This is a genomic window from Paenibacillus polymyxa, from assembly GCF_015710975.1.
Taxonomy (GTDB): Bacteria; Bacillota; Bacilli; order Paenibacillales; family Paenibacillaceae; genus Paenibacillus; species Paenibacillus polymyxa.
Map to the genome: position 1 here is coordinate 692,059 of NZ_CP049783.1, position 57,671 is coordinate 749,729.

Below are 57,671 nucleotides of genomic sequence, written 5' to 3' on the forward strand. Positions count from 1 at the left end.
CTCGGCACCAGTAGACGCATTCCAAGTCAGCGTTACTTGAGCATTGCCCACAACAGCCTTTAAGCCTGACGGTACTGCTGGAGCAGTAGGCGCTGGGTCTACACCACCAGTGGAAGGCACGATTGCAGGGTACGCATTTTGTACCAGCATTACAAACTGATCATGGAACCATGCTCCTGAAATAGGTGCATTCGGCAAAGCATCTGTTAATGTGCCATCCTTGGTTGTATAGGTAGGATCACACATACGGTCAAAGCCTTTACCCTCATCGTTCGGGATGAGTGAGCTGGAACCATCGGAATCCCCTGGAGGTTTTGCCCAGACATAGGCATCGATATGACCAGCTGGAGCCGTTTGTGGCGGCGTTCCCATACCTGCTCCGCTGTTATTACACCAGTTACCACGGTGTGAGCGTTTGTCTACACGACCGGAGTTTACATAGGAGTTAATATCATTGCCGACTGCGGAAGTCGGACGGTTAGGTCCTCCCCATCCATTACGGCCTGTATCAATTAACATACCGAGTGAGCTCGGCCAGCCTGCGCTGACAAAATCTCTATGCAAGGACTCTGCAAAATCCGATTCATCGAAATTAGGATTCCATTCGTAGTACTTGGACGATTTGATCGGCTGCCCACCGATATTCAGGTTTGGATCAGGCAAATTAGGTTCTGTCAGCGGTGAAGTATTGGCTGTATTCGTGATAAAGCCATCTACACTGGACAGACCTTTGCTCGTGTCTTTGAAAATAGTTGTAAACAGGGATACCGTTGCTGAACGGTTGTTATCCCAGCCTAACCAACCAGAGTGACCGATATCTACGTATTTGTACACGTTAGGAATCTCGTTCAGCTTATTCATTGTGTATTTAACACCAGCTTCGTAAATCCCTGTGGACTTGGCTTGCGCACATTTCGGATCATCCAGATTGGTTACCAGATTTGGCAAGCTATCCGGTTCAATGATCGCAACGATACGAATATCCTTATATTTGGGATTTGCGAAAATAGAAGCTATTTTGTCAATATAATCCTTTTTATAAGTTTCCAGACCTGCCTGGGTCAGCGGCAATTCACCATTGGAAGCCAAGGCATGACAATCCCGTCCGGGCAGATCATACACAATGAACTCCGCCGTAATCGGTGTGTTGCCTTTCTTTTGCGCCAATACTTGGTCTAAATGTGCCTCCAAGCCAAGCTTGCCTCCACCGCCGTTAATAGCGGCGATACGATCAAGCCAAACGGCTGTCGGGAATGTTTTGACCGTTTGCATTTTTGCCTTCAGATTCGCATCCGTAACCTTGGCAATCGATGTGTCGACACTAGCCGCATAATCAGGGCTAACGTATTTTGTCGCCCCTTGGTAAGGATTATCGACATGGGATTCTGCATGTATTTTATCCGTAAATCCTGCACCTGGTAGAAAGCTGCTTGCGACGAGTGATAGCGCAAAAGCATACTTCATTCCTTTACGAAGCACTTGCTTTGTTTTCAATTGCTTCACCTATCTTTCCGTAGATTTTGTTGAATCTTCCTATGTCGGCACCTGATTGTTATATGATTAAATGTGTGTTACGCCTACTCTCTCCCTAGAAAAAGTAGCGTTCATAGTTGCGAAAGGTAAGCGCTTTCTATTTGTTCATGCGCTCACATTTTTCCCCTTTTTGTCACCTCCTATGTTAGATTATAGTGAGCTGGAAATCTGCTGTAAATTGAATAAATTAAGGACTACAATTATTAATTAGGCATATGAATTGCCACACCGACGGTTCGGGATGGTCTCTCTTTTTTTGAGATTGGTTCTATCATTTGTTGAACTTCCCTACTATGACAAGCTCTCAGGAGATTCAAAGTCGACAGTAAAAGAGCGGATGCATAAAAAACAAGACTGTATTCTTTAATTTCCGTCAGCCCAAATCGACAAGAATAAACTTTAGGCTGCTATCTATGTCAAACGTTGAACCTATCGACAGCAAAAAAGGATGTTTCAGGCCTACGACCATGAAAACACCCTTTTATTGTTGTTCCATTCATCTCTGCTCATAAGCAGGTCCATGGTATGATCGTTAATGCAATTGTACCAAGTAGCTGTTACGCATTGTTATTCTGCACTTTTTCGCGATCCTTGCCCTTGTCGGATTGTCCTGCATTTTTATTGGCGGCATCTCGATCCAGCTGCATTTCTTCAACCGTCTTCACCTTAAGTCGTGCTGCTCCCTCATAAGGTCGGGTTGAAATCAGATCGTCTGTAGCCAAGCGTTGGCGCGCCTCGGCAATCGCTACTCCGTATTGCGGCAACCATGCTTCCTGTGCCACCAGCATCTCATCGACCAGCTGCCAAATTTCTTTCGGATTACACACCGCGCCCACTAACGGGTCCATCATAAACGCTTGGCGCAGCAGCTTATCGTCTCCATGTACAGCCGCTTCAACAGCCAAACGCTGAACGGAAATACTAACATTGCACACGGCAGCAGGACCCAGCGGCAGTTCTCCAACTTGCGGCATAGAAATACCGTTCCGATCCACATATCCAGGAGCTTCAATAATCGCATCGTCTGGCAAGTTGGAAATTATACCGTTATTCACAACATTAAAGTGCCCCCGGTATACACGTCCTGTTTCCAGGCTTTCAATAATGTATGAGCCGTGCTCTTCACCTCGATGCTCTGCCTTGTACTCCAGTGGATCTTCCTTCATCCAGTTAGGGAAATCTGTTTCAAACCAGTTACGTCCTTCCGTACATACACGCAAATAGCCGCCTGTTTCTCCGTTGATCCAGTTGCCCAGATCAATCCAGTCCAGAATTTCATTCGGACGCTTCCGATACCAAGGCACATATTCACTGAGATGACCATTCGACTCTGTGCTGTAATAGCCAAAACGACGAAGCATATCGATGCGTACCTTTTCGGTGCGGCTAAATTCAGGATGTTGTTCAAAAGCCTCCAGCAGTCCGGCTGTCAGATCCTTACCCTTATGCGAGGCCTGAATGTACCATGTTTGGTGATTGATTCCGGCGCATACAATGTCCACATCCTGCTTCTCCAGACCGTACGCCTCGGCAATTTGGTGATGCCCATTCTGGACGCCGTGACATAGACCAACCGTACGCACGCCACCGTACTTGTTGCAGGCCCAGGTCATCATCGCCATTGGGTTCGAGTAGTTCAGCAGCAGCACATCCGGTGCACTTAGCTCACGGATATCTTTGCAAATCTCCAGCATTTCAGCGATACCACGCTGGCCATACATGATGCCTCCTGCACATAATGTATCGCCCACGCATTGATCCACACCGTATTTTAGCGGAATATCCACATCGGTCGCAAAGGCTTCCAGACCGCCGACACGGATTGTACAAATGACGTATTTGGCATCCTTTAGAGCTACCTTTCGATCCGTAGAGGACTGTATTTGTATGGACAACCCATTCTCACGAATATCCCTCTGACACAGTTCAGTAACCATATCCAGATTGTGCTGACTGATGTCCGTAAAAGCCACTTCAATATCGTTAAACTCCGGTACTGATAACAGATCTCGCAAAATTCCACGGGTAAAACCGATGCTTCCTGCTCCAATAAAAGCTACTTTAAATGACACGGCATTCAACCTCCGGTAATTAGAATTGTAATATACCGTCATTGTAGCAATATGCCTGTAGAAAGCGTTATCAAAATCATGACCAGATTCGAACTTAGGTGTCAAAAATCCTAACTTTCGCATCAACAGATGCTACTTGCCGTTGACGAAGCTGCGTGTGCTTCTCTTGTTTACTGTATAATGAGTTGTGTCTCTAAACATTCCCAAAGGAGCAAGACATGTCAAACCGTAAATGGACATTTATCCTTATTCCCGTCTTCCTGCTATTTGCCTGGCTGTTGTTTCAGTTCACTCTGTCTTCTCTTCAAATTCACCAATTTGCAGAACAATTGAAGACGGTTTCACCAAACGACGGGGGTTCCGATACAAAAGTGGTATTGATATCACAAGAGCTGGACAATTATTATTGGCGGTCCATTGAACAAGGAGCTCGAAAGGAAGCGGAGCAGTACGGTATGAGGCTCGATTATATCGGACCGGACCGCATTAATCCGTCCGAGCAGATCAAACTGCTGGATAAAGCGATCGCCGCCAAGGCAGATGCGATTCTGGTTCAAGGGATAAATGATCCAGAGTATCGACGATTAATCAACAAGGCTGCCGCACTTGGCATACCTGTCATCACGATCGATACGGATGAGCCGGACTCCCGAAGGCTGGCTTACGTCGGAACGGATAACGAAGGAGCAGGAAAACAGATGGGCATGCTGTTGGCGAAGGCCTCTGGGGAGCATGGCGATATTGGAGTTATGATCAGCAGCGAGCGCGTCGAGAATCAGCGGCTCAGGCTTGCGGGATTTCGTTCTGTGATCAGCCGCTATCCCAAGCTCCGCATTGTGGAGATTCGCTCCTCAAATATTTCACGGCTTCAGGCAGCCCAGCAAGCTCAGAACATGCTCACCCATTATCCGCAGATTCACTACATGGTCGGATTCAGTGCGCTGGACGGCCTTGGCATTCTGGAAGCCTCGGAGCGGCGCGGCGTGCGGAATTTGCAGATTTTCGCTTTTGACGATATGGCCGAGACGTTGAAAGCTATCAAACATCGCAAAATCGAGCTCACCCTTGTTCAACAGCCAATGGAAATGGGGGCTAAGGCTATAAAATTGCTGAATGATTATCTAAAGGGACATGATCCCCAGGAATTAACATACACCAGGGTATATGAAGTGCATGCGGACACTCCTGACAACATGTCTGGAGATGACAGACGATGACGATCAGAACGAAGTTGCTTCTGTTCATCCCTCTTCTAGTTGTGTTCGCCAATATCATCGCTTATTTTGTATTCCAAAGCGGAAAGGTCGTCCAACAGAGCTACGATGAAATGCTTGGCCGAATTCTTCTCATCGAGCAAACCTCCGAATCGACGGAGAGCAACTTAAATCTCCTCTATACCTATCTGCTCAATCCAAGAGACGATACGGGTGTGCAGGGCCCGACGGAATACCAATTGAAGCAGCTGAAAGGCAGAATCCAGGAAGTCTCTGACTCGACCGATCCTTCTTTTGCCGAGGAGGACTACATGAATCTGTTAGCCACATTTCTTGAACAGAAGCAAGCTGCAGTTCTGGATGCAAAGGCACAAGATCCTCAATCGGCTTTTGAGCATTACATTGAAGCGGAGAAAACCGTCGGCTATATTCATGAGGAGGGCCAGCGACTGATCGATGCTGAACTGGCTTATTACCGGCCGCTCATCGAGAACATTCGGAACAAGAATGAGCAAATGAACGGATTGGGAGTGGCGTTGTTCGGCATGAACGCGCTGATGGGGGTTTTGCTTGCCATCTGGGTCTCGCGCAGCATTACGGGCCCTGTCGGCAGACTGGTCGGACTGGCGAAGCGAATCGCCACAGGTGATCTGAATATCGAGCCCCAACCGCGGCGAGATGACGAGCTAGGCGTATTGGCAGACGCCATTTTGCAAATGTCTGCTGACTTGAGCATCCTTATCGAAAAGGATAAACAAAGTCTGGAAATGCGGCGACTTGTGAAGGAGCTAGAGCTTTTGGCCCTGCAAAATCAAATTAACCCGCACTTTTTGTTCAATACCTTAAATGTGCTCTCCAAATTGGCGATCCTGGAAGGAGCGGAGAAGACCAGCGACCTGATCGTTTCGCTGTCCAATCTACTACGGTACAGCCTGCAAAAGCTGGACAAACCCGTAACGCTCCAGGAAGAACTAGACCATATAAGCGAATACGTAACCATCCAGCAGGCGCGTTTCCGGGACAGAATTCGCTTTGATCTTCACTTTGACGCTTCCGTACTTCAGCAGCAAATTCCAGCCTTGACGATCCAGCCATTTATTGAAAACGCCTTTCTTCATGGTGTAGCTGATTTGGAAAACGGAGCCATTATCACATTGACGCTGTCGAGAGCGGGCGAGGATGTGCAAATTGTAATTTCAGACAACGGAAAGGGTATGACGGAGGAAACCCGACTGTCCGTGCTCCGTTTAGAAGGTGGAGCTGAAAGCAGCAGTTCAACAGGACTTGGAATGCAAAACGTGTTTAGGCGGCTGCAATTGTTCTACGAAAAGGAAGGAATGGTTGAAATCCGAAGCCATATCGGATTAGGTACTACCATAACAATACGAATTCCAGTCAAGAAGGAGAGTGAGCAGACGAATGTATCGGTTGTTGATCGCGGATGACGAAGCTTTGGAGAGGGAAGGACTGGAATTGATAGTGGAACGGGCAATGCCGGGGGTATTTCGGTTTATTCATGCCGACAACGGCCGCATGGCGATCGAATGTGCGGAAGAGCACCGGCCTCATATTGCCATTCTGGATATTAATATGCCCGGAATTGACGGGCTTGGGGCGCTTCGTGAATTAAAGGAGCGTCTTCCTGATACCCGTTTCGTGCTCGTCACCGCCTATGATTATTTTGCTTATGCACGTGAGGCGCTCTCTTTGGGCGTAAAAGAATACATTCTGAAGCCAGCGAAGCGAGAACTCATCATCAGTACACTGAAACGACTGATTGAAGAAATTGAATGCGAGAAGCGAGCACGCACGGAAGAATTGGAGCTTAGGCACAAAATCTCACAGCTGATGCCGCTCGCAGAAAATGAGCTGGCTTTAATGCTTATGGTCGACCAGACGGTGGATTCGAGCGCTTCTCAACTGTCGGAATGGCTGGACTTTCCTCTTGATCAGGGAAGCGCCATCATTGCTGCCTTTGAAGGATATGCAGACGAGCAGGACAAAAAGAAAATTTACGATCATTTCCGAAGCTATGTAAAAACACATGGCCCCAATTCCATTGTGAGCTCCCTGATCGACCATCATGTGGCCACTTTTTTACAAAAGCCGCCTGCCACCAGCGAAAACGACTGGCAACAGCGGATTAAGCATCTTGTTCAACAGCTCTCCGAGCTGGCCCAGCAGCAATTTGGCATAAAGACAGCTATTGGAATCGGCTCGCTTCATAGCGGCGAGGAAGGACTTCGCAAGTCCTATTTCGAAGCCGTTTTTGCCTCCACCCTACGCAAGCGCGATGGAGGTTACTGCCACTTTGATGAGCTGAAGTCGTCAGAGGCTGGAAACGCCTCTGTGCTTGCCGTCAAAGAGGAGAATGGAATGCTTCAGCAGACGTACGTCATGTCAGCATTACAACGGATACGCGAACAGCGGGAGGTTCAAACACTGACTATGCTGGGCAGAGCAAAAATGTATATCGAGGAACGGTTCAACGATGAACTTTCGTTGGAAGAAGTGGCTGATTTCGTCCACTTGAATCCTCACTACTTCAGTAAAATTTTCAAACAGGAATATGGAGAAACGTTCATCGACTTCGTAACCAGGTTAAGGATTGATAAAGCTATTGCTTTAATTAAGGAGGGCAACCTTGCCCTGAAGGAAATCAGCTTTGAAGTGGGTTATAAGGACCCGAACTATTTTAGCCGTGTCTTTAAGAAGATAACGGGCGTTCCTCCCACGGAGTTCAAAGGTCAAAAATCGTAGAGCTTCGTCCATGCCGACCATCGGCATGGATTTTTTTAAGCTCGAATGACAAGGTAATGCTAGATTTAGCCCCTCCGTCTCCAATTCGGGAAGCGAAGCCAAAATCGTGCGTGAAAAGGTCCGTTTATTGAAGACGATCACCGGCCTTTCTTTTATAAACGCATGTTATACTTCTCCTCGAAGAATGGAATGAGGTTCTAGGAATCTGGAGGGGAGATGATCATATGGGAGTAATCATCCATAATGAAAGCGCTCAACAGAAAGCGCTTCAATCAGAAAAACCCAATATGCTTTTTGTGACGTTGGTATCCATCGTAGCTGCGCTTGGAGGCATACTGTTCGGTTTTGATATCGCGGTAGTTTCGGGAGCAGTTGAATTCCTACAGCAGCGTTTTTCGCTGAGCGAATTTCAGGTCGGTTGGGCAGTGTCGAGTCTGATTGTAGGGAGCATCACGGGTGCGGCTCTCTCCGGCTACATGAGTGAAAGGATCGGCAGAAAAAAGGTATTGCTGGCCGCCGGATTTTTATTTGTCATCGGCTCGATCTGCTCTGCAATTCAAGATACGTTCACCGGGTATGTTATCTTTCGTATGATCGGCGGCGTCGGCATAGGAATCACTTCCACCATTTGTCCGGTGTATAACGCGGAGATCGCTCCCGCCAAATACCGTGGCCGTTTGGTTGCTTTAAATCAGCTGGCGATCGTAACGGGTATTTTCCTTGTTTATTTTCAGAATTCGTGGATCGTCAGCCTGGGGGATGAAGCCTGGGGTGTCTCAACAGCCTGGCGCTGGATGTTCGGAGTGGGAGCTGTTCCGGGACTGATCTTTATGCTCCTGATGCTCTTCATACCAGAAAGCCCGAGATGGCTTATCAAAAAGAATCGGCCTTATGAAGCGCTACCAATTCTGCTGAAAATTCACGGTGAAGAAGCCGCTAAACAGGAAGTACTTGATATCAAGGAATCGTTCAAAAATGAGAATGACTCATTGAAACAATTGTTCGCTCCCGGTATTCGGGTCGCTCTCTTTATCGGTATCATGCTCGCCATTATGCAGCATATTACCGGCATCAATGCCATTTTGTATTATGCACCGGTCATCTTTAAAGGAATGGGGCTCGGTACGGACGCTTCTTTGACCCAGACCATCTGGATCGGGTTGATCAATGTGTTGTTTACCATCGTATCCGTATGGCTGATCGACAAAGCGGGACGAAAAGTTCTACTAATGATCGGTACCTCGCTGATGACCCTCTGCTTGATCATTATTGGAGCCGCATTCAAAATAGGTCTAACCACTGGACCGCTCGTGCTCATCATGATATTGATCTACGTGGCCTCCTACGCTATATCGCTTGGGCCAATCGTATGGGTCATGATCTCGGAGATCTTTCCGAACCGCATTCGCGGCAAAGCTGTCGCCATTGCTTCGATGGCATTATGGGCCGGCGATTATCTGGTCTCCCAGGCATTCCCCCCTCTGCTGAGTTCAGCTGGTCCGTCCAATACCTTCTGGATATTCGGAGCCATCTCGTTGTTCGTCGTAGTCTTTATATGGCGCAAGGTTCCCGAAACCAAGGGGAGATCGCTTGAACAGATGGAAAATATGTGGCTCGGAAAATGATCCAAACTTTAGCTCTCAAGAAGCCCGATACGTTTTATAGTGCTTGAAATCACACGACCTCTGAATTCATACCGACCTAAATCGGTAATGGTTCAGAGGCTTCTTTTTTAGCTTCCACCCTCCTCCGCATAATTCCTCACATCGCGCTCGACGGCGGTGCGGTATTCAACAGGAGTTTTGCCTGTGTGCTTTTTAAACAACATGTGGAAATACTGTCTGCTGGCGACGCCAACATAATCGGCAATTTCCTGAATGGGAATGTCCGTTTGCTGAAGCAGCATACAGGCCTTGTCCATTCGCAGCATCGTTAAATACGCGGTAAGCGTTAGCCCCGTATGTTTTTTGAAAATTCGATGCAAATACCCTGGGTGCAGATTGACGGCTGCGGCCATGTCCTTGACTGCAATATCCCGGTCATAGTTCAGATGGAGAAATTCAATGCATCGCTTGACGTACATATCCGTTTGCTGCGTATTGCTGCGCTCTGCCTCTTCCCGTAAACGTGCAATTCGTACAAGCAATTGCATAAAAAGCATTTCTGCCATGGCACCCGGCTGTTCTTTACGTTGATCCAGCTCCAGCACGAGACTTTTGAGCGCATAATATACCTCTTCCGGGTCTGATAGCACCAGATATGGGAATGGACGCGACATAAAGGCTGTGACTTCCTGCTCCTCCGCTGCTATTTGTTGGATAGATGGTCCTACCCTCACCCCTTCCTTAAAGCCAAACTCTACATTCAGCATCCGGCACGGTTGTTCTCCTTCCACCACCAACCGATGCGGGACGCCTGCATCCAGCATAATAAACTCGCCTTTGCGCAGCGTAATGCTTTCTTCCGTATTCTTTCCGGTTTGTACATCTATCCTGCACAAGCCAGAAATCATATACATAATTTCAGTGGAATGATGATCGTGGTAAGACATCGTATAGTCACGCCATTGCTTGTAATAGTAAGCAAAAAAACGGGGAATATAATCCCCGTCCAGCAGTCCTGGCTCAAACAGACTTCCGTTCATCCCCGCACCTCCGCAAAATAAATCAGGCTAATATGGCAACGTATATGTACCCGTTCTATTTTCACAGTTTAGCAGACTGACCCTTGTTATTCTATTGCGTCCACCTGTCTTAAATAGAGGATTCATCACTTTCTGAACTTAAATACTGAACCAGCATCCCTACAAATCGGTTAGCCATTTGTACATCCTGAGATTCGCCATTCCAATCTTCCTTGGGAGTCAAACTCATTTTCTGGAGTAACGCCATCATAGACGTGAAGATAAAATGCGCAGTCTTTAGCGGTTCAGCATCCGACTTTAAGGATCCATCTTGGATTCCAGCTTCCAGAGCATCTATCAGAAAATGTCGTTCCTTTCCTTGGTTAACAAAATGTTTATATCGTTCTTTGAGTTCTTCATTTGAATCATAAGCTTCGTAATGCAGGTCGAATAACAGAATAAACTTGATGAAATTTGGATGTTGCCCAGCATAATCAATCCATGCATCAAGCATCGAAGTAAGCATCTGCTTACCATTCATTTCGGCTGTAGGTGCTCTTCTAACAAATTCAGTCATGCTCTCAAGGATCTCCATTTGGACCTCAAAAACTATTTCATTCATGGACTGAAAATGCTTATAGAATGTAACCCGGCTTACACCAGCCACATGGCATACATCCTTAATATTCACTTTGAGAAAGCTCTGCTTCATAAAAAGTTCCTTCGCAGCCGCAATGAGTTCTTCCCGATTTTTGTTTTTCAAGTTCTGGTGCCAGTTCTCAGTCATTAGCAACCATCCGTTTCTCATTTTTTGATGTTTGAAAGGTTAAGAAAAGGGCAGATGCAAGGATTAATGCACCAAAAATATAAGGAATATGAATGTGTTTGTCAAACAACAAACCCGCTAAAATAGGCCCCAATATACTGCCTAGGCTGGTATACGTCGTATTCAGTCCGGCGGCATATCCTTGACGATCTCCAGCCGAGTTGGCAATCATTGTACTTACTGTGGGCCTTAAGAAGGCATTAAAAGCAAAGAACAGAGCCGATACCAACAGCAGATAACCTAAATTGATCTTAATAAGCATGAACAGTAAAGCAGTGGCTGTCATGATCAAAGAGAGGCGTATAAGCTTCATCTCGCCAAGTCTCTTGATGAGGTAATCAAGCAGCCATACCTGCACCACGATGCCTATTATGGCACCAACCGTAATGATCATTGAGATTTTAGTGGCATCAAAACCGTATTTTCGTTCCACAAAAAGAGCATACACCGTTTCGTAATTCATCAAGCCTAATGTCATGATCAATATGAGGAGAAGATAACGAAAATAGGACGTTCGAAATGAATTCAGAATTTGCTTTCGAATCGGCTCCCTACGGACCCGTTGGCCAACGGGTTTTCGTTGTTCCTTGGGCAGTGTCTCTGGCATATATAAGCTAAGCAGCGTTGCTACAAGTCCAAGTCCACCAGCAAAAAAATAAGGCACCCTAATGCCCAACTCAGCGATCATACCGCCTAACCCCGGACCAAGCACCATCCCCAAATTCATGGAAGCACCCAAGTACCCCATTCCTTTAGCGCGAGTTTCAGGAGTGGTAATATCAGCGACATAGGCCATATTGGAAGGAACCATTAATCCAATACCTATCCCTCCAATAAACCGAGCAATATATAGAAGGGGCAATGTCGTAGATACAGCAAACATGAGATCCGAAATGACGGTTAAAAACAGACCGGTGATGATCATTGATTTACGCCCGTATCTATCCGATAGCTGTCCACCTAGAGGTGAAAAAATAAACTGTGCTGCTCCAAAAGCGGCAATAAGATACCCCGCAGCAGCTCCTGCCGCATTAAATTGTTTCAAATATTCAGGCAGAATGGGAATCACCATGCCTTGACCCAATAAAGCAATAAACAGATTCAGCATCAAAATGAAAAGCGGAAATGTAGCAGACTTAGGTAAGCTGCTCATGTTTGTAACCCCCTCCAATGGTTTACACTTTGCAATCCTTTACTATGTGTAAACCATATTAGTTGAATTAGGGGGCTTTGTAAATAAAAATACACACCTAGTTGAGCCAAGCTAATATGGCATCTAATGCTGTGATTCCATCGTAAAGCATGATGGCGACCTTCATCATGACATCTCTCCTTTGATATGGCCTTTTATTCTTGCACTCCAATACTAACGTACATATACGGGGTATGGGTATATTTTAATGTTGCGTTTCCATACAAAAGACATACTTAAAAAGGCCACCCCACGGTAGCCCATTTTAAGTATGCCTGTAAATCTGTTGATCAAGCCAGCTTATGAGCTTTGTTTTCTCAACTGACCATAATATAAATTACTGTAAAAGCCTTTGTGAGCCAGCAACTCCTCATGAGAACCTTGCTCCTCCAAACGACCGTCCTTTAAGACCAAAATCCGGTCAGCCTGACGAATGGTATTCAACCGATGTGCAATGACGAAACTTGTTCGCCCCTGCATGAGCCGTTCCAGTCCTTCTTGAATTTTCATCTCGGTGATGGTGTCAATGCTGCTGGTCGCCTCGTCGAGTACCAGAATGGAAGGGTTGGCCAAAATCGCACGAGCAATCGCCAGCAACTGCTTTTGCCCTTGACTGATGCCGCTACCGTTCGCTTCCAGCACCTTGTCGTACCCGTCCTTCATCCGCATGATAAAGGAGTGGGCGTTGGCCAGTTTCGATGCTTGTTCAACCTCCTCATCAGTGGCATCCAGCCTGCCGAAGCGGATATTTTCACGAATGGTCCCCTGAAACAGGAAGGTGTCCTGTAGCACAAACGCCATACGGGAGCGCAAGCTTTCACGCTCTATGGTCGTAATGTCACGCCCGTCCAGCGTAATCGTTCCCTTGTCTGGGCTATAGAATCTGGAAAGGAGCTGGATCAGTGTCGTTTTTCCTGCCCCGGTCGGACCGACGAGCGCGATCATTTCACCAGGTTTAGCTTCAAAAGAGATGGCTTCCAGCGTAGCGTTTCCCTCATCATAACCGAAGAAAACATCCGTAAACTGTACAGCTCCCTCCACATGCTTCACCTTTACTGCGCCGCGTTCATCCTTGGACTCTTCGTCTTCGTCCAATATTTCAAATACGCGCTCAGCTCCGGCAATGGCGGACAACAGTGTATTCCACTGGTTAGCCAAATCGTTCAGCGGTCTAGTGAACTGACGAGCATATTCTACAAATACGATAATCGTCCCTATCGTAATCGAGCCGCGAATGGCTAAAATCCCGCCAATCCCTGCTACAATAGCAAAGCTGAGATTATTCAGTCCGTTCATCAGTTTAGGGATAAAGCCTGAAATCGTTTGTGCCCAGAAACCCGACAGCCGAATACGGTCATTACGCTCACGAAAACCACGGATGACTCTCTTCTCCTGTGAAAATGCCTTGATAATCTGCTGACCAGACAGCGTTTCTTCAATGTATCCGTTCAGTTCGCCCAAGTTCTTCTGCCGTTCCTTATATAAAGGCCCGGTGCGGCGTGTAATCCAGCGCATCCCGGCTGCCATTAACGGCACCACGATAAAGGTTAACAGGGTCATCAGCGGGCTTAACCACAGCATCACAGTGAGTGTACCGATTAACGTCAATATGCTCGAAAAAATCTGAATGGCTGAGCTGTTCAGCGTAGAACTGACATTTTCGATATCATTGGTCAGACGACTCATGATCTCTCCCTGCTGACGTTTGCCGTAGAAAGGAATGGGGAGTCGATGCAAATGTGAAAACAGATCGAAACGCATGCGGTACACCGTCTCTTGGGCAATCTCGATCATCCAGATATTTTGCAGCCAGGAGGTCAGCGAGTTCAGTAGATACACAGCCCCTAAACCTATGAGAAAATAAATCCACGTGCGTCCACCCGGCCCTTCGAGAAAATCATCCACCGCTACACCGACCAGATATGGAGCCAACAGCGACAGCCCGGAGCTGAGCAACACCATGAACAGGACCAGCATTAGCTTGGCCTTGCGACGGGCCAGATAAGCCCATATTCGCCCTACCGTGCCAGACCAGTTCTTCGCTTTGGTCTTGCGTCGTCCTTCAGCGCCAGCCGGGTTTCGCAGCACACCGGATTCCGGCGTAGGCTGACGGAACGGTTCAATGAGTTCCTTGAGCATGCGACTCCTCCTTTCCGTATTGTGATTCATAGATACGTCGATACAGTTCTGAGCTATTCATGAGATGTTCATGGTCTCCACTAGCTATCAGGCGCCCTTCATCCAGCAGTAATATCTGATCTGCTGATGCAGTTGAACTGATCTTCTGCGTGATGAGAAATGTCGTACAGGACAGTCCGTCGAGTGCATTCAATAATGCTGTTTCCGTCCCCACATCCAGCGCACTTGTGCTGTCGTCCAGAATCAGCACTGCCGGCTGGCGCACCAGTGCGCGGGCAATCGACAGCCGCTGCTTCTGTCCGCCGGACAGATTAACACCACGCTGTCCGAGCATGGTGTCATAGCCTTGCGGCAAGCGTTCAATCATAGGATGGATTTGTGCCATGCGCGCGGCTTCCTGAATCTGCTCCAGACTGGCATGCTCCAGCCCCCAGGCAATATTATCCCGAATCGAACCGGTGAATAGCAGTACCTCTTGGGGGACATAGCCAATCGCCTCACGTAGTATGGAGCCATCCAGTTCACGAGCGTCCTTTCCGTCAAAGCGCACATGACCTGCATCTTCTTCATATAGACGTGTAATCAACTGTACAAGTGAGGATTTGCCCGAACCAGTAGCTCCCATAATAGCGATTCGCTCACCCAGTCGTGCCTTAAAGGATATGTCCTTTAATACAGCCAAATCACTGCCCGGATAATGAAAGCTCACCCGATCCATTTCCACCTGTCCCTCAATCCGTATATCCTGTGTTGGAACACCCTTCAGCTCTCTCCCCTCTTCATTAGGTGTTTCCAAAACCTCTCGAATCCGCCCTGTAGATGCAGTAGCCCGGGAAAATACCACAACGATACCGGATAAAGCAGACAAAGCTCCAATCGTCCGCAGGGAATAATTAACGACTGCAACCACCTGTCCTACACTGGCATCTCCAGTGGAAATTTGACCGCGCCCAAACCAAAGTACTGCAATAATCCCTGCATTCATCGTAAACAAAATAAACGGCATCGTCGTTTCTGTCCAGCGTAGAGCGAACACCGTCCCTTTCATCAATTCACTTCCGTAATGAGCAAAACGTTCAATTTCATGTCGCATCCGCACAAAAACCCGGATAAGCCGAATGCCTGTCAGATTCTCCTGAATTACTCCATTAACATCATCCAAGCGCCGCTGGACACTTTTAAACAAAGTGACAGTCCTCCGCATCATCACCAGCACAAATACGAACAGCACCGGGGCCATAACCGCCAGTAGCAGCCCAAGCTTAAAATGTACAACCAAGGCCATCACAATACTGCCGATGACCACCAGCGGAACCCGTGTCATAAATCGTAAGCTCATAAACACCGTATCTTGTACTTGCGTGACATCTCCCGTCAGGCGAGTAATCAGCGACGAAGTAGCAAAGCGTTTGAACACCGGATAAGAAAAGGATTGCACCTTTTGATATAGCTTTTCCCGCACATCATAGCCAAAACCCTGACTTGCATGTGAAGCAAAAAAGGAGCTGGATATCCCTGCCATAAAAGCGATAACGGCACTGCCCACCAGTACACCGCCCCATAACCAGACGACGGGCAAATCCTGCTGCCGAATGCCCTCATCTATGATTTTGGAGATCAAATACGGCTGCGATAACTCTACCGTCAATTCCAGTAGCATCATCACGAGCGCCGCGATAGCTGGAACCCGATATTTTTTTAGAAAAGTGAACATCATCCCCACAAGCATTCCTCCAATGGCCCATAGCCGTCCTTCCAGATCAGCATCTAATGGTTGTATGAATCCAAATCTGCTGTAACACCATGTATACGCACTTTATATAGCACTATATTTTATTATACCCCCCTGAAGGTTTTCGTTTAACCAGCAAATTGCAGGCTCCGGCTAAAAAAGACGCAAAAAAGAGAGCTCGTAAAATACAGCTCTCCTTCTGACATAAGAAATTCATATCACATTTTCTCGATCCTTACATGTTGGTAAAAAGCCTGCCCTCCAAATACATTGATACCAAAATGCCCTTCGGCAAATGTATCATCTTCCAAGTCAATCACCTGTTCATCATCTATCTCTATACGAAGGCGTAATCCCTCTGCTTGGATTTTAATATGATAGGTTACTCCCGGCAGTACAAATCTTGGAACCTTGGCCAGCACTTGCTGCTCCTCAAATCGCCCCTCTTTTTTATAAAAAAGACGAATGGATTTCATGTTCGGGTCCAAATTCAAATAATAGCCACTCGACCCGTCAGCATTGGCACGAAAAATCATGGAACCAGCGCTCCCATTTCCATACAGCTTCATATCAGCCTCATACGTAAAATCTTTCGCCTGCTCAGAAGCCATATAATTTGCATCGCTAATATAGCTTCCGCGCATACCATCCGTTGTCACCATCCAGCGGGATGCGGAGACATCCGGCACCCAACCTGAAAGGTTGGTATAAAACTTCCCGCCATGCACAGTGACAGAGGTACTTGCTCTTACCGTATCTCCCGGAATGGAGGCTGTAACTACGGCTTCTCCAGGGGAAAGTGCCTCCGTGATCGCGTAGCCTTCATTTGACGAGATCACCTTGACAACTGCGGGCTTGCTGGATTCCCAATTCAGCAAAGATTCTTTTCTCCCAGAATGATCCTCCACACTCGCATACAGACGTTTCGACTGTCCTTCCGCAAGCTCCAGCTGAGTGTAATCCATGATCAGTCTGATGGGTGAAACCTCTGTAACCCTCCAGCTATTGTGTAGCGCATACACATGAAGAGAAACAATTTTTACCTCACCACCTTGAGTATAGAAGCTCATTCCTCTACGCGCCGAATCTGGAAAAATGATATCAGAAAATACGACTTCCCCATGATTACCAAACACCTCAACTGAGGATTCGTCCACAAATATACGCATTTGAATTCGATTCCCGACCGGTGCCAGTGATGCTTCATGAAGCGTTGAAAATAGAGGAGAGAAATCAGTAAGCCCTGATTCAGCACGGTTTACAAACATGTGTTGTACATCTGTTTTATAGCCGACTACCGTTCTTTGCTCACCGCCTTCCCGTACGCAAAACCCAAAAGTCGATGCCATCCCAACGGAAGGAAATTCGAACTCCGCCTCAATCTCATAGGCACCCGCCTTTAAACCTTCCAGTATATTCGGAGAAGATTCCGTGATACTTGCATGTTCTAGCGAAAATAAATGAGAACGTAGCGAAGTCAGTTCGGATATCGGATGCTGTATCAAGCGGATGCCTTCATGGGTTGTTTTTAACGATAACTCTCTCGGGATGCTGAACTGCCCCTTCCAGGGTGAAGTCGGAAAGCTGAACGGGTAGTCCCAATTTGTCATCCATGCCAGCATGATACGCCGCCCGCAGGGCATATTGGAGAAAGACATCGAGGCATAGAATTCCTTGCCCCAATCGGTTCTCAATACCTTTCTCGGCGGAAGATCATTTTGAAATTTGCCATCAGATGTCAGTTCACCGATAAAATATTCCGCATCCGAGCCTTGAGTGTTCGTGCTGGCTCCAGTACTAATCATTAGCACCCATTTAGAGGTGTTGCTCTTGTCTACCGCGAGTGGGAATAGATCTGGGCACTCCCATACCCCGCCCCGTATATAATCACCATAGCCAAAGTTATCCGTCCAGCTCCAATCTAATAGGTTGGCGGAGGTAAAGAAGCGGATATGGTCACCTCCCGACACGACCATAATCCAGCGCTGATGCGCTTCATCCCATACCACTTTCGGATCACGAAAATCCCAGTTGCCAGGATCGTTTTCATTTTGGCCCGGATTCTCAATTACAATTGAATTGTTTTCGGGGTATTGCCATGTCCGTCCTCGGTCTGTGCTGTAAGCAAGGCCAATTCTCTGGTTTCCCTTGGGCTGATCGGGATTATAGGAGGTGTAATACGCAACCAGTCCTTTCCCGCCATAGTCGCTGAACAAGCCGGAAGTATTGGTGAGATCAGCTACAGCCGAGCCGGACCAGATATGGCCCAAATCATTCCACTTTAATGCCAAGGGAAGCCTTTTCCAATCCAGCAAATCCAGACTGACCGCATGTGCCCATTGTCCACCATCCTGATGAAACAGGTGATATTCTCCCTCGAAATATACTAATCCGTTCGGATCGCTGGCCGAGCCTCTGACAGGGGAATAATGATACTGCGAGCGATATTTTTCTGTATAGTAATTCGGGACGGAGGTAAGGTAGATATCCTGAAAATAAGCCGTACCCCCAGTTGCCTTCATACCTATAAAACCACTGGAGTAACTGTTATCCACGATGTCAATCGCCGCAGGTGTGTAGCCATCTACAAACACGCAAATCCGCTCTCCGTGTGTAATGATTTCCAGACTGTGTTTACTGCCCGATGTATCCGGATACGTCATCGCCGAGCTTGTAATCAAAGTTCCATTCGCCTTTCTCAGATGTACCCGAACCTGCTGATCCTCACGTTGCACAGAAGCAACATATCCCTCTGTACCCTTCGGATTCCCTCTGAAAAATAGCCCTGCTTCCATTCCCGGTTCAGAAGGATTCAGCGTCACACTACCTTCCATGACCAGATCGGCAGCTGTCGTACTAAATATTTTCAATGCTCCTTCAGAACTTGTTCCCTCAGCTTTTTGCCCTTTGAGGTCCGGTTGCCATTTTCCACGGATCAAGAACGGTTCATCTACATTCGTATCCATATCACTGACTTGAATGTTCTGAAATAATGCCGACCCATTCCAGACATTCAGTCCCAAATATCCTGATGCGTACGTCGTATCGACCACATCTATAATCGGGCTATACCCTTCATCCCAGTACACTTTAAGACGCGAGCCTTCTACCTTCACCTTGAGATGATAAATATCTCCTTTTTGTAATTTTACCTGCCGTTCCTCTTTGAGTCTTTCGATATCCCCGGCAGCATCGCGCAACCGTAATAATCCGGCAGCTGGCACGATTTGAAGCATATAGGAAGACCATCCATCCTCACTGGAACGGAATACTAGGGTAGCGTCTGCCTGTATGTCTGTGACCATCACATCCGCTTCAAAAGTAAAATCCTGCGATGTAGTTCCAGACATAGCCATCACATTTTCCTGTGGCTCTGACCTCAACAAAAGTCCCTGGATGTTATTTTCTATGTGTCCCTGCCCTTTAATCTGCCAGTTCGTCAAATTCGTGCGCGTGTTTGTGAGCTCTATTCTCATCGCCAATTTCCTACCCTCCAGTACGGATTACGAAGAAAATCTCATTTCAGCGCATAAAGCTCCAGTGAAAATACAGTTACCTGCTCTTCTGCTGAGAATATTTCAAGGGTCTTAGCTTCTGCATCAGGAAATATTAAGTCGGTAATGGCTACCTGTCCGCGATCGAAAAACACTTCAATAGACGAGCGATCTACATAGAGGCGGATGTCCATGCGATCCGGTAAGATTGTTAATGAGGTCCCATGTCTGCCTGCAAAGTCTTCATGAAAATCCGAGCGACCAGACCGTGTCCGGTCTACGTATACTTCCTGCGTGGCGGAAGTATAACCGACGAGTGTCTCTTGTCCATCCGCTACCCGCACTTTAAAGCCAAAGTCTCCAGTGGTTGCAAATTCAGCCACAAGTTCGTAGCAATCCAGCTGCAAGGCAGACAATGCGTTCCGCACTTCCTCCCAAGATGGTTCTGTGAGTGACAGGACAGGGGTTCTTAATCCCTCCAGCTCCCGAACAGGGCGCTGAACAAGCGCAACTGTGCCCTTTCTCGTTTCCAGTGCGAGTTCTCGCGGAATGGACATGGCACCTCTCCAGCGCTCCGTCGGTGTCTGATTGGCATATCTCCAGTTGCTCATCCAGCCCATAAACAGGCGTCGTCCATCCTCTGCCGGGATATCCGACCAACACACACCTGCGTAGTTATCTCTGCCATAATCGAGCCAGCGGACTTTTTCACTTTCCGCATCTGCCACAAATGTTGTTCCATCAAATTCACCCGTAAAATACTGTGTTCTGGACCCTTCCCGAATCCCCGGGGTATCGCCAATGCTTACGAGCATGACCCACTTCACCTGTTCGCGTTTCTCATCAACATATAGCGGAAATAAATCCGGGCATTCCCACACCGCATCATGACTACCAATACCGTGTCCAAATTCACTGGCAAAAGTCCATTCCTTCAGATTCGGAGAATGATAGATTCGAATCGTCTGACCGCAGGCTAGCACCATCACCCACTGCTCTGTAGACTTATGCCAAAACACTTTCGGGTCCCGAAAATCAACGCAGTGCTCATCCTCCAGTACCGGGTTGCCCGCATATTTAATCCAGCTTTCACCTGAATCTTTACTATACGCAAGGCTCTGGCACTGCCGCACCTGTTCCGTCCCCGGAAGCGAAGCATGATGGGTGAAAATGGCTACCAAGCCCGGCTTGCCGCCAAAAAATCCGGATGTATCCTGTTCATCCACTACAGCGCTCCCGGAAAAAATCGTTCCTAGCTCATCCGGCTCCAAGGCAATTGGCTGCTCCTCCCAATTCATCAAATCAGTGCTGACAGCATGCCCCCAATGCATAGGTCCCCATGTGGTGCCAAACGGATGATGCTGATAAAACAAATGATAGCGCCCTTCATAATAAACCATTCCATTCGGATCATTCATCCATCCGTTTTTCGGTGAAAAGTGATAGGATGGGCGGTATTTCTCTTGCCTAATCACGTTCATATACTCATCTCCCTCGAAAAAAGATTCATTTACTTGTGCTTCTGTCATAGCCCGCTTGCTTGATTTGCAACCATTCCTGTAATCCCAGACTGTTCAGCTCCTGCAAATATTCCGGCCACTCCTCTTCTACCTTACCGTTCTGGTACCATTCCGTACGTTTACGGAGAACATAGGCGAATAGATCGGTTTCAATAGTCGACAAACGATCCAGCTCATCGATAGAGAAAAATACTTTAGGATAATTATGATCCGCTTGCATATGGGGAACCATCACCTTTTTGAGCAAACCCAATCGCCATGTCGCATCTTCCGGCTGGGTTGTGTATTTTCCGTAGTATTCATCCAATACAGCTAACGGACCGCCGATGTTCGTCTTTTGTCTGATTTCCACCGGAGCCGAGCCTTCCAGCGGCAGATGCTTCAACATTCCCTTTGCCGCATCATACTCAAAAATATTTTTCTGCTTGGTATCCCCGTAAGTTCCCCAATTGTTCTGTATGGATTGGATCGGATCATAGAGCTGGTCAATCCACTTGGCAGTCGCCTCCAGCTTCTTATTAGCACTGGTGATCACCATGCGCCCGCGATCGAAGCCGATGCCATTCGTCCGTGTAACATTCACATGTCCATCCGGTCCAGCCAGCGGCGGCATGAGATCGTATTTTTTATTCGGTCCTGTAATATTGGCCTTATCCCATGTAAAGTACAGACCATAGCGGTGATCCTTCCCTTTGGCCAGATAAGTGTTCCAATCCTGCTGGGAAGACTCTATGTCCACCAGCCCTTCCTTGTATAAATCATGAATATATTTGACTGCTTCCTTATATCCGTTATCCGCTGCCGTAAATACGACTTTCCCATCGTTCGTCACTACTGTATGATCCCAGTTCTCTCCAAGCCCAAACGCCCCGTATAAAAAGGCCAAATCCTCGCCGCCAGGCTTATCTATAAACGATAATGGAATCTCATCCGCCTGCCCGTTGCCGTTGGGGTCCTTTGTTTTAAAGGCAATCAAGACCTGCTTCAGCTCTTCGGTCGTTGTCGGCATGGACAAGCCCAGCTTGTTCAGCCACTCCACATTAATCCACGGCAAATCATCTACGGACTGGATCGCTTCTTTTCCTGTTCCCAATTCTTCAATCCACGGAAAGGAATAAATATGTCCATCCGGCGCAGTCAACATCGCTTTATATTCCGGTGAATGCTCCAATACCTTTTTAAAATTCGGCATATGTTGTTCAATCAAATCCTCCACCGGAATAATGACACCGTCTTTGGCCAGCTTGAGTAAGTCATAATCCGAGTAGCCCGCATCGAACACTGCATCTGGCAAATCACCGCTGGCAATAGCCAGATTCCTTTTTTCCACAAACTGGTCACTGGTAAAATTCTTCCAACGAATATGAATACCCGTTTTTTCTTCCAGCCGTTTGTTAATCAGCTTGTCGTTCGGATCTGCCGGAGCAAGTGGTGAGCTTTGAGTTAAAAAGTTGAGTGTCACTTTTCCATTCACATCTGTTGCATCGCTTTCATTAGAGGAATTGCTGCTACCGCAGCCGGAAAGAACTAAGATCGCCGCCAGTGCGGCAAATGAGGCAGTTTTGACTGTTTTCATCTGGATGACCTCCATCGGATAATGGTAAAAAGCACATATAGCAAATGAAGTGTGCGGCATCTGTTATTTTAAAGAGCCGACCATAACGCCCTTTTCAAAATACTTTTGGAAAAAAGGATACATCACAAGCAGTGGAAGACTGGATATGACAATCGATGAATATTTGATCATTTCCGAAAGACGTTTCAGTTCCGCCATTGCTAATTGATCACTAATCATGCCAGGCATCGTCTGGTTTTGGATCAGGATCGATCTCAGCACCAATTGAAGCGGATGCAGCTGTGCATTATCCAGATAAATCATGGCATCAAAATAAGAATTCCACTGACCAACAAAGGCATATAGCGCAATGACAAAAATAATGGGTTTGGACAGCGGCAGGACAATTCTAAAAAATATCGTCCAGTCCGAGGCTCCGTCCACGTTGGCGGCCTCTTTTAATTCATTAGGTACACCTTTAAAGAACGTTCGTGCCAAAATCAGATCCCACACATTGATTGCACCGGGAAGAAGAATAGCCCATACGGTATCCAGCATCCCTAAATTTTTGACCAACAAATAGGTTGGAATCAGACCTCCACTGAAAAACATGGTGATGATAAACAATGTCATAAAGAAATTCCGCCCTACCAAGCTGTTCACCGATAAGGCATAGCCAGCGCAAATCGAAACCGTCACAGAGATCAAGGCAAAGCATGAAGAATAGAACACCGAATTGGCAAACCCACGGAGCATCGCCGGGTTGGACAAAATTTTCCGATATCCCTCCACACTCCAATCCGAAATACGGAAGGATAGCCCTTTGCTTAACAAAACGGTCGGGTCCATAAACGAAGCAATCACGATATAACCCAAGGGAACTACAATAATCAAAACAGCTAAAGTGAGCACAATGTAATTCACACCTAGGATGAAGCGGTCCAGATTGGAATGTTTGACATGCATAAAGAGGCTCCTTTCCTAATAAAGCCCTTCTCCCTCATTGAGCTTCTTGACGATAAAGTTAACGGTCAGCAGCAAAACCACATTAATCACCGAATTAAACAGCCCGACCGCCGCAGAATAAGCATAATTGCCGGATTGCAAGCCGACTTTATACACATAGGTAGGAATAATTTCAGAAGTAGGCAAATTCATGGATGTCTGCATAAGATACGCCTTCTCAAACCCAATCGACATAATTCCTCCTGCTGCCAGGATAAAAACAATCGCCATAATCGGTTTAATCGTCGGCAAATCAATATGCCATATGCGCTGAAGCAGGTTGGCTCCGTCCAGACTTGCCGCATTATGCAGTTCGGGATCAACATTAGCGAGCGCAGCTACATAAATGATTGAAGACCACCCCGCCCCCTGCCAAATTCCAGACAGGATATAAATCCAGCGAAAATATTCAGGCTCTGTCATAAAGATCACAGGGTTGCCGGTCACCGATGCAATGATTTGATTCAAAGGTCCGGTCGGAGACAAGAAAATAAACAACATACCCACAATGACAACAACTGAAATAAAATTAGGGGCGTACAAAACAAGCTGGATATTCTTTTTCAATCCCGCCTTGCGGATTTGATTCAGCATGACCGCTAACAGGATTGGTACAGGAAACCCGAGTACAAGTCCATAGAAGCTCAGTTTCAGCGTATTAAAGAAAATATCCGTAAAATTGGGCGATTCTAAAAATTTAGTGAAGTACTTCAGTCCAACCCAGTCACTTCCCCATATCCCTTTAAGCGGGCTAAAATCCTTGAATGCAATAATGGCCCCATACATCGGAACATACTTAAAAAGAATCGTAAGAATCAGTGCAGGCGCCAGCAGTACGTAAAGAAAATAGTTTTTGCGAATATAGTCTAGCTTGCTGCGAATGGACCTTTGCTCCCCCAGTGCGGCATGTCTCTGAGCTGCCTTAGCCAAGTTTGCCATTTGCGTTCCCCCCATCTGTAATAACCGTCTGTACAAGACAACTGAAAAGGCTTACATTTTTCATCTTCAATTTACCAAATCAAATTATCATTCGTCAATAACTTTTGTAAAATATTTTATTTACATTTGACCAAAATATTATTGTCATTCTGAGCTTTTGTAACAAAAAACAAAAATAATCATCCCCTATGATCCAAATCTGAAAGTTCCCCATTAACAATGACCGCTTCACTTATTCGACCCTAATGTACCCTCTCTGTTTCAATGAGCATTTTTTTATCCAGCTTATACAAATTTGAATTTCAGTTCATTTTTCGATCTGATAAAGATAAATACAGGCTATTAAATAAACTTTACAAATGTAAAAATATTTTATACATTTGTAATCTCAACATTGCTATTTTATGCGAACTATTATACATTTAGGATACATTTTAGGTCTGAACGGAAAGTTGGCAGAGGCAACTGTACCTCTCAAGCAATCCATTTATTAAGTGAAGGTGGAACCTGTCTATGAAGAAAGAAAAAGTCACCATTCAAGATATTGCTGACGCTTTGGGAATCTCCCGAAACACCGCATCCAAAGCCATTAACGGTAGTGAGAGCATCCCGGTTGATACTCGGAACAAGGTCATTAAAAAAGCGATCGAGCTCAAATATAAGCAATTTGCCTATGTGGAAACAGACAGTATCATCCCTAAGAACCAAGGTAACATTGCCCTGTTTACATGCAATCTGCCGAACAGCTCGCATTTTGGCTCCTTTCTGATCAGTGGGCTGGAAAAAAGAATAAGTGCAGAAGGGTATAATTTGTCTATTCATATTGTGCGGGAAAACGAAATCCAAGCGGGAACACTGCCTAATAATTTTGAAGCGTCTAAGGTTGACGGAATCATTTGTATTGAAATGTTCGATCCACAGTATAGTGAGCTCGTTACGAGTTTGGGACTGCCTACAATCTTTATTGATTGCTCGGTGGACATTTTTTATCCTGATTTGAAAGCGGATTTATTGTTGATGGAAAACGAACATAGCGTTTATTCTGTTACCAAAAGCCTGATTGATCGTGGATTTGCGCGGATTGGTTTTGCTGGGGATTATAAACATTGCAAAAGCTTCAACGAGCGGTGGGTTGGATATAACCGTGCTTTAATCGAAGCAGGCCTAAGTGTGGATTTATCTTGCTGCATCGTTGATCAGGACCGAAATTTTTTCTCCGAATCGGATTGGATGGATAAACAATTAGAGGGCATGAGCGTGCTTCCATCTGCGTTCGTGTGCGCCAATGATTTTATCGCCGTCAGTGTCATGAAAGCGCTCAAAAACAAAAACTTGAAAATTCCCGAAGATATTGCTGTGTTTGGGTTTGATAACGCTCCTGAATCCCGGATTGTAGAGCCTCATTTATCCACCGTGCATATCTACAACAACGAGATGGGGATTACGGCGGCTGAGATGCTATTGGCGCGAGTCAAAGATCCTTCCAGGCCTTATCAGATTACGCATATCAGAACTGAGCCGATATTTAGAGAATCGACTCCTTTACAAATAGAAAAGTAAAAGAGGGGGTCTGGCGACGCTCCGCGAACGGAACGTTGCTCCAATCGCTGTTGTATCCGGATTTTATTGAATAGCTTTGTGGTAAAAATCCGGATACAAAGGCGACCGCTGAGGCTTTTTCGCAATCGTTCCGTTCTCTCCGCTACTTTCAGCAAATTTGCTATTTTAGAGATGTTCTAAAACCAGAAACACCAACCATGGATAGAATCGTCTAAACTCTTAAACTTTAAGAATACAAAATGGCAAGCCTCTGATGATTTAGAGGCTTGCCATTTTACTAATTGTATTAACTAATGGATGGGGTGCTACAGTTTTAGTCTCCGGCTAATCGTTTATAGATCCTCTGCTGGAACTACAGGAACTACAGAGACCGCTGACTCTCCCTCTATTTCCTTCTCATCTATTTCTGCCCCATCGACTTTTGTTCCATCAACTTTCGTTTCATCGACTTCTTTTTCATCTACCTCCGTTGCCTCTACCTCATCCACTTCGTCACTGCTCTCTTCATTCATCAAGGCTCTTGGTGTATAGAGCTTGGGAATCGGCACGTTCGCCCAATTCATATCGGATGCAAAGTAAAAGCTCGTGTAGGACGGCTGGTTATAGCCGGTATTTTGACGCGCCACATCCGCACGATACTGCGGGTCATGCATCAACGTGTACAATTTATGCGTTGTAGGCTCGGTGCTCAAATAGATACGAATCGCAGAGCTATCCGCTGTACGGACAAGCATTTCCTCGCGCCAATCTCCGAAAATGTCAGCTACCAACGATGGCGTTCCCTTGGTATAATTGTTCGTTTTGGTACCTGATGCGGTGAGTAATGTGCCTCGTTTCCAATCTTCAATGGTTGGGGTTACATCGATCGCCCCGTTCACGATTTGTGTGGTCATATCAGCCGCCCATTTGATACTCATATTGGTACCCGGCATCTTGGTATCCAATTGTTTGCCCGCAGCGGTCCACAAGCCTATGGCCCAAGTCTCCAGTCCTCGCTGATCCGGGTCTATGTCACCGACCATCCCCCGACCTGTATCCTTACCGGAATACCCACCGTAGATGACTTCACCCGTTTTGGCATCCCGCAGCGAATAACCATAAGGGGCATAGGTGCCGCCTTCATGCACCATAAAGATTTCTTTTCCTGGCCGATCAGGGTCAATATCAGTCACATGCAGCGCGTCACCGTGTCCCAATCTGGCGGTTTGGCCCGGAATTGCGCTTTCAGGAGGCATAACATCAAACGAGCTGTACAACAGGCTGCCATCATGGTCGATCGTGGCGGAGCCATATACAATTTCGTCTTTGCCGTCTCCATCCACGTCTGCGGCACTCAGCGAATGCGCTCCTTGTGTAGTCAAGGTGCCGAATTTCGGGTCCGTTCCATCCCGTCCGTGCGGACTATCATTAAACGGATTGGTCATCGGTGCCCAGCCACTGTCCACCATCCAATGTTTTTGGAGATGGCGACCATCCCACGTATAAGTGACCAAGGTGGAACGCGTATAATAGCCGCGTGCAAATACGGCGTATGGTTTGCGTCCATCCAGATATGCTACTCCTGCCAGAAAACGATCCACACGGTTAGCAGGTTCAATCCGGGCCATAGCGTAGTCTCCCCACATAAGTCCATCATCATGGCGCTCTGGCTCATAGCGAATCGTCTCCAGCTCGGTACCTGTTTTTCCTTTGAAAATGGTCAAATACTCTGGTCCATCCACAATGAAGCCTTCAAATTCTCTCAGCTTGTTTTTGTCACTCCGCGCAGGAGCATACACATCCATAAAGTAATCGGTCAGGCTTTCCGCATCCTTGCGGGATAACGGGTAGTTATACTTTGGAGCAATACCAAAGCATTCCTCCAGCGTAGCAGGCCACTGCCCCTTCACCACTTCTTCATGCTTCGTCCAGTTCATGAACATATTCACTACATGCTCATAATAATCCGTACGACTCAAACGATAATCGTCCTTATGTGTAATTCCAGCTTTGCGATCCTCACGGGGCAGGGTAATATATTTTTCTTTTTTGGGCTTGCCCTTCTTGTCAAAAGTAATCGTTTTGGTCCCCGGAGCGGTCTTGAACATCAGCTCGGCTTTGCCATCGCCGTCAAAGTCATACACCATCATTTGTGTATAATGGGCACCTGAGCGAATATTCACACCGAGATCAATCCGATACAGCAGCTTGCCCTCGAACGTATACGCATCGACATACGTATTTCCGGTATAACCCTTCTGAGATACATCTTTGGAGTTGGATGGGTCCCATTTTACAAAAAATTCATATTGTCCGTCTCCGTCCACATCCCCCACACTCATATCGTTGGCCGAATAAGTATAGGATTCACCTGCGGGTGTTACGCTATCAGCAGGCTTTTGCAGAGGAAGCTCATAATAACCCTGCTGCCATGGCTTCACTTTGGCACTGCGATCCTTTTCTTTCCCTTTAACGACTGAAGCGACCCTGTACACCGCATTTCCGTTTCCTTCCTTATCCAGATAATTGGTGCTGTCCGTCACCGTCGCGATTTTCTTGCCATCACGGTATACGTTAAAGTCTGCTCCTGTCAGCCCTGCTGAACTGTAGCCATTCACTTCCTGGGCCAATAACCGCCAGCTTAAAAATACACCCTCTTGCGTCGCCGCAGCTACCAGACCGCGATCCAGCTTTTCCAGCTGAATGCTGCCACTACGGTTTTGTTCTACTGCGATTGCTGATTCTGCCTGCAGCGTGGGTTCGGATAAGTCTTCCGCAGCCACTCCTCCAGTCGTGCCCGTCATCGCCAGCATTGCTGCCAACGCGGCGGTCAAAGTTCCCTTTTGCCATGCGCCTTTCCTTTGAGCCATCCAATTCGTCCTCCTCAATTGTATTGTGATGACAAGCAAATACAGAAAATGATTGCGCTTACATAATTTAAATTCCTTATTATTATAGTTTTGCTGTTCCCCCAAACGCGTTTAAATATCCGAGTATTTCTCTACACAAATCCGTGTTGTTGCCCGTTTCTATTGAAATGACCCCATTAGCCCGTTTAAAACGTTCCATTTTGTGAGTCGACCATGTTAGTTGAAGTGAGAATATCCGAATATCATAAAATGATAAAATGAACGAGCTGTGATCAAACATACATACCTATCAAGGTTCCACAAAAATGATGTCACAAAATGACCCGTTGCGATTGTTATATAGACATAAATACAAGGAGGTGAGCTCTTGCAGGCAACCATCCCCGGGGATACACAGGACAAATACAGCCAGATTGAGCTGGCCATAGAACGTATCAAGGCTGGTGAACAGCAGGCTTATGAAATCATTATTCGGCAATTCGAGCGTCAGATGTACACCTACTGCTTTTATATTTTGAAGAATCATGAAGCCACAGAGGACGCGGTTCAGGACATTTTTATCAGAGCTTATGAGCATCTTCATCAATACAGCAGACAGACCAGCTTCTCGGCATGGCTATACAAGATAGCCTATCATCACTTAATGAATATCAAAAGGAAACACAGCCGCTGGCTCAAACTGGTTCAGCAGGTCAAGGAACAAGAGTCCATCGCCCAAGTATCACCTTATATAAGTGTGATTGAAGAGCTGCTGACTTATCTTACCCCAGAAGAACGTCATATTCTGCTACTGAAGGCTGTCGAGCAATACAGCTTTGAGGAAATTAGCAGCATCATGGGCTTAAAGTCGGCAACCATCCGCAAAAAATATGAGCGGCTTCGGCGCAAGCTGCTGGACCACAGAAGCAAAGGAGGACTTGTTAATGGACAAACATCTAACACCACCTTATGAGCGTGAAATGGACCCGTTGGAAAATTGGATCCATGAATCTGTCATGCCCAGAGGCAGTATGAGTGATCAAATTATGAAGCAGATTGAAAATAGAGCCATACAAAGAAAGACGACGAAACCAAAGTTTGCAAAACGGGCTGTCCTGGCGGCATCCGTAGTTGGCATATTAGGGGCAGGAGTGGTAGGCGCCGGGTTTGTATCACCCACGATGGCGGCCACACTCAAGCAAATTCCTGGAATTGGAAGTATTTTTTATGGATTGAGCTCGGATGAAATTCAGACTGCTGTAGATAAGGGCATTCTCAGTCATCCTAATGAAAGTGTGACGCATGACGGAATTACACTCACATTAAGCGATGTTCTGTATGACGGTACACGCCTGTCCTTCTCCATTGAGCGTAAAGGTGAGAATTTGCCGGAAGGCTCTATAAGCCCTTATGTACCTATGGATGCCAAAACTGAAAATAGCGATGGCGAATGGGTAAAGGCACATAAAGTGCCTGAGAAGAATCAGCTTAAGGGCTACTTTAAGCATCCCGAAGTACAGATTAATGGAAAAAAGGTTGACTCTCAACAATTTATATACGGTGATGATCCGCACAAAAAAAATTCTGTCGTTGGGGAATTCATGCAGTTAGGATCTTTGCCGGACGAGTTTGAGTTGACGGTTAAAACTTCGATGACAGGTGTCAACGAGCCCTATGAATTCAAAGTTCCGGTGAAAATCGACAACACCATGATTGTGGTCCAACCGAATGAGACGAAGACCAGCAATAACTTCAGCTATACCGTGAAGGAGCTGAAATCCACCTCAACAACGACTCGTCTAGTGCTGGACAGTACAGGTGAAGTGCCTGCTTCTCAGGAGCAGACGGGAGAGTATGCGCCAACGATGATGTATTACGATATTGCAGATGATCAGGGCAACATTCTAGAGCAGCGCAAATTCGGTTATTTCCACAGCAAGCCTAAGACAAAATATCATGTGGATGAGCTGTACGATGCTCTCAAGCCGAATACGAAATACGTAACGATTAAGCCGTTCACTTTGACCGTCAAGCCTACCGACTGGAGCATTGTGGGACAAGTGAATGACAAGGTTGGCAACGAAGTGAAGAAAGGCGACAAAACGTATATCAAAGAACTGGAAATGAAAATCCCTGTGCCAGCCCAATAACATCAATGCAAGAGTGAGCAAGCCTGGATGAGAATCCAGGCTTGCTCATTTGGCTTGCTTTACATTAACCCGTCCCTTCTCCTGCTTATTCAACTGTTTTTTACTGGTTATACAAGCAAAGGGTAAGTTTAGGTTATCTTTAATTTGTATATCTCCCAATTAGTGAGGGACAAATGAACGAAAATCGTCTCGACTGGACTGGTCCGCATGATAAAACACGACATCTCCATCCTGTAAATGAAAGGTGTGTCCGTGCGGGTCCTTTATCTCTCTACGATATCCCTCCAGTTGCCATTGGTTCAAAAGCGGGCCATTGATATATTGCAAATGTGGATGCTTGGTGTCCCCCTGACGGAGTGATTCCAAATTAAAGTGAACCACTATAAAGCCTGTCTTCTTGAATATATCTGTATGCTCGTTTAGCTCCTGACGGTGACTGACCTCGTGCAAATCCGTCCCTTTGGTAACGGCGTACACATCAGCAGGCAGACTATACTCGCCATACCAGCGCTGAATCGCCGCATTCGCACGATCGGCATCAACCCCATTCGGCAGGTCCGTCTTTGGACCGATCAAGGTACGCGCAGCAGCAGGCAGCACTAGCCAGTCGTAGCGTCCAACCCAGGTCTTGCTGCGTGTTATACGCTGGACATACAGCGCCACATAACGTTCCAGCGTTAACTGACTTCGCTCTGCTTCACTCAGTCCATGTTGATATTGGTAGGCTGCTGTATCCTGCATTTCCTCCATAGGGACATTGCGTAACCGTTCGTTCAAAATAACATATCGTTTCTCCCGGTCCTCGGCCGATCCTATACGGATAAATTTTCGGCTACCTGCATGTGTATACAGATCTACCGCTTCCCGCTGTCGCCCATCTTTGCTCACCCAATAAAATGAAGGGGTAATACGAATTCCATCCTGTGCGCTGAACATATTGCCTTTGGTTTTGAGGTCAAACTTGAAATGATAGCCTGTCTTGACTGCCACATTTGCATAACCTTCATGTGGGTGACTGCCTGGGCGAACGGGCAATGTGAAGGGCTCCGGGTTCCCTCTAGGCAACCCGTCAATATTGCCAAGCCCTGTCCAATAGGACAGACCGCTATGCATTGGGCTGCCTTTTTGCTGCCGAAATACACGCTCCCAATGGTAATCTGCAATATCCGTGATATGAAAATCATACATCCGTCCGATGACCTCAATATTCACCACATCATTAGCAACATGATGGGCGAGATCCGTGTTGGCATGGCGCTGCTCGGTGAATCCATCCGATGCATTTTCGGCAATGGTGCGGAACTCGACTGTATAATTGCCTTCATCGACCCATACAGGCAAATAAAAGTCTGTGTCCAGTTGCAGCACCGGAATGTCGATCCAGGTACCTCGCGGATAAAAATGCGTCTTTCCTTGGTCGTACACATCGAACGGAAAGCGCACCTGCTTGGTTCGTACATATTTGGCATACTCCCGATCACCATAGCCGGGAATATTCAAATGCGGACCTGCTGTCGAAATCGTCACTCGGAAAGGACGCTCCAAAATAAGTGCGGATCGCCCCTTCGTAGGTTGGGTTTTCTGATTATGAGCAGCATCATCCGACACTTTAGACAGATTCACTACGGGAGTGTGGACAGTCACCGTATTGATTCCCTGTATCGGCAACGTTTTATCCGCACCTCCATTGATATTTCCTTTGAGAATAGCATAAGTGATGTTACCACTGCTGGGCGTGTTGGGCTTATTGATCTTATGCTTATCAATCACATGATTCGGACTGTACAGCACATCGGCCCCAATCGCTCCGGAAGAGGGAATCACACCTGGTTTAGGGCCATTTACCTTGACGCGCTCTGGATTCATAATGATCTTGTTTTCAAAGGTCAAAGTATCGTTCTCCACTTCGATTTCCTTAACTGCCTCCTCTGCCTTAGATTTCAGTACACTGCGATCATCAGGCACACTGGGCTTGCTGCTGCCGCCATTTTTGCTGCGACTACCTCCGTCCACTGTGCCTGGTGCAGGGGGCGGATAAAAGTTACCCTGGGTCGCCGCAATATAAGAAGGGGGAGTATAGGATTGCGGACGCAGGGTGATTGCTTCATTGGGTAACGCATAGTTTCGGAGTGTAGCCTCCTTGATGCCATATACCTCCAAATTGTCTATCTTCCAATAGGAGTACGGACGGACGATTTGGTAAGTATAAGTTCGCTTCACAGTCTCATTCCGCCGAGACTTTTTCTTAGGCCGCCAGGTCAACCGATATTCCCGTTTTACGTTCACCGTATATGTACACTGACCCGTCATGTTCACAAACTTATGTTGAAAAAGGTATCTCTTGGCTTGTACATGACCGTACAGGCTTTCAGAGGTAGGAATACCTTTGGATACGTCAAATCGTTCCCGACCACGCTGGTCCGCTTTGATCACGGCAGATACTACTGGGTCCAGTTCGGCAGTTTCCAAGCGCAGGCCTGGAACGGGACGGGAGCAGACAACACCTTTCGTTGGCTGTTCATGATCTTGGCAATCTGAGGGCGCTCCCTCTTGGCTTTCTCCAGGCTTAGGACAGCCCTGAGCTTCTTTGTAATACAAATAAGCGGTAAACTGCTCAAAAGAACCGTCATAGGTAAACCCGGGTACAATTCCCGGCAAAATATCTCCGCTTGGCGGTTTACCTGTCGTGCTTTTCTTGTAACCCACATACTCATATTTCGGATTGGTTGGCGGGGTGAAATCATACGGTTGATTAGGTTTAAGTTCATCTTCTATTAGTGTAAATACGTTGTTAAGTGACTTTCCATCAGTGGTAAAATGCTTGACGATGAGTGCGCTCTCTAGTTCGATTTTGAATAGAATGGGCTGGTAGATGCGCCAAGCTTCTACTTCTTTGGCACAGGTAGGACAGCTCTCTTCTTTTATATTTTTAGGTTTATCAGCATTCAATCTCATATTAACTGTAATTGGTATCACAGTGGTATCCGTACCAATCCCTTGTTTTTGGAAAGGCTGAATGTCTTTTGCCTCTGTTCCAATGCTCATAGGATATATATAATCCTGATATTCATCTTGTCGAGATTTATTAAAATATTGAATGTAATCTGAATTTCTTTGATTTTTTTCAGGATTATACAATGAGGCTTCAACATTTTTGATTCTACGGCCTGGAAATTTAAATTTATATGTGAATGTAGCTTCCCCTTGCATATTCATATTGGGCTGCTTCTTCTGTGTAACCCACTCTTTTGCTGTGTTTCTCCACATATCAAAATACATCATTCCAACAAAATACCGGTCATTCTTATCTTGAAAGTATGAAAGTGGTGTTATCTCTGTATCGGCTGCTGCATTGTTGGTACCAAAAGAAAAAGGCGGAAGCTGCAAGAATAGCAGTACTCCCACCAGCAATAAGCCCCAAACTCGTTTAGTCATCATCACAATTAATTTCCCTTCCACGGATTGACCATTAGCGGAATATAATCATTTGCTAATAAAGGTAGACCAATAAACTGAATATCTTGTAATTTAAAGGATTTATAATTTTTTATACCTTGAAATACTTCATCTGCAGATGAGTAAATCGGAAAATATTGCATCTTGGTTCCGTCACCGTTGTCAATCGTCAATTGATCAACAGCATATCGATGTCTGGTATCACCATATTTAGTAATAAAGAAAATACTTCCAGACAGAGAGTGGGTTTTTACTCTCACTTTCAAGTATGGTGTTCCTTTTGCATTGATGTACGGCTCAATTGAATAAACGTCTCTGAGCAACTTAATGGGTAAAGTTGACTGTTTAAAAAACATAACTTTATTATAGGTTCCACCATCAACTTTCTTAAGAAGATATGGGTTAGACGTAAACGCCTTTTTATACGGCTCAATACTCACCGCCTGATGCCCTGTATCCTCTAATGCGGCGATTTCCTTCTTCCCAATCCAGACCCAGCGGCTGACCTTATCCCACTCCACCGTCTGTCCCAAACCCTCACTTACTAACCGTAGCGGCACGAAAGTGCGGTTTTGCTTCAAAATAATTTTCGTCTCGTATGTTTTGGTCTGCCCATCGACAGTAGCGGTGTTTTGTCCCACTGTCATGTTAACGGCATGTGCATCATTCTTAATCGACACGGCTAATTGGCCGCCTGTTTTCTCCCAGCCCACCTTAGCGCCCAATGCCTCGGATACAAACCGGATTGGAACCATGACATAATCATTACCATCCTGAAAAGGTTTGGCATCTGGGAACTGTATTTTTTTCGCATTTAGTAAGACTTCAATTGGCTTGGTGCTACTTGCCGCCTCCGTCGTTGTAATCGTACTTGCCGCGCCCCATAGCAACGTGACTGCGGTCAAACTCAGCATCCATTTTTTCATACTCATCTCTCTCGATCCCCTTTGTCTTCTTCAACTTTTAAGCTATGTATATCATCTCTAATCTCATAACTTATCGCATCCCCACTTTCGGAAAATACTGGATACAACTTATTTATTATAGGGTTTACCAATTACAAAATCTATAAGAAAAGTGATTAATATAGCAACAAAAAAGGGCTGCCTCTCCCTTAGAAGGAAGAAACAGCCCGTGTGCTTCACGCGCAAAAACTATGAATATATCAGTCCATACCATATAAATTGTTCCAGCATCATCCAATATTTCTTATATCATAAATCATAACAGACTAAAAATCAAACGTTACTTTTTTTCTCACAAAGCTGGAATCCCGGCGAACTTTTGACGCCCCCTGTCCCCCATTCATCTGCCTCCCTTACACATAAGCTGGAAGCCACGTCCCGTGCGCTGCAATCAGGTCGTCGCACAGAGAAACGATATCATCCATGGATAATTCAGCCGAGGTGTGCGGGTCCAGCATGGCGGCGTGATAAATATGTTCTTTTTTCCCCGTAATCGCAGCTTCAATTGTTAATAGTTGGGTGTTGATATTCGTTCGGTTCAGTGCAGCACATTGGGGCGGCAAGTCACCGACAAAGGTCGGCGTAACCCCATTACGATTCACCAGGCAGGGCACCTCCACACAGGCTTCCTTCGGCAAGTTGGTAATCAAACCTGTATTCATCACATTACCGCCAATGGCAAAAGGCTGATTGGTTTCAATTGCCTCAAATATATAAGAAGCATATTCGTTCGACCGTTCATGGCGCAGATCCTGATTGCCCAAAAGTTCTTCACGCATCGTCTCCCAGCGTTCAATCTGGCTCACGCAGCGGCGCGGATATTCATCCAAAGGAATATTGAACCGTTCAATCAGCTCTGGATATGTCCGTTTGATAAAATACGGATGATACTCTGCGTTATGCTCGGACGATTCCGTAATGTAATAGCCGAATTTCAGCATCATTTCAAAGCGCACCATATCATGATGCTTTTCCTGCTGCTTGGCGGCAGCCCGCTTTTTAATCTCAGGATACAAATCCACCCCGTCCTTGCTCACTTCGAGCAGCCATGCCATATGATTGATACCTGCAATTTTCGCCTTTACCCCTGCCTGCTCCAGTCCAAGACTTTTGAACAACTCCGGTATACACGCCTGTACGCTATGACACAGCCCTACTGTCCGGACACCGCCGTGTACGTTCATTACATTCGTCAACACAGCCATCGGATTTGTATAGTTGAGGAACAGTGCTTCCGGGCATACTTCGCGCACGTCTGCCGCAAAATCGAGCATCACTGGGATCGTTCTTAAATTGCGGAAAATGCCGCCAATGCCGACCGTATCGGCAATCGTTTGGCGCAGACCGTATTTTTTGGGGATCTCAAAATCCGTAATCGTACACGGATCATAGCCGCCCACCTGAATGGCATTTACTACATAGGCTGCTCCACGCAGTGCTTCCTTGCGATCAGTGTAAGAGCGGATCACACAGGTACTCCCCGTTGTTTTTTTCAAATTGGATAAAATATTCTCCGAATCCTTCAGCCTAACGGGATCAATATCGAACAATGCCAGTTCAAAGCCCTGCAAAGCAGGCGTCAACATACAATCGCCAAGTACATTTTTAGCAAATACCGTACTGCCTGCACCCAGAAATGTAATCTTGCTCATACTTTGTCCCCCATTCACCTTTTTGTTCGCGGTTTTGCACCTCATATGCAAGGATACCCACCGCCACTCTCCCCTTTTCAGGAGGAAAGCGACGATGGGAAAGATTAGTCATGACTATGCGTTATTGCCGCCCTTTCAGGATACCCCCACTGATTTAGCTGGGCTGATAAGCCGAGGCGGCAAGACAGATGTTACCGGGGATGTCGTAGTTGGCGGAGCTGTTGAAGTCTCCGGGCTAACTGATTTTGCCGGTGAAGCCACGGCCCCTGCCTCAATTACGGTTACCTTGGCTATTGCCTTTAACTCTGTCCCTTCCACTTTGCCCTTCAATTCAAACGAACCTGGAGCAGCATATTGTGCAGGGTCTATATCCTCCCATTCCACAGCTACCCATTTGGTGGAGCCTTCCCCATACGTAGCTTCCACTACGCTTGGCAGTTCAGGTTTTTCACCCACATGAGTGGTTACATTCACCTCTTTTAATGCAGTAATGTTCTCAGTTGCCACCAGACTCTGTGCTGTACCAGAGGCCAGACCTGCCACCTCGTTTGCATTCAATGCGCGGCTGTAGATCCGGAAGTCATCCACCAGACCATTGAAATATGGATCAGGGTACTGGGACTTACCGATAAAATTATTTTTCGTCTGTCCCAGACTGGTTGGATTCAAGGTCAGATTGGTATTGCGTCCCACTTCTTTCCCATCCACGTACAAAATACCTGTGGAGCCCGAAAGCGTGACCGCAACATGCTTCCATACGCCTGTCGGCAATACAGGGGCATCAATCGTCTGTTCCTGTCCTTGCCCGTTACCCTGATTCGTAATGGCAAATAGCATCCGGTTCCCGGCTTTAGGGGTCAGGAACATATATTCATTGGTCCCGGAACCAAAGTCAAAAATCCGCACATAATCGCTCAGGCTGTTCGCTTTGACCCAGCCGGATACGGTCAATTGCTGTGCCCGACTGACAATTCCTGCCGGAAGCTGCACATAGCTGTCCTTGCCGTTCAGGCTGACAGCATTGCCTGTTTTACCCGCAGCCCATGCCACGGTCCCCTTAACGGTAGCATCATTGCCGCTATCTGATGAATCTACAGCAAGAGCACCGCTTGTTTCGTCAAACTTGTAAACGGCAAGCCGTTCAGGTAACGGTGCCGCCGGTTCAGCGATCACAGTTACTTTAGCCTCTCCTGATAACTGGGAATCGCTGGCTGTCAGCTTGAAGATATACGTTCCTGGCTCGGAAACATCCACCTTCGTACGTATTGATGTCTTGCTGCTGAATGTGACCTTCGCGTTCTGTGGTCCTTCAACCAGACTCCACTCGCTTGTCACTTTTCCTTGCGGAAGCCCGTCATCTGTAGTTGTACCTTTCAGAATAATCTGATCCGGCAGCTTCACCTTGGAATCTTTGCCTGCATCAACGACAGGTGCTTTGTTGGGATCTGGTGTGGTTGGTGTCAGCTCTACCGTATAGGAGGATGCTGTACCAATTTCCAATTTAAGCTTATTGGTTGGTGCATACGCATTAAACTTGCCTTGCGATTGTCCCCCCACTTTAACCAGGTACGTTCCTTTCTTTAAACCATCAAATGTAACGTACGTAGAATGAGCTTGGCCCGGCGTTTGATTTTTCAATTGAAGCCATACATTATCCTTGGATGTTGCCAGCTTGGCTTCAGTATACTGATCCTTTTCCAGCTCGATATACAGCTTTTCCGTGATCAAATTGACCCGTTTGAACAAACCGTCCAGCGGCTTGATCGTATACACGTTACCGCTTTTGCTCACCTCTGCACCGTAGCCCGTCAATCCGAATATCGGATCAACCGCGATATCCGCGCTTAAGGTTTTAAGTGCACCGAACAATCCGAGGTCAGCCTCACCGCTCATGCCGCGCCAGCCGTTAAAGAGCGGGACGTTTTTACCGCCGCCGGTGCCGTTTGTTCCGTTATTGCCTTTTTCCGCTTGATACGTCCATGCGACCGCCCCGATGTTCTCAGGGTCCGAGCTGATTTGCCCGGAGTTAATCGCTCCGACATTGGCAATTTTGGCAGCATAGGACAGCCGTTGTTGCTCCTCGCGATGATTGTCCTCATGATGACGAATCCAGTCATCCATCGCATATCCCGCAAGTGAAGTCGTGTACTGGAAGTTAAACCAGTTCTCCCCGGTAATCGTCACCGGATCGGTATAGTAGTACCATACAGGCATATGACCGCGTGACGCACGAGTTTTGGCATTAATTTTCCCCATCATTTCCAGGGCTTTACTTTGCTCGCCCTCTGTATCTATATTCTGCTTGGCTAACGTATATACAGCCTCTTCGCCTGTATTGTCGTAGCTATATTCAGAACCGTAAGGATACTTTGTATTTTTAAAATTGTTATATTTGCGATCCATTTTTTCCTTGAGATCATTCGCTTCATCATCGTAGCCCTCATCATGAAGGGCCTGAATAATATCCGGCGTGGTCAGCTCACCCATCAAACCTGTTTCCCAGTTGTACGCAACGGGTCCTTCATATAATGCTTTGAAAATGTTATAGGCCCGCAGCAAATAGGTTTCCTTCGGATGCTTGTAAGTGACGAGATCCGGGTATTCCTTGGCAATCTTATACATACTGAAATACGTGTTGTATACATGCGGGTATGCATATCCCCGGTAGGTCGGTGTATCATTTGGCTCCGGCATCAGGAAATCATGAATTAAATAGTCCTCATGATGTCCATTCATCAGATTCGTCCAAATTGCCGTCTCCAAATAATCGTCTACGGCCCGCACCTCTTTGGCGACTGGAGAAAGCGTGTTTTTCTCAGCCAGGAACTGTCCGTGGGTCAGACCCCAATCGTCCCCCCAGCCCCAATAGCCGTTAAAAATATTGCGTTTGGATTTGGTATGCATCATCCAATCGTCAAATACCTTATCGCGCAAATCACCTGGCACGTTCCACTGGGTTTTGTCTACCATAAAGGTAGCGTGCCGTTGTAGCGCCTGATCAATCGGCTCGATGGCATAGAATTGCAAAACCGTTTTGCTGCCATTGCCGTATTCCACCGTAATGAAATTCGGGCCCAGCTTAGTAAATTTCAGTTCATAAATATGGTGTCCTCCGGCCTTGCTATCCGTCTGCGGAATAACGGTTCCGTCTGGATAGGTCACCTTGTTGATCGTTTGCTTGGTACGCAGATCCACCTTCGCCTTTTGGTTCGTAGGCACAATCATGCCTGGTACGACCGTAGTATCCACCAAGTTTTCTTGATACAACGTATCTTTTACATCATGCTCGTCCTTCACCGCCAGAAACTTGAAGCCATAGTTTTTGCTTTGACCGGGATTCAGGATCAGACTTGTGTTGGGTAAATATCCACGGTTGGTGGACTTGATCACATTGGAATGAATATAAAATACATTTAATCCCTCCAGCCATTTGCCTTCGTTGGCCGGGTTCCAAGCCCACTTGCTGCCCGGATGCTCTTCGTCCCGCCAGTGATCCTGATACTCAAAACCAGCACCTGTGGTGGAATCAGGAATCAAAAGCAGGGAAGAACCAATGCCGCTGGGGCGCCCAGCTGTAATATAGGAGCTGTTATTGCCGACGAAGGAATGCGTCACGACTCTCGTTTCGTAAATCGCATCACCATAGGTCCACTGCTCATTAAAAGGTAAAGGTAATCCAAAATCGCCAATCTCTAATTTTTTGCCACTCGTATTCTGTACCTGTATATTCCACAGTACTGAACCATTCGACTCCGCTGAATAGGTTTCAATGACTTTAAAATTGCGTATGCCTTCTGCATTATTTGAGTTCTCATACGTGACCGTAACACGGTTGCCGCTGGTCGTAATCTTACGTGCGTCTGCCGACTTATTTGTCCACGCCTTCGTCCAGCTACCTTCATCCAGTCGGTAGGTGAACATCAGCTCCCCTAGCCACTGATGATCTGCCGTGTTCTGCTCAGGTGTCACCGATGCGTTCATGACATATTCAGTCGGAAAAGCATCTCCTTTGATACGAATAGATGAAATTTCCCCATGCTCTCCTGTCTGGATTGTCAGCTTGTCATTGGATAGCTCATGGGCCTCTGCCGTATGCGCCCCAAACAACACAGACGCTGTGGTTAAAAACAAAAATGCCGCCAATATTCCCTTAAATTTCATCAACACGGCCTCCTTTTTGATCTCGGGGTCCTGATTTGCTTGCCAATCACCTGAAGTCTCTTCATTTCGCCGCAACCTCCTTGGAAATGTAAGCGCTACAACTCTATTGTACAAAGCCTTGTCCATTGGTAAAATCAACATTTTCAACCGATTTATATAGGATTTCAACCTAATCGTGTCGTGGGATTATATATTCAATAACAATTTAGAGTAAACGCAAACCTAATTAAAACCGCCCATCCAATAATGGATGGGCGGTTTTTTTACATACTACTTTCCTGCTCCTTGATCACCTGCTCAATTCCCAACAAAATCAGCTTTAATCCGAACTCGAACGCTCTGTCGGTTCCCATCAGCTCGAACAGCCCATTTTTGAACATCCGCCGGAATAGTCCTACTTCTGTCTCACTCATGGAATCCAGAAGGTGAACCATCTCTTCACCCGGAAGTGCTCCCTTGTCCTTATCCTTAAGGAGCGCGGAGACATTACGTTCATGCTGATAATCGTCCAGGACGAAGTAGGAGACATAGTTCACAAGCGTTGTAACCACTTGCATTTTCTGCTCTTGCTCAAGCGGCGCCGACTCCACGCAGAGCAGCATACGGTTGGTGAACCGGATGATGTCCGGTTCGTGGGGCAGCGTCATCATCATGAGCTGCGTGGAGCAGGGGTACCGATACAGTACACTCCGCATCGTTACCGCCAGCTCCCTCAGTTGCTCCTTCCAGTCCCCCTCGGAATGAAACTCCTCCAGAATCGTTTTCGATACCTGGTTGGCCAGACGCTGATAGAGATTCTGCTTGCTTTTGAAGTACCAATATAGAGAGGGAGCCTGAATTCCCAGCCGATCGGCCAATCGTCTCAAGCTGAATTTCTCGATACCATCCTCCCCTAGAAGCTCCCACGAAGCTTCTAAGATCTTATCTTCCGAAATCTGAGGTTGCTGCTTTTTCATCGGTTATCCGCCCTTTAATCTAACAGTGTAAGTTTATTCTTTACAGATTTATTAATTCATGATAACATCTAACACTGTAAGGTTCAATCTAACGGTGTTAGATTAGGCCAAATAAATAAAGAAAGCAGTGACTCGCATGGATGCAGAAAACCTCCATTACTTTAAAAAAGCACCGATCGCTAAAGCCGTAGCTCACTTCGCTGTACCGATGATGCTAGGTACGTCAATGAGTGTCATCTATTCCATCTTAAATGCCTATTTCCTTGGCACTCTCCACAATACCGCCATGTTAACCGCACTCGCACTAACCTTGCCGTTATTCGCGGCCATTATGGCGATAGGAAATTTGGTTGGCATCGGCAGCGGTGCATTTATCTCCCGATTGCTGGGAGAGAAAAAGTATGCTGATGTAAAGAATGTGTCTTCATTCGCCTTTTACAGCAGTTTAGTTCTCGGTCTTATCTTGATGGCCCTTGGTCTCCCGTTGATCGATTCACTCGTTCAGGGTCTGGGGGCGACACCTGACTCCTTCGGCTTCACGAAGGACTATGTCACGATTATGCTTATAGGTTCGCCATTCGTCGTATTATTCTTCACACTGGAGAATATCGTGCGCTCGGAGGGTGCTGCAATTACGTCGATGATCGGCATGATACTCAGTGTTGTCGTGAATATTATTCTCGATGCGCTGGTCATCTTCGTTTTCCATTGGGGCGTGATCGGCGTTGCGTCAGCTACGGTTATTTCTAATGTGGTTGCGAGTATATTCTACGCCTTCCATATGGGATATAAGAGTCAATTTTTAACCATCTCCATAAAATGGTTCAAGGCTACCAAGGATATTCTGAGCAATGTATTCAAAATCGGAGTTCCCGTGTTTATTATGAGTCTCTTTATGGGTGCAATGTCACTCGTCTTTAACCATTTTCTTGTCGAGTATGGGGATCAGGCCATAGCGGCTTACGGAATTTCCTCACGTTTATTACAATTTCCTGAGTTTATTTTGATGGGCTTATGCGAGGGTGTTGTACCATTGATTGCCTTTAGTTTTACAGCGAATAAATTACGAATGAAACAAACCATTGGATTTACAATCAAAGCGATTTTGGCCTTGGCAGTCGTGTTTGGCATCATCGTCTATCTGATTTCCGACCATCTAATTGGTTTATTTACCAATGACCCGCAATTAATTGTAATGGGCAGCTACATTCTGCATGTGACCTTCTTATCCTTGTTCATTACGGGGATGACCACGTTGTTTACGGGGATTTTCCAAGCAACGGCGCAGGGAACCGCTGCGTTTATTATGTCCGTCATACAGGGAATTACTCTGATCCCCGTGCTATACATTGCCAATCGAATGAGTGGCTTCCACGGGGTGGTCTGGTCGCTCGTCATTGCGGATGCCGTCGCGTTCCTTGTTGGAGCTATTATGCTGTATGTTCTGCGGAACAGATTGCAGCCAGAGCTGGATCATTTAGTACAGTAGAAAACATATAACGTGCAAGAAGGCAGGATAAGAACATTAACCGATCCTGTCTTTTTAGATTCCGCCGCTACTTAGCGTGGTAGATAAAAAAGCCCTCAATATCAATCATCCATTTTTAATTTTTTGTAGGCTAATGGTGTCATGTTCATCGCTTTTCTGAATCTTTCTATAAAATAGCTGGTACTGTTAAATCCAACCTTATAGGCAACTTCTGTAACGTTAGATTCTGCTTGTTGCAATAAGACTAAGCTTTTTTGAATCCGATAATCCATTACATAATTCAACGGAGTTACCTTTAAAATTCGTTTGAAATATCGGCAGCATTCAGAACGGCTCAATTGACCAGCTTTTGCAATATCATCTAATGTGACTTTTTCAGCATAATGCAAATAGATCCAGTTTAACATTTGTTTGATCCGTTGATTCTTTACCATTTCCACCTGGTCGTATTCTAATGGAAAACCATTCATGACTAGGTTTTTCCAAATTAATGTTAAATACATCGTAATATCGATTTCATAGTATGGAGATTTATGTTGAATACATTGATTAATCTTCAACATGGCATCTAAAATGTTTTTCCCCCAAAGCTCGTTAGAATCTATGTATACATAAGGTAAATTTGTCGCTTGAATGTAAGGAGCTACGTAAGGTGTGTAAAGCTCTTGTGATAAAACGAAATGAGGAGAAACATTTAAACAGACATAGACGCAACCCGATTGATTCTGATCTTCCGCCATATGTAGGCAGCCACTATTTATAAATAACCCATCACCTTGTCGTACGATTCGTTTATCCTCATTTATTTGGAAGATCGCCTCCCCTTTTACAACCAGAACAAATTGAATTTCATCATGCCAATGCAGTGGTATATATCCATGTATATTTTGGCTAATCGTTGTTTCATAACATGCAACCGGTAGTACGACCGTCCGATGCTCGGTTAGCTCCCTTAGGTTTTGGTCAATTATGAAATCTTTTATTTGCAAATTACCACGACCTCAATATATTTATATTTTATTATCAAATCCGGGTATAATTTAAAATTTTTTTCACCTATTATAACACTATTATTATATTTCAAGGTGGAGAATATTCATGGATAAACCAGCTAGAAAAACAGGATTATTTCTCGTTATTACAGGAGCTATATTTTGGGGGATCAGTGGAACCGTTGCAAAAAAGCTCTTTCAACAAATTGACGTCAATTGGCTTGTAACGATACGTTTGCTCATGGCTGGTGTTCTACTGTTGGCTGTGCAATTTTTGGTAAAGGAACGTTCTCAAATATGGGCTGTATGGAAAAATAAAAGGACAGCTTTTCAACTCATTGTCTACGGTTTGGTTGGTATGCTATCGGTTCAATATACGTATATGGCATCCATTCAAAGTGGTAATGCTGCTGTTGCGACATTATTACAGTACTTAGCACCTATATTGATTATCATCTATTTAATTCTGCGAAAGCACACTGTCTTCACACGAAAGGATCTATCAGCGATTTTGCTGGCTTTAGTGGGTTGTTTTTTCTTGTTAACAAACGGCTCCATTTCTCAGCTATCCGTTCCGACGGTCGCAATCGTTTGGGGGATCTTATCAGCAATAGCCCTAGCTTTTTATACCCTATACGCAATACCTCTTCTAAAGCAATACGATTCCCTAGTTATTGTGGGTTGGGCTATGGTTATCGGCGGTTTTGGATTAAGCTTGATTCATCCACCTTGGCAGGTCGATTTTAAAGCCTTGACACTAGACACCTATTTATATCTAGCCTTCGTTATCATATTCGGCACAATGATCGCATTTTGGTTCTATATAGAAAGCTTACAAAGTCTTTCCCCAAAAGAAACAAGCTTTCTAAGTAGTCTGGAACCTCTAGCTGCTGTTCTAACAACTGTGTTTTGGTTAAAAGAGCCTTTTGGTTTTTTCCAATGGGTAGGTGTAATATGTATCATCGGGCTGATCTTGTTATTGGCATTCGATAAAAAGCCTTCTTCAAATACCCAATCAAAAGAAGATATCCCGCTCTCAGAGTAAGCTAAGCTTATGGGGAGGCATTAGGTAGGATACAACTGCTCGTTAATGGAGAAAACGGCAGCCGTTTTTATGGCTGCCGTTTCATTATATTTATGAAGCTACTGTTTGAGGTGTTGGGGCTCGCTAGATAATACATCAAACGTTAGTTTTACTTTGAGGTGGTTGCTTAATCATAAAAGGCACATTTTCTACTCCAACCATTCGTACGTACGTAAATAATTGACCTTTATGGTGAATCTCATGGTCTTTCGCCGTGGATAGCCAGAAGCTCCCAGTGCCGAGAAAGTTTCTAAATTCAATCTCCTTTTCTAGCTGTTGAGCATTTAATTCCTTCAATTCTCGGATTGTTTCCTCCGTCAATTGATCGACTATGTTGCGTACATCGGCTATTGTGTGATATTCGTCTATTTTTGTCGGTGGAGTGAAGGTACCATTTTTTACGGTATCCACGAACATTTTCATAGAACTGGCTATGTGAACGATTAGGGAACCCATGGGCATCGCATTGTCCCCAGGCTTAAAGTCAATATGCTCATCGGGAATGACTTCAACCAATTCTTGCAACACCGATCTGTGCCTTAGCCATTCCTGAAGATATTGAGCTACTACAGACATGCTACCAACCTCCAAAATTTAGTAGTTTTCTAAGGTATTAATTCTATACTCGCAACCAATTACCTTCTTTTATGAAAAGGATACAGATGAAAAAGGAACGATTTGTCATCCAATAGGTGTTCCATCAGGTAGTTCAATATCTGGTTTCAATAAAACCACGTCCCCCTTCTCGGGAATACCTCCAAGGACTAATACCTCTGAATTAAAGCCTGCTATCCGTCGAGGAGGAAAGTTGACTACAGCTATGATTTGTTCTCCTATAATCTCTTCCGCCACATATCTTTTTGTAATTTGTGCACTCGATTTTTTTATTCCAATATCTTGTCCAAAATCGATTTCAAGTTTAATAGCAGGTACTTTGGCTTCTGCAAAAAACTCAGCGTTAATGATGGTTCCAACCCGCATATCAAGTTTCAAAAAATCATCAATCGTTGCCATGTAAGTATTCTCCTCATCCACTATTTTCTTAAATTTCACGATGACACGTAGACAATTTTAATATTTTGCAACTGTATACTTTAGCGATTTTGCCCAAAAATACATCCCCATACCGAACAAAGTCATAATTCCACCTATCAATTGAAATACAGACATGATTTCTCCCAAAAATAAGTAGGCAAGAAGGATGGCGAGAACAGGCTCTCCAATAATGCCCACTGACACCGTAGTTGCTCCCATTGATTTTAACAGCAGATTAAAAATATATTGCCCGAAAATAGTTGGGATTAGTGCAAGTAATAAGAAATACGTCCAATCCGACGAGTCATATTCGATCAAGGAATAATGATTCACCAAATTGTAGACTAGCAGAACACTACCACCAAGAAAAAAGACAATCACACTATATAAATTTGCATTTATTTTGTGACTTACCTTCTGTCCTGCCAGCATATAAGCTGAAATCACGATTGTTCCTAATAAAGATAACCCATCTCCGATTAATGCCTCTTTCGAAGTTCCAATGTCTCCCCAAGCTATAATGATCGAACCGATAAGAGCAGCAAGCAAACAAAAAATAGTGAATAGGCTTGCTCGTTCTCTGAACACAAAGTATGAACCAATCATTACAAATAAAGGCTGCAAGGATAAGATGACCATGGAGCTCGCAACTGAGGTATGCACCAAAGATTCCATCCAGAATAAGAAATGTAACCCAAGAAAAAGACCGGCCAAGAAAACGGTACCCCAATCTTTTTTGGTCATTTTTAAGGAGTGGAGCATTTTCCAGGGTACAAAAGGAAGCATTAATATGACTGACATATACAATCTAAACATTCCAGCCACGGAGGTTGGAGTATATGAGGATTTTATCATGATGGAAGAGACGGAAACCGACAAAATACTGATGAACAGTAAAAAATACGGATTCAAAGATAGCGATGTTTTATTTATTTTCATAATGATCCTCTCAGATGTTTTTGACCCATTGTCTGTGCACAGAACAATTGAATAATAAACTGAACTGAGTATAATAATATCATCGCTTTTGTTTATTTTGTGTAATTATATCTTTTATTTATATAGAAATATCGTCATAAGAAAGGAATCTCTCTTCAATGGAAAAACAATTGCACGAGACCATCCTGTATCCCGATGTTTCATTTCCATACATCATGTACACCCATACGATCCACGAAAGTATTCCTAAAGGTAGAGGATTTAACGATCTACATTGGCATGAAGAACTACAGATCACTTTGGTCACTAAGGGAAAGCTAGTTATACAAGTGAACGGGATTGATCATGAATTAGACACAGGTCAAGCTATTTTAATTAATAAGGGTGTTCTTCACGTGACTACCCAGCTTTCACATCACGGTCAATATGTCAGCTTTAATTTTCCAGAGAAGCTGTTGGCCTTTTATGCGGATAGTGCGATGGAAAAAAATTATGTACTGCCTTATACAAACTCTTCTTTACTGTCACTTGTAATTAAAGGAGATGCTGAATGGCAAATTCAAATACTACAAATGCTGTGGGATATGAAACAGAAGTTTGATATGAAAAAAAAATGGGGTTGGGAATATGAGGTATCCATCAAAACGGCACAATTATGGTTCATCTTAATATCTAATATTTCGCTTTCTTCTGAGGAAGCACCTAAATACGTGAAAATACAACAGGAAAGACTTCAATTGATGCTTAGCTTTATCCATCAAAACTACTTCAACAACATAACACTACAAGAAATTGCCGATATAGCACATTTAAGTGTTTCAGAGTGCACTCGTAGTTTTAAGCGAACTATTCATATGACACCTTACGATTACCTGATTAAATACCGCATCAAGAAAAGCAGTGAATTACTAACCTCAACCCAATATACCATCACTGAAATAGCCCACAGAGCGGGCTTCAATCACGTAAATCACTTCATTCAGTCTTTTAAAAAACATTATAATAAAACACCTAAAGAATTCCGCGAATTAAGAAATGATTTTATGATTAAGGAATGAAGTTGCCAGTGTCAGCTTTTATTGCAACCTAACAACTGCAAAAGGGAGATGGCGCTTTGCCATCTCCCTTGCATTTATTCCTACTTACACTTCCTGCTTAAAAACATATTACATACCAAGTGGTCGGTGAGCGGAGCGGGCAGAATTGTTCTGAAGAAGCGGAGCGTTCGCCTTTATCCCCGGATTTTCACCTTTAATTTCTATTCCAATGAAAAAATCCGGGGATAACAGCGATCGGAAGAACAATCTGCACGCGCAGCGCCTCCCCTGGAAAGAACTATGTTTTTAAGCCTCCACCCGATTCAAAAACACCTTCGTCCGCTCCAGCTGCGGATTACCAAAAATCTGCTCCGGTGTACCGGATTCCGCAATTTCTCCATTGTCCATAAAAATGACGCGATCCGCCACATCTCTCGCGAAATTCATTTCGTGGGTCACGATGACCATTGTCATATGCTCTTCAGCCAGCTTTTTGATCACTCGCAGCACCTCGCCTGTCAACTCGGGATCAAGGGCCGAGGTCGGCTCGTCAAACAGCAAAATATCAGGGTTCATCATCATTGCCCGGGCAATCGCTACACGTTGCTTCTGTCCCCCCGATAATCGGGACGGATACGCATCCGCTTTATCCGCCAAGCCGACTTTAGCCAGCAACTCGGCGCTTTGGCGTCGCAGTTCAGCCTTGCTCACCTTTTTCACCAGCTTTGGAGCCAGTTCCAGATTATCCTGCACCGTCAAATGAGGGAACAGATTAAAATGCTGAAACACCATGCCCATTCCGGTAGTAATGCTTTTAATGTCGCCTGCCGGAGCATAGTGACCATTTTCCACCAGTGCTTTATCATGGATGCGAATCGTCCCACCCGTCACATCTTCCAGGTGTACCAAACTACGGAGCATGGTACTTTTCCCTGAGCCTGAAGGACCGATGACAGCTACAACCTCGCCCGACTTCACGTTAAAGCTCACTCTTTTCAGAACGTCGAGCTGGCCGAACGATTTTTTCAAATCGGTTACTTCTATTGCATTAGTGTTCATATCCCGACATTCCTTTTACTCGAATTTAAAACGTTTTTCCAGCGCCCTGAAGAATATGGTAAGCACCAAAGCCATCAACAAATAAATAACTGCTGCTACAACATAAGGCACAATCGTAAAATCGCGGTTTACAGCTGTATTGGCAAAATGCAAAAGTTCCGGTACCGCTACCGCATACAGCAAAGCTGTATCCTTTACCAGGGTCGTCGCCTCATTGGTTACCGCAGGCAAAGCAATCCGTACCATTTGCGGCACAATGACTCTAATCAGCGTTTGCGACTTGCTCAAGCCCAGCACTTGCGAAGCTTCGTATTGCCCTTTATCAATCGATAACATCCCGCCTCTAAAAATTTCTGCAAAATAAGCCGCATAATTCAGTACAAATGCCAGTACCGCAGCCGTTGTCCGGTCAAGTACCAGATACTCTCCGATGACAGGCAACATTGGCAGACCAAAACAAAAGAACAATAATTGCAGCAAAAGAGGCGTGCCTCTTATAACATAAATGTACGTGTGCATCAGCCAGGCAATAGGCTTAAACTGACTTTTAGCCAGCAGTGTAACGATAAATCCCAGCGGAATAGACAAGATGAGCGTAATAAAAAATAAAATGACCGTCATCTGTGCCCCTTCAAGCATAGGCTTCATAATTCGTAAAATATATTCCATACTCATAACCTTCGACTCCTAAACCCTTAGTTCAATACATTACGTATTAATTTAATACTTTATCTTCACCGAACCATTTTTTTGAAATCTCAGCCGCTTTTCCGTTCTTGTGCAGCTCATCCAAAGCAGATTGCAGTTGCGTCAACAGCTCTTCGTTCCCTTTTTTCACGCCAATACCGTATTCCTCAGGAGCCAGTGATTCATCAAGCAGCTTATACGTCCCTTGTTCCTTGGACATATAATACTTGGCAACAACCTCATCAATGACAACTGCATCCAGGCGACCAGTTTTCAAGTCTGTCAAAGCGAGAACGTTGTCCGGGTACTCGGACACTGACTTCAATTTACTTTTAATCGGATTCGCATCTAATGCATCGGCTGCTGAGGACAACGTTTGGAGCCCCACCGTTTTGCCCGCCAGATCAGTCAGCTTGGAAAGACTGGAAGTGGCCGGAACGACAATAACCTGACTATTTTTCAAATATGGCTTCGTGAACAGCACCTTTTCCTTACGCTCATCTGTAATGGTGTATCCATTCCAAATGAGATCAATACGTCCACTGTTCAGCTCGGATTCTTTGGCAGACCAGTCAATCGGCTGGAATTCCACTTGCTTGCCCATTTGTTCCCCTGCCGCCTTCGCATAATCAATATCAAAACCGGTCAGCTCATTATTTTCATCTCTAAAGCCCATCGGCGCGAATTTATCATCAATTCCAATAATCAACTTGCTGCTATCCTTAGCGCCGGAACATCCGGCCAACACGATCATAATCAACCCAATCATCATCATAAACATGGCTGCTTTTCTCATCTTATTCCCCTCCAACAATGGTGACCCCCGCATTCAAGAACAGGTGGCAAACGCTTTAGTTCGTTAACACGTTATCAGAGTATCATCATACCATACCGCAGGATACTCGTCGAGAGGAATCAGCGGAATCTTAACCTTATAAACATGGAAAACTTGTGACGAAAATTTGACCTGTGTTCTATAATGTAAAACCTTACCTTGACATGTTATCTTATCCGTTTTATCATTTACTAGTATTCTTATATACTTTTATTTATTTCGAAGATTCAGCAGCAATAGAATGTAAATCAGCTTGATAGACAGGAGAAATAAAGTCCCATGTACATTTTAAAACGTCTTTTCACGATGCTCATTACGTTATGGATTATCGTCACTTTAACGTTTATTATCATGCACATCATTCCGGGAGATCCATTCTCGAACGATTCCAAGACTATTCCGGAGGCCGTATTGCAAAACATGCGTGCTAGGTACAATCTGGACAAGCCGCTCGCTGTGCAGTATGTGTTGTATCTCAAAAATCTGCTCGTGCTGGATATGGGGCCGTCTATTCAATCGAAAACGACTGACGTAAATATGCTTATCGCCAGAGGCTTTCCACCTTCTGCACTGCTGGGTATTCAATCCATCGTGGTTGCGATTATAGCCGGTATTGCGCTTGGAACATTGGCTGCTTTACACCATAATCGACCACTGGATTATATTTCGATGTTTATCGCCATTGTGGGTATTTCCATACCCAGCTTCATATTGGCACCACTGTTAATCAAGTATGTTGCCGTCAAATGGCATCTGCTTCCGGTCGCCTCATGGGGAACCTGGCAGCATACGGTGCTTCCATCGCTAGCTCTCGCTGTTTCACCTCTTGCTGTTATCGCCCGTTTTATGCGGACAAGTATGCTGGAAGTCATGCATGAGGAATACATACGCACCGCCAAAGCGAAAGGATTGTCCTCTTGGGCAGTAGTCATTCGTCACGGACTACGCAATGCATTGATTCCGGTGCTGTCCTTTATCGGACCGCTATTCGCTTCCGTGATTACAGGTACCTTTGTCGTCGAAAAAATATTCGCCATTCCCGGCATCGGTAAATATTTTGTAGACAGTATCTTTAACCGGGATTATCCAGTCATTATGGGTACGACCATTTTCTACAGTGCCATTCTGGTCGTCACCTTATTTTTAATTGATATTTCCTATCGCCTTGTCGATCCACGAATCCAATTAGTCAGCAAAGGAGATTAACATGAAAGCAGCACCTACTGTCGAAAAGGACAGCCTTTTTAGTCTTGTAGACCGCAGCCAGATGCCCACCCCCACGTTGACTAGACCCCAAGAGTCACCCTGGCGGGATCGGCTTCGCAGACTTTTTAACAACAAGCTTGCTCTGTTGGGGCTTTCTCTACTTATCATTATTATTGTGCTGGCGATTGTCGGACCTTCCATGGTTCCTTATGCTCCCAGTGACCAGTCCCTTTTGAAGACGAATCTTTCTCCTTCGAAAGAGCATTGGTTTGGCACGGATGATCTGGGCAGGGACGTATGGGCACGGACATGGGCCGGAGCTAGAATTTCACTTATGATTGGTTTTGCTGCTGCTGCCATTGATTTGGTGCTTGGCATTCTCGTCGGCTGTGTAGCTGGTTATTGTGCAGGCCATGGTAAAATGGGCGACCGAATCGACAATGTCCTGATGCGAATTATTGAGATTTTGTACAGCATTCCTTATCTGCTGGTCATCATTCTGCTGCTCGTCATTATGAAGCCCGGCCTGCTCACGATGATTATTGCTTTATCTATTACTGGATGGGTCGGCATGGCCCGGGTAGTACGTGGGCAAATCCTACAGCTTAAGCAGCAGGAATATGTACTGGCAGCCCGCAGCTTGGGGACATCTCATTCACGCATCATTTTCAGGCATCTACTGCCGAATGCAGCAGCCATCATTATCGTGAACCTGACGTTCACTATTCCGTCAGCTATCTTTGCCGAATCGTTCCTGAGCTTTCTCGGTCTGGGGATTCAGTCTCCTTCGGCCAGTTGGGGAACGATGGCTAACGATTCGCTCGGCGTTATTTTAAGCGGTCAATGGTGGCGCCTATTCTTCCCCGGCCTGATGATATCGCTCACCATGCTGGCGTTCAACACACTTGGAGACGGGCTTCAGGATGCACTTGATCCGCGTTCACAGCATTAACAACGCAGATATTCAAATTGGACAAGGAGGGGTGTCATCATGATCCGCAGCTTCTCGCCTAACCGCAGAAAAAACGGCAGCTCCTTTATGGAAGTGCGCACACGCGGCATACCTGCCGGAAAGGAGGATGAATAAATCCCAGCTGATCGTTTCGCTCTCTATAATATTGCTGATTTGAAATCGTTTTGGGATTTATACACAACGTTCAAATAACTAACCATAATAATGGAGGAAAACCACGATGAAAAAAATGCATTGGATGACGATCATCTTACTTTTGGCCGTAACGGCTTTGGCAGGATGCTCTGGCAATGCGGACAAGACAGCAAGCAACGACTCGTCCGCTGCGTCTCAAGCAGATGTCCCGCAAGAAATTACAGCCAATCTGGCAGGTGGTGAGCCTTATACACTGGACCCTGCTTTCGCATCAGATACAACGTCCTATTTTGTCATTGATAACTTGTACGAGGGACTGTATACATACGACAAAGCCGGTAAAATCGTAGAAGGTGCTGCCAGCAAAGTAGACGTGTCTCCTGACGGCAAAACATACACCTTTACCATTCGCGACGGCGCAAAATGGTCGAATGGAGACCCGCTGACGGCTAAGGACTTTGAATACGCCTGGAAACGGGTACTGAATCCGAAAACGGCTGCTTATGACCCTTCTGCCCTCTACTACATCAAAGGTGCCGAAGCGTACAATACAGGCAAAGGTAAAATTGAAGACGTAGGTGTTACAGCTAAAGATGATAAAACACTTGTCGTTGAGCTAAAATCACCGCTGAGCTTCTTCCCTACAATTGCTGTCGGTCACGCCTATTTACCTGTGAACCAAGCTGTTGTGGAGAAAAGCGACAAATGGGCAGCTGAAGCTAACACGATTGTCGGCAACGGCGCGTATGTAGCCAAGGAATGGAAGCATAATGAGCAAATTACGCTGACGAAAAACGATCAATACTGGAACAAAGATGCCATTACGATGGCAACGATTAACTTCAAAATGGTTCAAGACTCCACAACCTATTATCAAATGTACAAAACAGGTGATCTGGATCTGATTTTGAGCCTTCCTGTAGATACACTGGATCAGGAAAAGAGCAGCAAGGAATTCCTGTCGCACCCATCTTTTAGTGTGTACACGTATTCTTTCAACGTAAAACAAAAGCCGTTTGACAATAAAAAAATCAGACAGGCCATTGCCTACGCCATTGACCGTGAAGCACTGGCTACCAACGTAACCAAAGGTGGCGAGACTCCGGCATACGGCTATGTTCCATACGGAACAACAACACCATCTGGTAAGGACTTCCGTGATGAAGCGCCGAAAAAATACTATGAGTTTGATGCAACAAAAGCAAAACAATTGCTGGCCGAAGGTCTGAAAGAAGAAGGTTTGACCAAGCTGCCTCCGATCACTTTCAAATACAACACATCGGACAAGCATAAAAAAGTAGCTGAAGCCATTCAGGAAATGCTGAAAACGAACCTGGGCGTTGAAGTGACGCTGGAGAATCAGGAATGGAAAACATACATTGATACCTTTAAACAAAAGAACTTCCAGATTGCCCGTATGGGCTGGGAAGGAAACTTCCTTGATCCGCTTGGCGTATTGGGACACTATACTTCCAAAAATTCGAACAACTTTACCAACTGGAGCAACCCGGAGTATGACAAGCTGATCGAATCCTCAACCTTTGAGCTTGATCCGGCAAAACGCTTTGAACAGCTTCATCAGGCGGAAGATGTATTGATGGAAGATTTGCCGATTATACCGATCCAGTTCTCTGCGGACACCGCATTAATTAGTCCTAAAATTCAAGGCATCGTATTCGATGCTCGTTCAAACCCGGATCTCCGTTTTGCAAAACGGGTCGAAAAATAATGATTTTACGTTTTGGAATCACTGTCCTGATGGTTGGTACCTTAGGATTTCTATACGCCGCACCCCATCTCGTGTACGGTCGTGAAAACCTGGCTACTGCAAATCTACTAATTCTGTTAGGATTGCTAGGCTTGGTAATCGGTGCAATCTTCCATGTCCTGCAAAGTGGCTTTCTCACCCTCTTTCTGCGGGGATTTGCCGACATCGGGCAGTTGTTCATGCGTCAATCCAAGGCATTGCAGGAGGAAAATGAACGTTTGCGTTCCGATGAATCTCTGTCAGCCTGGAAAACATCCATGTTCCGCCACCTCAAGGTATATACTTCGGGGTGCGGAACGGGACTTATATTTTGCTCGATAGTATTAATGGGGATGAGTTAGGGGGATGAGGAGCTTTCCTATGGTTGGCGGTTGGTGGGCGCTGCGCGTGCAGATTGTTCTTCCGAACGCTTCGCTTCTCCAGAACAATTCTGCCCGCTCCGCTGGCAACCGCCAATAGAGCTTCTACATGTTTTAGAGTAGGTGTAGGAGTGAATTAGACCAAGAGTAAATCACTTGTCCTGCCGCTTTGTAACTGATCTACAAAAAAAGAGAGAGTTCCGTGGATTTTATTCATGGGACTCTCTCTTTTTTATTTTAATAAATGCGCTTTTCCTTTGCTTCTTGCAGCCATGACGGGAACTCGTTAAGCAATAGTTCGTACAGTTGATTGTCTTCCATAGATTCGATATCTTGTATTTGAAAGAAATTGGCATTATCTACCACACGATCTTCTATGTTGTCGAGCTTCTTTAACACACCAAAATCGGATTCACCCACACCGATAAATTGCCAGAAAATTGGCTCTCCTGATGAATCAATAACTGCGTTATCAATATTGTCCCCTTTGCCACGCTTCACACCGCCATCATTAATAAAAATAACAAAAGCCGGATCTGAAGAGGGTTCTTCCTTGGTGTACTTGGCGATGACATCGCGCATCACTGGAGGCTCATCATTTCGACCAAACTTGGGCAAATAATCATTGGACAAAATATGTTTTTCAACATAGTTGTCAACGTCATTTTCGGTAACGGATGGCAACCGTGAAAAACGGTGATCATAGACCCACACATCCAGTACACCATCATCATCCAAAGAACTCGCTACAGCAACAATTCGCTCCAACACTTTTTGAACGGTCCCATTTTTGTACAAACTTCTCATAGATCCTGAAATATCGAGCACTAATCCAACTCTCGCGGTCACATTCGTTAGATTCTTTTTAGTTAGTACCAATTGCGCATTCTTTTTAAGTAAAGAAATACCGCTCATGTTCCCCACGCTCCTCTATGCTGTTTTCACTAGTCCATTTAACCTACCATCTGCGTCGTCGCTCGTCGCCACTTAGAGGAAAGTCGCTCAATTCTCCGAGTTGGTCATGTGCAGCCTTATAAATGCGGAGGATCGCTTGCACCTTGTTAAAATCATTGTCTTCCGGACCGAATCCTTCCATATACATCCTTTGGATAATGTTTTGGAAAAAATCCATACGCTCGCGGATGGAATCCTGTTCGATTTGCAGCACATCTTCAAAGCTATGTGTCTCAGCAAATTCAGACAGCTCATCAAAATCCTGTTCCTGATATCGCTCTCCCCGAGTTTCGGGATTGAGATCAATAGAGGTACGCAGGGTTGACAATAAAATATTTTCACGTGCCAGCATGACATGAAAATCTTTGTTCTTAAACAGATCCGTAACGATCAGACGGCACATTTCCTTGTTTTGCAGCAGAATCCCATCAAAGGGATGTAGCGTCCACACACCGTAGTTAAAAAATAAATTAAAATTGAAGCTGCTGCTCCCATACTGATATACAATGTTGATTTTCGATTCATCGATGATTTCAAATGAAAATTCCAGCATGCATTCTCCTTTGGGATTCCAATATTTAACTCTATCCTATCAGAAAATGCATGATTTTCAATAAAAAATTTTATTTCACAGTTTCATTTAACTCCACAATAGAGTCTGCTTTTTCGCTACTGGCAGCCACGAGTAAAAAGACAATCACACACCCCAAAATAAAGGACATCATACGCTCATTCTCTCCTTTGTCATTTCACTTTTTAAGAGTTTATGCACGAGAATGCTATATAT

Annotated in this window: 42 protein-coding genes (1 of these 42 running past the window's edge); 15 read left to right on the top strand and 27 right to left on the bottom strand. The window is 45.5% G+C overall.

The window, feature by feature from the left end:
* Together G7035_RS03380 and melA (G7035_RS03385) are read right to left on the bottom strand one after the other, a co-directional pair.
* Positions 1–1,503, bottom strand: the 5' portion of a protein-coding gene (locus G7035_RS03380; RefSeq protein ID WP_019686313.1) for a glycoside hydrolase family 6 protein. 651 nt of this gene lie to the left of the window's left edge; only the first 1,503 of its 2,154 coding nucleotides appear in the window; the start codon lies at positions 1,501–1,503; the stop codon falls past the left edge of the window.
* A gap of 587 nt (positions 1,504–2,090) precedes the next feature.
* On the bottom strand, positions 2,091–3,605 hold the full coding sequence (melA, locus tag G7035_RS03385; RefSeq protein ID WP_019686312.1) for an alpha-glucosidase/alpha-galactosidase: 1,515 nt from the start codon (positions 3,603–3,605) through the stop codon (positions 2,091–2,093).
* A gap of 218 nt (positions 3,606–3,823) precedes the next feature.
* Between melA (G7035_RS03385) and G7035_RS03390 the strand changes: the two genes are divergently transcribed.
* From G7035_RS03390 to G7035_RS03405, 4 genes are all read left to right on the top strand, one after another.
* On the top strand, positions 3,824–4,822 hold the full coding sequence (locus tag G7035_RS03390) for a substrate-binding domain-containing protein (protein ID WP_019686311.1): 999 nt from the start codon (positions 3,824–3,826) through the stop codon (positions 4,820–4,822).
* Positions 4,819–6,264, top strand: coding sequence for a sensor histidine kinase (locus tag G7035_RS03395; protein ID WP_019686310.1), 1,446 nt, complete (start codon positions 4,819–4,821; stop codon positions 6,262–6,264). Before G7035_RS03390 ends, G7035_RS03395 begins: the two co-directional genes overlap by 4 nt.
* The gene (locus G7035_RS03400) at positions 6,239–7,579 is read left to right on the top strand and encodes a response regulator (protein WP_019686309.1); all 1,341 of its coding nucleotides are present in this window, start codon (positions 6,239–6,241) and stop codon (positions 7,577–7,579) included. The genes G7035_RS03395 and G7035_RS03400 overlap by 26 nt, the downstream gene beginning before the upstream one ends.
* Before the next feature lie 224 nt (positions 7,580–7,803).
* On the top strand, positions 7,804–9,204 hold the full coding sequence (locus G7035_RS03405) for a sugar porter family MFS transporter (protein WP_019686308.1): 1,401 nt from the start codon (positions 7,804–7,806) through the stop codon (positions 9,202–9,204).
* Between the two features lie 107 nt (positions 9,205–9,311).
* Here G7035_RS03405 and G7035_RS03410 read toward each other — a convergent pair whose 3' ends face one another.
* The 10 genes from G7035_RS03410 to G7035_RS03455 all read right to left on the bottom strand — a co-directional run bounded on the left by G7035_RS03410 (position 9,312) and on the right by G7035_RS03455 (position 24,604).
* Positions 9,312–10,223 carry an AraC family transcriptional regulator gene (locus tag G7035_RS03410; RefSeq protein ID WP_019686307.1) on the bottom strand — a complete coding sequence of 304 codons (912 nt, stop codon included), beginning with the start codon at positions 10,221–10,223 and terminating at the stop codon, positions 9,312–9,314.
* Positions 10,224–10,332: 109 nt separating this feature from the next.
* Positions 10,333–10,989: a TetR/AcrR family transcriptional regulator gene (locus tag G7035_RS03415; protein ID WP_019686306.1), complete on the bottom strand. Its 657-nt coding sequence runs from the start codon at positions 10,987–10,989 to the stop codon at positions 10,333–10,335.
* A complete protein-coding gene (locus G7035_RS03420) occupies positions 10,982–12,181 on the bottom strand; it encodes an MFS transporter (RefSeq protein ID WP_019686305.1) in 1,200 nt (399 codons plus the stop codon). The genes G7035_RS03415 and G7035_RS03420 overlap by 8 nt, the downstream gene beginning before the upstream one ends.
* Positions 12,182–12,520: 339 nt before the next feature.
* On the bottom strand, positions 12,521–14,359 hold the full coding sequence (locus G7035_RS03425; protein WP_019686304.1) for an ABC transporter ATP-binding protein: 1,839 nt from the start codon (positions 14,357–14,359) through the stop codon (positions 12,521–12,523).
* Positions 14,340–16,076: an ABC transporter ATP-binding protein gene (locus G7035_RS03430; protein ID WP_080561200.1), complete on the bottom strand. Its 1,737-nt coding sequence runs from the start codon at positions 16,074–16,076 to the stop codon at positions 14,340–14,342. The genes G7035_RS03425 and G7035_RS03430 overlap by 20 nt, the downstream gene beginning before the upstream one ends.
* Before the next feature lie 233 nt (positions 16,077–16,309).
* Positions 16,310–19,567 (bottom strand): glycoside hydrolase family 32 protein, encoded by a 3,258-nt coding sequence (locus G7035_RS03435; protein WP_049789315.1) that lies wholly within the window; start codon positions 19,565–19,567, stop codon positions 16,310–16,312.
* 41 nt (positions 19,568–19,608) lie between these two features.
* Positions 19,609–21,066, bottom strand: coding sequence for a glycoside hydrolase family 32 protein (locus G7035_RS03440; RefSeq protein ID WP_029514868.1), 1,458 nt, complete (start codon positions 21,064–21,066; stop codon positions 19,609–19,611).
* 25 nt (positions 21,067–21,091) lie between these two features.
* Positions 21,092–22,681 (bottom strand): ABC transporter substrate-binding protein, encoded by a 1,590-nt coding sequence (locus G7035_RS03445; RefSeq protein WP_019686300.1) that lies wholly within the window; start codon positions 22,679–22,681, stop codon positions 21,092–21,094.
* Between the two features lie 63 nt (positions 22,682–22,744).
* Entirely contained in the window at positions 22,745–23,626 is an 882-nt protein-coding gene (locus G7035_RS03450) for a carbohydrate ABC transporter permease (protein ID WP_013369666.1), read from the bottom strand.
* A gap of 15 nt (positions 23,627–23,641) precedes the next feature.
* The gene (locus G7035_RS03455) at positions 23,642–24,604 is read right to left on the bottom strand and encodes an ABC transporter permease (RefSeq protein ID WP_016821412.1); all 963 of its coding nucleotides are present in this window, start codon (positions 24,602–24,604) and stop codon (positions 23,642–23,644) included.
* Between the two features lie 513 nt (positions 24,605–25,117).
* Between G7035_RS03455 and G7035_RS03460 the strand changes: the two genes are divergently transcribed.
* Entirely contained in the window at positions 25,118–26,164 is a 1,047-nt protein-coding gene (locus G7035_RS03460; protein ID WP_019686299.1) for a substrate-binding domain-containing protein, read from the top strand.
* 332 nt (positions 26,165–26,496) lie between these two features.
* Here G7035_RS03460 and G7035_RS03465 read toward each other — a convergent pair whose 3' ends face one another.
* Positions 26,497–29,013 (bottom strand): rhamnogalacturonan lyase, encoded by a 2,517-nt coding sequence (locus G7035_RS03465; protein ID WP_019686298.1) that lies wholly within the window; start codon positions 29,011–29,013, stop codon positions 26,497–26,499.
* Positions 29,014–29,380: 367 nt separating this feature from the next.
* On the opposite strand from G7035_RS03465, the gene G7035_RS03470 reads away from it, so the two are divergent.
* A complete protein-coding gene (locus G7035_RS03470; RefSeq protein WP_017426342.1) occupies positions 29,381–29,965 on the top strand; it encodes an RNA polymerase sigma factor in 585 nt (194 codons plus the stop codon).
* On the top strand, positions 29,937–31,142 hold the full coding sequence (locus G7035_RS03475) for a DUF4179 domain-containing protein (protein WP_019686297.1): 1,206 nt from the start codon (positions 29,937–29,939) through the stop codon (positions 31,140–31,142). The genes G7035_RS03470 and G7035_RS03475 overlap by 29 nt, the downstream gene beginning before the upstream one ends.
* Positions 31,143–31,301: 159 nt before the next feature.
* Here G7035_RS03475 and G7035_RS03480 read toward each other — a convergent pair whose 3' ends face one another.
* The 5 genes from G7035_RS03480 to G7035_RS03500 all read right to left on the bottom strand — a co-directional run bounded on the left by G7035_RS03480 (position 31,302) and on the right by G7035_RS03500 (position 42,332).
* Entirely contained in the window at positions 31,302–34,580 is a 3,279-nt protein-coding gene (locus G7035_RS03480) for a DUF5704 domain-containing protein (RefSeq protein ID WP_019686296.1), read from the bottom strand.
* A 5-nt stretch (positions 34,581–34,585) separates the two neighbouring features.
* A complete protein-coding gene (locus G7035_RS03485; RefSeq protein ID WP_019686295.1) occupies positions 34,586–35,530 on the bottom strand; it encodes a copper amine oxidase N-terminal domain-containing protein in 945 nt (314 codons plus the stop codon).
* 386 nt (positions 35,531–35,916) lie between these two features.
* Positions 35,917–37,215, bottom strand: a complete 1,299-nt coding sequence (melA, locus tag G7035_RS03490; protein ID WP_025364150.1) for an alpha-glucosidase/alpha-galactosidase — start codon at positions 37,213–37,215, stop codon at positions 35,917–35,919.
* Positions 37,216–37,350: 135 nt separating this feature from the next.
* Complete coding sequence (locus G7035_RS03495; RefSeq protein WP_019686294.1) at positions 37,351–41,376, bottom strand: DUF5695 domain-containing protein; 4,026 nt, start codon at positions 41,374–41,376, stop codon at positions 37,351–37,353.
* Between the two features lie 263 nt (positions 41,377–41,639).
* On the bottom strand, positions 41,640–42,332 hold the full coding sequence (locus G7035_RS03500; protein ID WP_016821438.1) for a TetR/AcrR family transcriptional regulator: 693 nt from the start codon (positions 42,330–42,332) through the stop codon (positions 41,640–41,642).
* Positions 42,333–42,468: 136 nt separating this feature from the next.
* Here G7035_RS03500 and G7035_RS03505 point away from each other — a divergent pair, with 136 nt between their 5' ends.
* Entirely contained in the window at positions 42,469–43,821 is a 1,353-nt protein-coding gene (locus G7035_RS03505) for an MATE family efflux transporter (protein ID WP_019686293.1), read from the top strand.
* A gap of 101 nt (positions 43,822–43,922) precedes the next feature.
* Here G7035_RS03505 and G7035_RS03510 read toward each other — a convergent pair whose 3' ends face one another.
* Positions 43,923–44,810: an AraC family transcriptional regulator gene (locus G7035_RS03510; protein WP_019686292.1), complete on the bottom strand. Its 888-nt coding sequence runs from the start codon at positions 44,808–44,810 to the stop codon at positions 43,923–43,925.
* A gap of 109 nt (positions 44,811–44,919) precedes the next feature.
* Here G7035_RS03510 and G7035_RS03515 point away from each other — a divergent pair, with 109 nt between their 5' ends.
* Positions 44,920–45,858: an EamA family transporter gene (locus tag G7035_RS03515; protein WP_019686291.1), complete on the top strand. Its 939-nt coding sequence runs from the start codon at positions 44,920–44,922 to the stop codon at positions 45,856–45,858.
* A gap of 135 nt (positions 45,859–45,993) precedes the next feature.
* Here G7035_RS03515 and G7035_RS03520 read toward each other — a convergent pair whose 3' ends face one another.
* The 3 genes from G7035_RS03520 to G7035_RS03530 all read right to left on the bottom strand — a co-directional run bounded on the left by G7035_RS03520 (position 45,994) and on the right by G7035_RS03530 (position 47,811).
* Positions 45,994–46,473: a DinB family protein gene (locus G7035_RS03520; protein ID WP_019686290.1), complete on the bottom strand. Its 480-nt coding sequence runs from the start codon at positions 46,471–46,473 to the stop codon at positions 45,994–45,996.
* A 105-nt stretch (positions 46,474–46,578) separates the two neighbouring features.
* Positions 46,579–46,911 (bottom strand): chaperone CsaA, encoded by a 333-nt coding sequence (gene csaA, locus G7035_RS03525; RefSeq protein ID WP_019686289.1) that lies wholly within the window; start codon positions 46,909–46,911, stop codon positions 46,579–46,581.
* Between the two features lie 57 nt (positions 46,912–46,968).
* Complete coding sequence (locus G7035_RS03530; RefSeq protein ID WP_374983675.1) at positions 46,969–47,811, bottom strand: DMT family transporter; 843 nt, start codon at positions 47,809–47,811, stop codon at positions 46,969–46,971.
* Between G7035_RS03530 and G7035_RS27190 the strand changes: the two genes are divergently transcribed.
* Positions 47,723–47,926, top strand: coding sequence for a hypothetical protein (locus tag G7035_RS27190; protein WP_230877820.1), 204 nt, complete (start codon positions 47,723–47,725; stop codon positions 47,924–47,926). The two genes, G7035_RS03530 and G7035_RS27190, sit on opposite strands and share 89 nt — an antisense overlap.
* Positions 47,927–48,029: 103 nt before the next feature.
* Positions 48,030–48,929, top strand: coding sequence for an AraC family transcriptional regulator (locus G7035_RS03535; RefSeq protein ID WP_019686287.1), 900 nt, complete (start codon positions 48,030–48,032; stop codon positions 48,927–48,929).
* 285 nt (positions 48,930–49,214) lie between these two features.
* On the opposite strand, the gene G7035_RS03540 is transcribed toward G7035_RS03535, so the two are convergent.
* The 3 genes from G7035_RS03540 to G7035_RS03550 are packed head-to-tail and all read right to left on the bottom strand — an operon-like array spanning position 49,215 to position 51,450.
* Positions 49,215–49,967 carry an amino acid ABC transporter ATP-binding protein gene (locus G7035_RS03540; protein WP_019686286.1) on the bottom strand — a complete coding sequence of 251 codons (753 nt, stop codon included), beginning with the start codon at positions 49,965–49,967 and terminating at the stop codon, positions 49,215–49,217.
* 15 nt (positions 49,968–49,982) lie between these two features.
* Positions 49,983–50,642, bottom strand: a complete 660-nt coding sequence (locus G7035_RS03545) for an amino acid ABC transporter permease (protein ID WP_019686285.1) — start codon at positions 50,640–50,642, stop codon at positions 49,983–49,985.
* A 40-nt stretch (positions 50,643–50,682) separates the two neighbouring features.
* Complete coding sequence (locus G7035_RS03550) at positions 50,683–51,450, bottom strand: amino acid ABC transporter substrate-binding protein (protein WP_019686284.1); 768 nt, start codon at positions 51,448–51,450, stop codon at positions 50,683–50,685.
* Between the two features lie 318 nt (positions 51,451–51,768).
* On the opposite strand from G7035_RS03550, the gene G7035_RS03555 reads away from it, so the two are divergent.
* The 4 genes from G7035_RS03555 (at position 51,769) to G7035_RS03570 (ending at position 55,912) form a co-directional block, all read left to right on the top strand.
* Entirely contained in the window at positions 51,769–52,695 is a 927-nt protein-coding gene (locus tag G7035_RS03555) for an ABC transporter permease (protein WP_019686283.1), read from the top strand.
* A gap of 1 nt (position 52,696) precedes the next feature.
* On the top strand, positions 52,697–53,647 hold the full coding sequence (locus G7035_RS03560; protein WP_019686282.1) for an ABC transporter permease: 951 nt from the start codon (positions 52,697–52,699) through the stop codon (positions 53,645–53,647).
* A gap of 241 nt (positions 53,648–53,888) precedes the next feature.
* Positions 53,889–55,532, top strand: a complete 1,644-nt coding sequence (locus tag G7035_RS03565) for an ABC transporter substrate-binding protein (protein WP_019686280.1) — start codon at positions 53,889–53,891, stop codon at positions 55,530–55,532.
* The gene (locus G7035_RS03570) at positions 55,532–55,912 is read left to right on the top strand and encodes a DUF3899 domain-containing protein (protein WP_019686279.1); all 381 of its coding nucleotides are present in this window, start codon (positions 55,532–55,534) and stop codon (positions 55,910–55,912) included. Before G7035_RS03565 ends, G7035_RS03570 begins: the two co-directional genes overlap by 1 nt.
* A gap of 255 nt (positions 55,913–56,167) precedes the next feature.
* On the opposite strand, the gene G7035_RS03575 is transcribed toward G7035_RS03570, so the two are convergent.
* Entirely contained in the window at positions 56,168–56,845 is a 678-nt protein-coding gene (locus tag G7035_RS03575) for a vWA domain-containing protein (protein WP_019686277.1), read from the bottom strand.
* A 43-nt stretch (positions 56,846–56,888) separates the two neighbouring features.
* Positions 56,889–57,437, bottom strand: coding sequence for a hypothetical protein (locus G7035_RS03580; RefSeq protein ID WP_016821461.1), 549 nt, complete (start codon positions 57,435–57,437; stop codon positions 56,889–56,891).
* Positions 57,438–57,671: the final 234 nt, after the last annotated feature.

Excerpts from the sequence above, each read along its gene's own strand:
- G7035_RS03390 (WP_019686311.1), top strand. The coding sequence starts at position 3,824 with ATGTCAAACCGTAAATGGACATTTATCCTTATTCCCGTCTTCCTGCTA.
- G7035_RS03395 (WP_019686310.1), top strand. The coding sequence starts at position 4,819 with ATGACGATCAGAACGAAGTTGCTTCTGTTCATCCCTCTTCTAGTTGTG.
- G7035_RS03400 (WP_019686309.1), top strand. The coding sequence starts at position 6,239 with ATGTATCGGTTGTTGATCGCGGATGACGAAGCTTTGGAGAGGGAAGGA.
- G7035_RS03405 (WP_019686308.1), top strand. The coding sequence starts at position 7,804 with ATGGGAGTAATCATCCATAATGAAAGCGCTCAACAGAAAGCGCTTCAA.
- G7035_RS03410 (WP_019686307.1), bottom strand. The coding sequence starts at position 10,223 with ATGAACGGAAGTCTGTTTGAGCCAGGACTGCTGGACGGGGATTATATT.
- G7035_RS03415 (WP_019686306.1), bottom strand. The coding sequence starts at position 10,989 with ATGACTGAGAACTGGCACCAGAACTTGAAAAACAAAAATCGGGAAGAA.
- G7035_RS03420 (WP_019686305.1), bottom strand. The coding sequence starts at position 12,181 with ATGAGCAGCTTACCTAAGTCTGCTACATTTCCGCTTTTCATTTTGATG.
- G7035_RS03425 (WP_019686304.1), bottom strand. The coding sequence starts at position 14,359 with ATGCTCAAGGAACTCATTGAACCGTTCCGTCAGCCTACGCCGGAATCC.
- G7035_RS03430 (WP_080561200.1), bottom strand. The coding sequence starts at position 16,076 with ATGATGTTCACTTTTCTAAAAAAATATCGGGTTCCAGCTATCGCGGCG.
- G7035_RS03435 (WP_049789315.1), bottom strand. The coding sequence starts at position 19,567 with ATGAGAATAGAGCTCACAAACACGCGCACGAATTTGACGAACTGGCAG.
- G7035_RS03440 (WP_029514868.1), bottom strand. The coding sequence starts at position 21,066 with ATGAACGTGATTAGGCAAGAGAAATACCGCCCATCCTATCACTTTTCA.
- G7035_RS03445 (WP_019686300.1), bottom strand. The coding sequence starts at position 22,681 with ATGAAAACAGTCAAAACTGCCTCATTTGCCGCACTGGCGGCGATCTTA.
- G7035_RS03450 (WP_013369666.1), bottom strand. The coding sequence starts at position 23,626 with ATGCATGTCAAACATTCCAATCTGGACCGCTTCATCCTAGGTGTGAAT.
- G7035_RS03455 (WP_016821412.1), bottom strand. The coding sequence starts at position 24,604 with ATGGCAAACTTGGCTAAGGCAGCTCAGAGACATGCCGCACTGGGGGAG.
- G7035_RS03460 (WP_019686299.1), top strand. The coding sequence starts at position 25,118 with ATGAAGAAAGAAAAAGTCACCATTCAAGATATTGCTGACGCTTTGGGA.
- G7035_RS03465 (WP_019686298.1), bottom strand. The coding sequence starts at position 29,013 with ATGGCTCAAAGGAAAGGCGCATGGCAAAAGGGAACTTTGACCGCCGCG.
- G7035_RS03475 (WP_019686297.1), top strand. The coding sequence starts at position 29,937 with ATGGACAAACATCTAACACCACCTTATGAGCGTGAAATGGACCCGTTG.
- G7035_RS03480 (WP_019686296.1), bottom strand. The coding sequence starts at position 34,580 with ATGATGACTAAACGAGTTTGGGGCTTATTGCTGGTGGGAGTACTGCTA.
- G7035_RS03485 (WP_019686295.1), bottom strand. The coding sequence starts at position 35,530 with ATGAGTATGAAAAAATGGATGCTGAGTTTGACCGCAGTCACGTTGCTA.
- melA (WP_025364150.1), bottom strand. The coding sequence starts at position 37,215 with ATGAGCAAGATTACATTTCTGGGTGCAGGCAGTACGGTATTTGCTAAA.
- G7035_RS03495 (WP_019686294.1), bottom strand. The coding sequence starts at position 41,376 with ATGAAATTTAAGGGAATATTGGCGGCATTTTTGTTTTTAACCACAGCG.
- G7035_RS03500 (WP_016821438.1), bottom strand. The coding sequence starts at position 42,332 with ATGAAAAAGCAGCAACCTCAGATTTCGGAAGATAAGATCTTAGAAGCT.
- G7035_RS03505 (WP_019686293.1), top strand. The coding sequence starts at position 42,469 with ATGGATGCAGAAAACCTCCATTACTTTAAAAAAGCACCGATCGCTAAA.
- G7035_RS03515 (WP_019686291.1), top strand. The coding sequence starts at position 44,920 with ATGGATAAACCAGCTAGAAAAACAGGATTATTTCTCGTTATTACAGGA.
- G7035_RS03520 (WP_019686290.1), bottom strand. The coding sequence starts at position 46,473 with ATGTCTGTAGTAGCTCAATATCTTCAGGAATGGCTAAGGCACAGATCG.
- csaA (WP_019686289.1), bottom strand. The coding sequence starts at position 46,911 with ATGGCAACGATTGATGATTTTTTGAAACTTGATATGCGGGTTGGAACC.
- G7035_RS27190 (WP_230877820.1), top strand. The coding sequence starts at position 47,723 with ATGACTGACATATACAATCTAAACATTCCAGCCACGGAGGTTGGAGTA.
- G7035_RS03535 (WP_019686287.1), top strand. The coding sequence starts at position 48,030 with ATGGAAAAACAATTGCACGAGACCATCCTGTATCCCGATGTTTCATTT.
- G7035_RS03540 (WP_019686286.1), bottom strand. The coding sequence starts at position 49,967 with ATGAACACTAATGCAATAGAAGTAACCGATTTGAAAAAATCGTTCGGC.
- G7035_RS03545 (WP_019686285.1), bottom strand. The coding sequence starts at position 50,642 with ATGAGTATGGAATATATTTTACGAATTATGAAGCCTATGCTTGAAGGG.
- G7035_RS03550 (WP_019686284.1), bottom strand. The coding sequence starts at position 51,450 with ATGAGAAAAGCAGCCATGTTTATGATGATGATTGGGTTGATTATGATC.
- G7035_RS03555 (WP_019686283.1), top strand. The coding sequence starts at position 51,769 with ATGTACATTTTAAAACGTCTTTTCACGATGCTCATTACGTTATGGATT.
- G7035_RS03560 (WP_019686282.1), top strand. The coding sequence starts at position 52,697 with ATGAAAGCAGCACCTACTGTCGAAAAGGACAGCCTTTTTAGTCTTGTA.
- G7035_RS03565 (WP_019686280.1), top strand. The coding sequence starts at position 53,889 with ATGAAAAAAATGCATTGGATGACGATCATCTTACTTTTGGCCGTAACG.
- G7035_RS03570 (WP_019686279.1), top strand. The coding sequence starts at position 55,532 with ATGATTTTACGTTTTGGAATCACTGTCCTGATGGTTGGTACCTTAGGA.
- G7035_RS03575 (WP_019686277.1), bottom strand. The coding sequence starts at position 56,845 with ATGAGCGGTATTTCTTTACTTAAAAAGAATGCGCAATTGGTACTAACT.
- G7035_RS03580 (WP_016821461.1), bottom strand. The coding sequence starts at position 57,437 with ATGCTGGAATTTTCATTTGAAATCATCGATGAATCGAAAATCAACATT.